The sequence below is a fragment of the Brevibacillus ruminantium genome (assembly GCF_023746555.1).
Classification (GTDB): Bacteria; Bacillota; Bacilli; order Brevibacillales; family Brevibacillaceae; genus Brevibacillus; species Brevibacillus ruminantium.
In genome coordinates this window covers 3,422,501-3,480,171 of sequence record NZ_CP098755.1, presented here as the reverse complement: position 1 = coordinate 3,480,171, position 57,671 = coordinate 3,422,501, and the positions used below count along the sequence as shown (strand labels likewise).

The window sequence follows — 57,671 nt, the reverse complement described above, 5'->3', positions numbered from 1 at the left end:
TCGACAGCTCCTCCCGCTGCTTCAGCAAAGGAAGCCGGCTCTCTCCCGTTTTGCGGCAAAAATTCGCGAGGCTTACAAAAACGACGAACTGCACAACACGCCGGACAACATTTTGGCCAGTGTGATCCATATGAACGTAAACCGCCTGTTTGGCACCGACCGGGAGAGTGAACGAAAAGTCATGGCCCTGGCCAGACACACCCTGTACGGACTCAGACATGCGCGCGCAAACCGGGTTTGAGCGCCATAAGAAAGGAGGTTCCCCCATGCAGGTGAAACAAACAAAGTCCCAATGGAAGCCGGTCTCGTCTCCGCAGATGCGGGAGATGATCGAAAAGCAAGTATTTGAGATAGCTGCTCGGCTGCAGGATGCTGCGTACACGGCCAAGATCGCCGAAAACGCAGAAAACCGGTTTGAAAGCATGGGTGCACAGCATGCCTTGTTTCATCCTGCGTCGCTGGCAAGCGGTTATACGGGGATCAGTCTGCTGTATGCCGAGTTGGACAAAAACGATCCGAACTACGGCTGGGATGTAAAAGGACACACACTGTTGACAGCAGTCCAACAGGAAGTGCAGCGTACAGGCATCCACGGACTTGGTCTGTGGACAGGTCTTTCAGGCATCTGCTTTGCTGTTCATCTGCTGTCGCGTCAAGGCACCCGTTACCAGGTTTTTCTGCAAAAATTGGAGGAGCAGCTGGGAAAACGACTCCCCGAGTACCTCGCAGGGGCGAAAGCGCGGCTCCAGGATCGTCCGGCGATGAGCGACTATGACGTGATCAACGGCGTAGCGGGGATTGGGCGTTACTTGCTGCTTCGGCAGGACCAGCCCGAGCTGGTGAAGCTCCTGTATGATGTGATCGCTTATCTGGTGGCTCTCGCTGGCGAAAGAAAAGTGGCAGGGAAGAGCGTTCCGGCATGGCACATCTCAAAAGAGAAGCAGGCGACGATCGCAGATGCGGAGAGATTCCCCCAAGGAAATTTCAACTGTGGTGTCTCCCACGGAATACCAGGGGTGCTCTCTTTGCTGTCACTCGCTTTGCAGCATGGTGTGGAGATAGAAGGTCAGCGGGAGGCGATACAGCGCATCGCAGAATGGCTGCTGGCATGGAAGCAGACGGATGCGTACGGGGATCTCTGGGCTCCACAGCTTAGCCTGGAGAATTGGGAAATGGGAAAAGTAGACCCCTTCGTGCATCGGGAGGCGTGGTGCTACGGAACGCCGGGAGTCGCCCGTGCGCTCTGGTTGGCGGGAGAATCGCTCGGGCAAGCAGACTGGAAGCAGGCAGCACTAAAGGCATACCGGGGAACGTTTCGGCGTCCGCAGGAATTGTGGAATCTTTACGCTCCGACGATCTGTCACGGGTATGCCGGTTTGCTGCTGATGACCCAGCGCATGTACGCCGAAAGCGGGGAGCTGAGAGCGGAACGGGACAGGCTCGCGGAACAGGTCATCACCATGTTTTCGTCAGAAGCGCCTTTCGGTTACTACGAGGTACAGCGGCTTGCATCCGGTGACAGACGGCTTCATTACCCTGGACTTCTCGATGGCGCGGCCGGTACCGCTCTTGTGCTTCTCAGCCTGTTGCGTGCTGAGCCGCCGGAATGGGAAGCGGCTCTTTTGCTTTCGTAAAAACCGGGAGTACACAGCACGTTGTCTGTGCTGGTCAACTCCAAGCACGATCAGACCGAAGAGACAGGGATAGAACCGATAAATTCTATGCAAAGTCGACTCAAAGGCTCTGCAGCGCGAGTCACGATCTGGTGCTTTACTCCAGGAACGGAAACCATTCGGGCTTGCGGTAAGTGTTTTCCCATAAGCTTGCCGTACGGATGCATGTGCGTGTCCTGCTGGCCATACAAGAGCAGCACGGGCTGCTTGATCTCATGCAAGCGCTCTGTGCAGCGGTAGCGATGGCCGATCGTATACAGGTGATGAAGGGTCTTGGCGTCCGTCCGGCTGCCATGCGTGATCCATCGTTCTTTGTCTGACTCTTTGTCCAGGTGTGAGGAGGCAGTCGAGCGGGCCAATACTCCCACACCACCCATCCTGGCAATTGCCTCGGCCAAATAAAAGCGCGAGTGCAGGTACCACTCATTCACCTCGGAAAAACCGCTGACCAGCACAAGACCCGCGATTGAATGCGGATGGCGCAGGCACCATTTCAGGGCGAGAGAAGCCCCTTGGGAATAGCCCATCACGACCACTCGCTCATGTCCGAGAGCGTGAATCGTTTCCTCCAACGTCTCGCTAAGATCGGCCATCGTAAAAGGGATGGGCAGCGGATCGCTCGCTCCGTGGCCGGGAAGATCAGGGAGGATAAGTTGAAAGTGCTCGGCTAATTCGTGTAAACGGGAGAAATTGATCATCCCGATGCCAGGCGCATGGATGCATACAAGCGGCTGGCCGTTGCCGTACAGCTGCACCGCTAGCTTGGAGCCTTTAGCAGATGAAACGATTGATGTTTCGCTCATTCGTGATTCACCTCTGTTTTATCCTGTCCGAAACTGCGCATAGTTTTTTCGTCCGTTCGCTTCTTTTTTTGGTGAGGAAATGGTATCCTCGCAGTATGATACCCAAAGAAAGGCGGTTGACCCCCTTTGTATCAAGAACGTATTCAGCGCATTCTTGCCTATATGCAAAAGGAAGGAATAGACGTTGCTTTGATTACATTGCCAAAGCACGTTTACTACCTGACAGGGTTTTTGACCGAGCCGCACGAGCGGTTCATGGGCCTGGTAATCCCAGCTGCCGGAGAACCTTCCCTGATCGTTCCGGCACTGGACCGGTCGGCTGCGGCCGAAGCGTCTGCCATGAAAAACATTCTGACCCATACTGATACAGACAACCCTTATGATGTCTTGAAGAACGCCTTGCCACCCGGACTAAAAACGCTGGGGCTGGAAAAAAGTCACATGACAGTTGACCGCTTTGAAGCGATGAGTGCGCAGATTGCTGCTGAAAGCTATGTCGATGTAGAGGAGCCGCTTCGTGAAATGCGTTTAATCAAATCAGCGGATGAAGTAGAGCGCATGAAGCACGCTGTCAAGCTGGTGGAAGCTGCTTTGGACGCGGTTGTGAAGTCACTGAAGCCTGGCGTCACCGAAGCGGAAGTGGTTGCTGACCTGGAATACCAGATGAAACGTTTGGGCGCGGAGGGACCATCGTTTAGCACGATGGTGCTGGCCGGCGAAAAGTCCGCCCTGCCTCATGGAAAACCAGGCAGCCGTGAGGTCCGAGAAGGTGAGCTGCTTTTGTTTGACCTCGGAGTCCTGGCAGACGGGTACGTGTCAGACATCACGCGCACCTTTGCCGTTGGTGAAATCAGCGAGCAGCTTCGGGATATCTATGAAACCGTGCTGGCCGCCAATGAAGCGGCGATTGCCGAGGTTCGCCCGGGTGTAACCCTGGCCCATTTGGACCAAACCGCACGCCGCGTGATTTCAGACAAGGGATACGGAGAGTACTTTATTCACCGACTGGGACACGGCCTGGGGATGGATGTGCACGAGTATCCTTCCGTCCATGGGCAAAACCAGGATACACTTCGTCCAGGAATGGTATTTACCATCGAGCCGGGTGTTTATGTGCCGGGTGTTGGCGGTGTGCGAATTGAGGACGACATTCTGGTTACAGCGGACGGATGCGAAGTGTTGACGCAATATCCGAAGCAACTGCAAGTGATTGGAAAATAGAATACGAGCTACTCGTTTCATGGTGTAATCCGGAGCGAACATCGTTCCGGTTACTTAATAGGGAAGATCGGTGAAAATCCGACGCGGTCCCGCCACTGTGAAGGGGAGCGTCCTTGCGTGAATCCACTGTTTTGCCAGAGCGCGAAATGGGAAGGAGCAAGGCGTGATGAACCCAAGCCAGGAGACCTGCCATGAAGCACGCACGATGAACCCACGCGGATGGGGAAAGTGTATCAGGAGCATCAGCGTAGACGCTATCCGGCTATCCTTTTGTTTCTATGCACATGCAAGCTATAAGAAGCATCTTCCGCAAACATCGGAAGGTGCTTTTTTTCTGGCATCCCTCCGCTCACACTGGTAAAACCACCGCGTTACAGACATCAAGAGACGAGAGGCGAACACGTGGTTTTTCATAAATGTGTAGTGATGAAAAGGGAGGAAGTAACATGATGAAAGCTAAGTACATAGGAATTCGGAACTGGATGCTAACAGGGATCGCGGCTGTCCTGTTCCTCACCGGCTGCGGCAGCGCCACTCCAGCAAACAACGCGTCTGCTCCCAATAATACTCCGTCGCAGGAAACGGCGAAAGCTGGTGACGGAAACAGCACGAATCCGGTTACTGTCCAAATAGATGGGAGAACAGTTACGTTCACCGAGGTGCCCAAAAGAGCAGTTTCCCTCAATCAACATGTGACTGAGGTGATGCTTGCCCTCGGTCTTGAAGACAAGATGGCCGGGACCGCGTATCTGGACGACAGCATTTTGCCGGAATACCAGGACGCCTACGCCAAGGTTCCCGTTCTTTCTGCGAAGTACCCATCCAAAGAAGTGCTGCTTGCAGCAGAGCCGGACTTTGTCTACGCTGGCTGGAAAAGTGCTTTTACAGAGAAAGCGGTCGGAACGATTGATGGATTGGAAAAATTAGGGATTAAGCCGTATCTCCACCAATCCTCCAACATGACAGGGCCAGAGCCCGAAGATGTTTTTGCTGACATCAGCAATATCGGCCGTATTTTCCGGGTGGAAGAGAAGGCAGACGAACTGATTGAGAAAATCAAAAAAGAGATGAAAGAAATTACTGACCGAATTGGGGAACAAAAAGAACCGCTGCGTGTTTTCGTCTACGACAATGGAGAAGACCAGCCTTTTACGGCGGCTAATAACTATATGACGACTTTGATTCGACTTGCAGGAGGCAAAAACGTATTTGATGATATCCCGAAAGGCTGGACAACCACTAGCTGGGAAGAAGTAGTCGCGCGCAAAGCGGACGTCATCGTCATCGTCGATTACGGAGATAAGACTGTGGAGCAGAAACGCAACTTCCTGCTGTCGAAAAAAGAACTGGCGGAGCTGCCTGCCATCCAGAACAAGCGACTGATTGTGCTGCCTTTGTCTGCAGCCGCAGAAGGGGTACGAGCGCCGCTTGCCTTGCAAACACTTGCCGAAGGGTTCTATCCGGAAGCATTTAAGCAATAATCCTGGTAACCCGCCGCCCTGGCCTGTTATTGCTGATCGCGTCGAAGGGAGGATAAGATGCCTAAAACAACGGTTGAGAAAATGGTCTCCACGAAGGGACCGGAAAGCAGCGAAATGCTCACAAAAGACATCAGAAGGTCGAAGGCATGGTTTTCATCGATTTTGCTGCTTCTGGGTATCGGCCTCGTTGCCAGTGTGACGTTGGCCGTTACGCTTGGGTCAGTTGCAATTCAACCGGAAACGGTATGGCGAATCGCCCTCTCCCATGTGCCAGTGATCGGGGGTTGGGCAGAGGCAGACTGGTCAAAATCGGAAGAAACCATCATATGGCAAATCCGTTTTCCACGCGTGCTCCTGGCCGTGATTGTGGGAGCGGGTCTGTCAGTGGTCGGCGTGACGATTCAGGCACTGGTGCGAAATTCGCTGGCAGATCCGTATCTGCTTGGCGTTTCCTCGGGCGCATCCGTTGGTGCCACGCTCGCCATTCTGCTTGGAGCATTCAGCATGTACGGGCAATATGCCGTTTCAATGGCAGCATTTACTGGCTCGCTCATTTCCACCATCTTGGTGTTTACGCTGTCCCGGATGGGAGGACAGAACTCGACAGTCCGATTGCTCATGTCCGGCATCGCCGTAGCGGCTGTGTTGTCAGCCATTACCAGCATGATCATCTTTACGGCACCAAACGAGCACGGCATTCAGACGGTCCTGTTCTGGATGCAGGGCAGCTTGGCCGGGGGGAAATGGACGTATCTCGGCATGCCTTCTTTTATTGTTCTGGTTGGGCTTTTCGCATTGATGCTACAGTACCGCTCCCTCAATGCCATCATGATGGGAGAGGAAACGGCCCGTACCTTGGGGGTCAATACGGAGCGATTCCGAAAAATACTGTTGGTGATTACTGCTTTGTTGACAGGTGTCATCGTCTCGATAACCGGAGCCATTGGCTTTGTCGGACTGATGATACCTCACATGGTACGCATTGCGGTGGGGTCCGACCATCGCAGAGTACTGCCGGTCAGTGCTTTGTTTGGCGCGATTTTTCTGATCTGGGCGGATGTTCTGGCGAGGCTGCTATTCGCCCCGCAGGAACTGCCGATCGGAATCATCACGTCACTTTGCGGCGGGCCGTTCTTTATCTGGCTCATGCTGCGCAACTCTTATTCGTTTGGAGGGGGGAACTCATGAATCTCCAAGCCAGGCAGGTTTCGGTAGCGCTGTCCGGGAAAAAGATCCTGGAGCACATCGATGTCCAGGTGAGTCAGGGAATGTTCGTCGGGTTGATTGGGCCGAACGGGAGCGGAAAATCGACATTGCTGAAAAGCATGTACCGGATCAAAAAACCGGATGATGGGATCGTCTCCTTGAATGGGGAAGACGTCTACCAACTCTCGGCGCGTCAAGCTGCGCAGCGCATGGCGGTTGTTCGCCAGGAATCTACGGTGGAGTTTGATTTTACAGTGCGGGAGATTGTTATGATGGGCCGCACCGCTCATAAAAGATTGTTTCAAACCGATACGGCCGAAGACACCCGTTTGGTTCATGAGGCCTTGGTCCGCACGGGTATGGAGGAATATGCGGAGAGAAGCTTTCAGTCCCTTTCTGGAGGCGAGAAGCAGCGCGTCATGATTGCCCGGGCACTGGTTCAGGAAGCCAAGCTGCTGATATTGGACGAGCCTACCAATCATCTGGATATACGTTACCAGCTGCAAATCATGGATCTGTTGAGAAATCTTCGGCTGACCGTCCTTGCAGCGCTGCATGATTTAAACATCGCAGCCATGTACTGTGACCATCTGTATGTGATCAACGAAGGGCGGATCGCAGCCAATGGCACCCCGGAAGAGGTGCTCACACCCAATTTGATTCATGAAGTGTTTGGGGTGGAAACAGAAATCTACGTGCATCCAAAAACACAAAAGAAGCATATCGTCTTTTTTTCCGGCATGCATACATCCCGTTGGGAAAAAGAGGAGGTATCGACAGCGCTATGAGTGTCTATCTGTGCACAGTATGCGGATTTCGCTACGATGAATGGCTGGGTGACAGTAAAAATGGCGTGCCGCCCGGCATTTCTTTTGAACGGCTGGCAGGCTCGGTCTGCTCCACCTGTGGACTTACAGGCGGAAGGCATGAGCGATTGCCGGGGGCCAGATACACGGGGCTTGAAGCCACCTATTATGATCAGTTCGCAGGAAAAACAGGTCTAGTCTTTTTTCGAGACTGGATTTTAAACGGGGAGCTGCCTGCTTCCGTGCTGGAGCTGGGCGTAGGAACGGGCCGAATAGCCATGGAGCTGGTCAAACACGGCATTACTGTCTGCGGTGTGGATAACAGTCCGGACATGCTGGAGCTGGCAGGAAAAAAGAGAAGTCGTCTGGGAAAAGGCAAAGAGCACTTGTGGGAGCTCGTTGAACAAGACGCCTTGCAGCTGAACCTGAATCGCAGCTTTACGCATGTCCTGCTAAACGAAGGCTTTCTGCAGCACTTTACAAGACGTTCGGAACAAAGACAAGTATTGCAGAGGATCTGGGAACACTTGAGCACGGGTGGATTTGCCGCAGTGGAGATTATTCTTCCCCCCGCCGGTCATGAGTGGAGAACCCAGCAGCGCAAATGGGTTTTTCCGGACAAGATGGTCTATCAGCATATAGCGGGAGAGACATCGCTTGCCCGGCAATTATTCCGCTACTCGCTTACGTATGAAACCTACTTGGAGCAGGTAGAACAGCCGCGTTACCGGGTCGAACGGGAAATGGCCTTGATTCTGCCAGGGGAACTGGAGCTGCTGCTCGAAGCTGAACAATGGCGGATAGTCGCCGTACATGAAGACGACACCTTTCCACGACCGACTGTCTCCGACGCTTCACAGGAAGAGAAGCCCTCTTTCTCATCAGAAAAACGCACGAAAGCAAACTATGATCCCGACCGCTGGAGGGAAGGCGGTTACCCGTTTGTCAGCGGCCCTGGAGAATGCAATACAGGTGCAGCGAGAATCATTGTGATCGCACAGAAAAAAACGTTGTAACAAATAACCGTCAGGTGCATCTAATCAAGGAAGAAGCAGGAAGGGAGGCGCGCCCGGTGGATAAGCTTCAGCAGACTACAGAAGCTTCTTTGGATCGCCTGATGAGGGAATACGGGACGCGTGTTCTCCGGCTGGTTACCTTGATGGTGAAGGACCGAGCCCTGGCGGAGGATATTACCCAGGATGTGTTTCTCAAAGTCTACCGCAACCTCGCAGCATTCCGCGGGGAAAGCAGCGTCCACACCTGGATTTATCGCATCGCAGTAAATGAGTGCAAGGGACATATGCGCTCTTGGGCATTTCGCAATTTGCTGCCGCACTCCTGGATACAAAAAGCGGGTGACGTATCGACGGAAGGGATCGTGGTGGAGCGGGCGGCTAAAGATGAGCTTGTTCGCCTTGTGTTAGCGTTGCCCCCACTCTATCGGCAGGCCGTCGCGCTTCATTACTATGCAGAGATGTCGATTGCCGAAGTGGCAGAAGTGCTGGGAGTCACCGAGGGGACGGTTCGGACGAGGCTTCATCGGGCCAGACAGAGGCTGAAAGAAGACATGAGGAACGGGGAGGGTTGGGAATGGACCGAGACCAATGGCTAAAGGAATTGAAAGAGCGAGCGGATCGGGCCGTACTTCATGATGTTGCCTTTTCCCCGTCGATGGAAGAGAAGGTCAGACGGGCAGCAGAACGGGAAAGGCAAGGGAAGAGAGCCTATTTTGTCCGCAGGGTGTGGGCCTTCCGGTCGGCAGCATCGGTGGCAGCTGTTGTATTCTTGTTGATTCTCCTCGGCTCTGCCGTGATACGCTTGCCGGAGAATCACCATGCGAGGGAGCCGCTGCAGGAGCGCCCCTGGCTGCCCGGAACAGTCGTCAATCCCCCTGATCTATGGAAGCCTTCCCCGCCCACCGTGGAACAAAAGGACGATGGGGTTTTCAGTTATCTCGGAGAAAAGCCGGTGCGCGTTATTACAGATGAGCACGGATATTATGAGGACCAGACACAGACCATGACCGTGCTGTTAAACGGCAGCTTTGCCAAAGAAGTGCAACTGGTGGCATACAGCACAAAAAGCAAAAAAGTCGAGCTGGGAACCTACCAAGTGATGGGGACGCTCTATGATGCAGATGGGCATTTTCGTGCGGGAGTTGCTTTGCCTGACCCAGGCGTATGGAAAATCCAGGTGCTCTCCGAAGGCAAGCACTTTGGACAGGTATTTATCGAAGTGAAAGAAGGAATCTCTCCTGTCAATCGAGATTTCCTTACACCGCTGGTAACCAGTTATTTGCAGTCTGCTCAAGGGGATTTGGCCGGGCTGGGCACAGATCGGGAGGTAAAGCTCGCTTTGGTCGGTGTTGAAGCGCCTAATCCCGAAAAAAGACGGGTTTACGCATGGGTTAGCATAATAGGCAAAGCAGGAGAAGCTTCTCCCGGTCTGAGCTGTCCGATTGTCCTGGATATTTTCTATACACAATCGCTGGGAAAAGGCGATTACCGGGTAGTCGGTCACCGCATTCCGGAAGATGGCTCGCTTTATCAGAGCAGTTTGAGAGAGATGTTTCCCGAGAAATATCTGAAGCGGCTCGATGAGATTAAAAGGCCGTGACAGACGGACAGGACACAACTGCGCCGGAAGAAATGTTAACGACTCTGCAGTGAGGAAATCATGGCGGCGATCTTTTCTCTCGTCTCCGCCAAACGCTCCTCAGCTCCATGGAGATGGATGGGCTCACTCCAGGCAAATCCATCCCCTTGAAATCGGGGAATAATATGAAGGTGAAAGTGATTGAGGTCACTGAAGCGGCCTCCGTTCTGACAGACAGTGATGCCGTCTGGCTGATAAAGTTCGTTCAGCGCAGCTGATACCTTTTGAATTGCCTCGATGACGGCAAGCGCCAGCGCGTCATCCATCTCGCTCCACTCTTTCACGTGCTCCTTTGGCAAGACGAGAGTATGGCCTTCTGCGAAAGGATCGATATCCAGAATGCAGCGAAGCCGATCATTTTCGTAAACGGTATGAACAGCTTCGAAGCCAAGAGCCAAGTGGCATCCGACACAATTTCCAACTGCTATGGATGTATGGGAGTATTCGATTTGTTGCATGGCAAATTTTCCTTTCCTGCATCATTTTCTCATCTGCATCATTTTTAACCAGCCGCTTTATATATTTCGCTGTTTGCCCCTTCCATACCTGTTGGTAAGGAAACGGCAACATCGTGACAAACGCTTTGTTGCTCGCAATACCGCGCTTTGATATAATAAACGTTAGTGTATTTTTTCGGAACGCGGTCTGAAGCAGGTATACAGGCGTCGTTCAGATGGCGTGGGAGGGAACTGACAACACATGGATCGCCGTGAAAGACAAAAACGCATTCGCAATTTTTCCATCATCGCGCATATTGACCACGGGAAGTCTACATTGGCTGACCGCATTTTGGAATCGACTGGTGCTTTGTCTGAGAGGGAAAAAGAAGCACAGTTTCTGGATTCGATGGATCTGGAAAAAGAGCGCGGGATTACAATCAAATTGAACGCAGTACAGTTAAAGTATAAAGCGGACGACGGGGAAGAGTACATTCTGCACTTGATCGATACACCTGGACACGTCGACTTCACCTATGAAGTCTCCCGCAGTCTGGCTGCTTGTGAAGGAGCCTTGCTGGTCGTGGACGCGGCTCAGGGCATCGAAGCACAGACGCTGGCCAACGTGTATCTGGCACTGGACAACGATCTGGAAATCATTCCGGTCATCAACAAGATCGACCTGCCAAGCGCGGAGCCAGAACGTGTCAAGCAAGAAGTAGAGGATGTCATCGGGCTGGACGCAAGCGATGCCTGTCTGACTTCCGCCAAAGCCGGAATCGGGATCAAGGACGTACTGGAAGCTGTCGTCAAAAAAGTGCCAGCGCCAGAGGGAGATCCCGATGCGCCGCTGCAAGCCTTGATCTTTGACTCGTACTTTGACCCATACCGGGGAGTTATCGCGTCTGTCCGAATCGTGAACGGAAGCCTCCGAAAAGGCATGAAGATCAAAATGATGGCGACAGGCAAAATCTTTGAAGTGACGGAAGTAGGCGCCTCTATGCCGCGCCAACGCCCCGTTGAAGAATTGACAGTGGGTGACGTAGGCTATGTGGCGGCCGCCATTAAAACAGTGGGAGACACACGGGTCGGGGATACGATTACCGATGCTACCCGTCCGGCAGCAGAGCCGCTCCCTGGATACCGGAAAATCAATCCGATGGTGTTCTGCGGTCTCTATCCGATCGACACCAGTGATTACAACGATTTGCGTGAAGCCCTGGAAAAACTTCAATTGAACGATGCTTCGCTCCAGTATGAGCCGGAGACATCCCAGGCCCTTGGCTTTGGCTTCCGCTGCGGATTCCTTGGACTTTTGCACATGGAGATCATCCAGGAGCGGATTGAGCGAGAGTTCAATATCGACCTGATCACCACGGCACCAAGCGTGATCTATCGGGTCACCATGACCAACGGGGATGTCATCGAGATCGACAACCCGTCGAAAATGCCGGAAGTGCAGAAGATCGAGATGATCGAGGAGCCGTATGTAACGGCTACTGTCATGGTTCCCAAAGATTACGTGGGCGACGTCATGCAGCTTTGCCAAGGTAAACGGGGAGAGTTTCTCGACATGCAGTACATGGGCGAGAATCGCGTACAGTTGAAATACGACATGCCTCTCTCCGAGATCGTCTACGATTTCTTTGATCTGTTGAAGTCGGGTACCAAAGGCTACGCGTCGTTTGACTACGAGTTGGCAGGTTACAAACCGTCCAAGCTGGTTAAGATGGATATCCTCCTGAACAGCGAAGTAGTGGATGCTCTGTCCTTCATCGTCCATAAAGACAGTGCCTACCCACGCGGCCGCACCATTTGTGAAAAGCTGAAGGAGCTGATCCCGCGCCAGCAGTTCGAGGTGCCGATTCAGGCTACAATCGGACATAAGGTTGTCGCGCGTGAAACCATCAGCGCGCTTCGCAAAAACGTATTGGCCAAGTGTTACGGCGGGGACATCAGCCGGAAACGGAAGCTCCTGGAGAAACAAAAAGAGGGGAAAAAGCGGATGAAATCCGTCGGCTCCGTCGAAGTGCCACAGGAAGCGTTTATGGCTGTCTTGCGCATGGATGAGAAGAAATAATAACGAAGCAACCGCAAGCATGTGATCAAACCTGCACGAAAAATGTGCAGGTTGCAGATTGACAGACCTGACCCATCACGTCAGGTCTTTTCACTTTCTTTTGTAAAGGAGGGAGCACAGCAATGGCCCCCCAATCGGTTTATATTCATATTCCTTTTTGTACCAATAAATGTTATTATTGTGACTTCAACTCGTTTGTCACCAATAACCCGCAGTTGATTTGGGATTACCTGGACGCACTGGAGAGCGAAATGGAGCTGACCTTTGCGAAATGGCCAGTCCAGCAGGTAAAAACTATTTTTGTCGGCGGTGGGACACCCACGTTTCTTGATCAGGCCCAGATGAAGCGATTTCTGGAGATGGTGCAGAAGCATCTTGGCGCTTTTGCTGCGCCTGATCTGGAATTTTCGATGGAAGCCAATCCGGGAACGACGGACAAGGATAAGCTGCGCTTGATGCGCGATATGGGAGTAAACAGACTCAGCTTTGGCGTGCAGTCATTCGACTCTGCTTTGCTGAAGCGTCTGGGGCGGATTCACGATGTGGAGCAGGTTTACCAAAGCATTGACAACGCTGTCTCTGTCGGGTTCGACAACTTGACGATTGACCTGATGTTCGGTCTGCCGGACCAGACCATGGACATTTTTCGGGATACCCTGCACAAAGCCTTTCAATTGCCCACCACCCATTTCTCTGCATACAGTTTAAAGGTAGAAGAAAATACGCTGTTTCACACCTTGTACCAAAAGGATCAGCTGCCGCTGCCGTCCGAAGAGACAGAGCTGGATATGTACCTGCTGCTGATCGAGGAGATGGAGCGCCACGGCTACCTGCAATACGAGATCAGCAACTTTGCAAAGCCCGGTTTTGAAAGCAGACATAATAAAACCTACTGGCTCAACGAAGAATATTATGGATTGGGTGCTGGCGCCCACGGCTATGTGAACCAGGAACGCCATGTAAATGCCGGACCGCTGGCCGTCTATCTGCAAAAATGCAAGGAGGGTCTGCCGCGGGTTGAGCAGTTCCGAGTGGAAGAGAAGGAAGCGATGGAAGACCACATGATCATGGGTCTGAGACTGCGTGAAGGGGTGGATGCGCAGCGGTTTGAGCGCAGGTTTGGCAAACCGTTACGGGAGCAATTCGGAGCCATTATCGAAGAAGAGGTAGCGAAAGGCATGCTGGAATGGAAAGATGGCGGGGTTCGGTTGACCCGACAGGCATTGCCGCTGGGAAACGAGGTTTTCGCCCGTTTCCTGGGAGAGTAATTGGAAAGAAGAAATACGAAGGGTTTTCGGGAAAACATTGACAAATTCCTCGCATATTGATACCTTAATAAATAGAATTAGCACTCGATCGTAATGAGTGCTAACAACAGGGAGGCGAAGGCATCATGTTATCGGACCGGCAAAGATTAATCCTCAATGCGATCGTCGATAATTACATTCATTCGGCCGAACCTGTAGGCTCCCGTACGATTTCCAAACGAGAGGGTATCGGCTTTAGCTCGGCAACCATTCGCAACGATATGGCCGACCTAGAGGAGCTGGGATACCTGGAGCAGCCTCACACCTCTGCAGGTCGAGTGCCGTCTACCAAAGGGTATCGCTTTTATGTTGACAACCTGATTCAGCCGCATTTGTTGAGCGATCTGGAGCTGGGTAAGCTGAAACATCTGTTTGCCGAACGCATTCATCACTTTGAGCAAGTGATTGAATACACCGCGCAAATCCTTTCCCATGTGACCAACTACACAGCCATTGTACTGGGGCCTGAGATTTTCGAGCATCGTTTGAAGCATATTCAGATTGTCCCGTTAAACGAAGAGCAGGCAGTGGCCATCATGGTGACAAATACCGGGCGAGTGGAGAACAAGCTGATCGATCTTCCCAAGGGAGTTCTCCCGCAAGAAATCGAAAAGCTGGTTAACATATTGAATGCCAAACTTTCTGAGGTTCCGTTGTGGCAGCTGCGACAGCGGCTTTATCAGGAGATCGCCAGTGAGATGAGGCGTCATGTGGAGCAATACGAAGAGATGCTGCACATACTGGAGGATTCCTTGAGTCAGGATGAATCCGAGCGCGTCTATCTGCGCGGCGCGACCAAAATTATGGATCAGCCGGAGTTCCGGGATGTGGATAAGGTAAAAGACATTCTGCAGCTTTTGGAACAAAACGATCAACTGATCCATCTGTTTGGAGCACCGGCAGCAGGTCTGACTGTGCGAATCGGGCAGGAAAATCAATTGGCCGCGGTCAAGCAGTGCAGTATCATTACCACTTCCTATTCCCTCGGCGGCAAGCCTGTAGGGATGGTTGGAATACTGGGGCCAACGCGTATGGAATACAGCAAGGTGATCACCGTGCTCAATTACCTCGCGGAAGGTCTTTCTCATATGCTGACCTCGGAATTTGAGAAATAGTATGATGGACGTCTCGGCAATCATGCCACGGCGGTCATGGGAGGTATTGTGAATCTTGAAGGATGAAAAATGGAACCAGGAACAGGATGTTTCACTTGAGCAAGAAGAGGAGAAAGCTGCTCCAGAAAGCGAGCAGTCTGATCTGAATCAGGGGGATGCGGCACAAGAAGATTGGCAACAGCAAGCCGAACGCTACAAAGCACAGGCAGAAGAGCTGAACAACCGACTTCTCCGAGCAATGGCCGACATGGAAAACATGAGACGCCGTCTGCGGAAAGAACAAGAGGATTTGGCCAAATACGCCTCGCAAAAAGTAGTGGAGGAATTGCTGCCAGTCCTGGACAACTTCGAGCGTGCCCTGTCAGCGGACAAAGAGACGATGACGGTCGACTCGCTCCTGACGGGTGTCGATATGGTGTACCGACAAATGGTGCAGGTCTTTGAAAAGGAAGGACTTGCCCCGATTCAGGCAACCGGACATCCTTTTGATCCGCATGTCCACCAGGCGGTTATGCAAGTGAGTGAACCTGACCAGGAGTCGGGCGTGGTCGTGGAAGAGTTCCAAAAGGGGTATCTCTTCAAAGATCGTGTGATTCGTCCGGCGATGGTAAAAGTAAACGCCTAACCGCAATTTCCCTGAAACATACACATAACCCGAAAATCAGTTCGTGAAGCGTGAGGAGGATTTTACAGTATGAGTCGTGTAATCGGTATTGACCTCGGAACTACAAACTCTTGTGTGGCCGTAATGGAAGGCGGAGAGCCAGTCGTTATCCCCAATCCCGAAGGCAACCGCACTACTCCATCCGTGGTAGCTTTTAAAAACGGCGAGCGCATCGTTGGGGAAGCCGCGAAGCGCCAAGCGATTACCAATCCTGACAACACCGTGATGTCCGTCAAGCGTTACATGGGGACCAACCACAAGGAAACGCTGGAAGGAAAAGAATACACGCCGCAGGAAGTTTCTGCGATGATTTTGCAAAAGCTGAAATCCGATGCGGAAGCATATTTGGGCCAGACCGTTACCCAAGCCGTCATCACCGTTCCTGCTTATTTTAACGACAGTCAGCGTCAAGCGACCAAAGACGCAGGAAAAATCGCAGGACTGGAAGTTTTGCGTATCGTAAACGAGCCAACAGCAGCAGCTTTGGCTTACGGTATGGAAAAGAGCGAAGATCAAACCGTACTGGTTTACGACCTCGGCGGCGGTACCTTTGACGTATCGATTCTGGAGCTCTCCGAAGGGTTCTTTGAAGTAAAAGCCACTTCCGGCGACAACAAGCTCGGAGGTGACGATTTTGACCAGGTCGTCATCGATTATCTCGTTAGCGAGTTTAAAAAAGAGCATGGCATTGATTTGTCCAAAGACCGTATGGCGCAGCAACGTTTGAAGGACGCTGCCGAGAAGGCGAAAAAGGATCTCTCCGGCGTTTTGACCACGACGATTTCTCTGCCGTTCATCACAGCAGATGCGTCTGGACCGAAGCACCTGGAGCTGAATCTCTCCCGTGCCAAATTTGAAGAGCTGTCTGCTCATCTCGTAGAACGCACCATGGGTCCTACCCGTCAAGCGCTGCAGGATGCAGGTCTCTCTCCAAATGAAATCGATCGCGTGATCCTCGTGGGTGGTTCTACGCGGATTCCGGCTGTACAGGAAGCGATCAAGAAATTTACTGGCAAAGAGCCGCACAAAGGCGTAAACCCGGATGAAGTAGTCGCATTGGGTGCCGCGGTTCAGGCAGGCGTACTCACAGGCGATGTGAAAGACGTGGTTCTGCTGGACGTAACCCCGCTGTCGCTTGGTATCGAAACATTGGGTGGCGTATTCACCAGGCTGATCGACCGCAATACGACGATTCCGACCAGCAAATCGCAGGTATTCTCTACGGCCGCTGATAACCAGACATCCGTAGAAATCCACGTGCTGCAAGGGGAACGTCAAATGGCGGCAGATAATAAAACGCTGGGCCGCTTTACTCTCTCGGATATTCCACCGGCACCGCGCGGCATTCCGCAAATCGAAGTATCCTTCGATATCGACGCCAACGGAATCGTGAACGTCCGGGCGAAAGACCTGGGCACGGGTAAAGAACAACGCATCACGATCACTTCCAACTCCGGCTTGTCGGATGACGAGATCGACCGTATGGTGAAAGAGGCCGAACTGAATGCGGAAGCCGACAAGCAGCGCAAGGAAGCTGTCGAACTGCGCAACGAAGCGGATCAGCTCGTATTCACTACCGAGAAAACCCTGAAAGAAGTAGAGGGCAAGGTAGATCAGGCTGAGATTGACAAAGCCAACGAAGCCAAAGAAAAAGTGAAGAAAGCGCTAGAAGCTGGCAACCCGGATGAGATCAAAGCAACCAAAGAAGAGCTGTCTGCGATCATTCAGCAAATCTCCGTAAAGCTGTATGAGCAAGCTGCACAAACTGCTCAGGGAGCACAGGGTGCGGACGCCGCAGGTGCTTCCGGCGAAGCGAAAAAAGAGAACGTCGTAGATGCTGACTACGAGGTTGTTGACGACAAGAAGTAAGATGAGAGCAAGAAAAAAAGTCAAAGTCACGGAACACTGACTTTGACTTTTTTTCAAGTCTGCCACATGCTATGATAACAGTTGACTGTCATGGGAGTGATTCAGGAGATGAAACGGGATTATTATGAGGTACTGGGTGTCTCCAAGGATGCGGATGCCGAGGAAATCAAAAAGGCGTACCGGAAATTGGCCCGTCAGTACCACCCCGATGTAAATAAAGAGGCAGATGCCGAAGAGAAGTTCAAAGAGGTGAAGGAAGCCTACGACACTCTCTCGGATCAGCAAAAACGCGCGCAGTATGACCAGTTTGGCCATCAGGACCCGAATCAGGGCTTTGGCGGCTTTAGCGGTTTCGATTCTTCCAATATGGGCGGCTTTGGGGACATTTTTGATATGTTCTTCGGCGGCGGCAGACGTGCCAATCCCAATGCGCCGCGCAAAGGCGCAGACCTGCAATTCGGCTTGTCGATTGATTTTACGGAGGCTGTTTTTGGCAAAGAAACAGACGTGGAAATTCCCAAAGAAGCAGAATGCGACACCTGCCACGGCTCCGGTGCCAAGCCAGGTTCCCCCGTGGACACCTGCCAGACCTGCAAAGGTACGGGTCAGCAGGAGGTTGTGGCCAACACGCCGTTTGGCCGTATTGTCAATAAGCGCGTTTGCCCGACATGCGAGGGCAAAGGAAAAGTGGTCAGAGAAAAATGTACGTCATGCCGCGGAGCAGGCCGCGTAAAAATCCGCCGCAAAATCCATCTCAACATACCGGCCGGCGTGGATGACGGTGCGCAGCTTCGCGTATCGGGCGAGGGAGAACCCGGTTTCAACGGAGGCCCTCCAGGCGATTTGTACGTCGTCTTGCGCGTGAAAGCGCATGAGTTTTTTGAAAGGGAAGGGAACGATATTTACTGTGAGGTGCCGATTACCTTTGCCCAGGCAGCGCTGGGTGACGAGATTGAGGTGCCGACGGTAGATGGTCGTGTCAAACTAAAAATTCCCGCCGGTACACAAACGGAGACCTTTTTCCGTCTGCGTGGAAAAGGCGTTCCGTTCTTGCGCGGAAATGGGCGCGGCGACCAGCATGTAAAGGCGCGTGTCGTTACGCCGAAAAAATTGAACGACAGACAAAAAGAACTGTTGCGTGAGTTTGCAGAGTTATCGGGAGAAGCGCCGGGTCATCATGCCACTGAGGACAACGAGAGCTTTTTTGAACGAATGAAACGGGCTTTTCGAGGAGAATAACCTCGCCTGAGGAAATGAGCAGATTGGGGAGTTGGTATTTCATGAAATGGTCGGAAATTAGTATCCATACAACAGCAGAGGCAGTAGACGCAGTGTCCAATCTATTTTACGAGATCGGAGCCAACGGGGTAGTGATCGAAGACCCGGAGGTACTGCATCGCGACTGGGATACACCGTTTGGTGAAATCTACCAGCTATCCCCGGATGACTTTCCGGCCGAGGGCGTATTCGTCAAAGCGTATCTCGCAGCAGAGAGCAGTGCGCTGAATGAGCTGCTGGAAGAACTGAAGCAGCAGCTCGACCAGTTGACAGGCTATGGCTTGGACATTGGGAAAGGCACCATCGCCGTCAATGATGTTCATGAAGACGAATGGGCCCACGCCTGGAAAAAGTACTATAAGCCCGTGCACGTATCCGAGCGGATGACGATTAAGCCCGTGTGGGAGGAGTATCAGCCGAAGGGTGCAGACGAAGTAATTATCGAAATGGACCCGGGCATGGCATTTGGCACAGGGACTCATCCGACGACTATCCTTTGTCTGCGTGCCTTGGAGAAGTACCTGCAACCGGGAGATCGCGTCTATGATGTCGGTACGGGAACGGCCATCCTCAGTATTGCCGCTGTGAAGCTGGGAGCAGAGCACGTTTTGGCGATGGACCTGGATGAAGTGGCTGTCCGATCCGCTCAGTCCAATACCGAATTAAACGGTGTCGATCAGAAAATTACGGTGAGACAAAACAACCTGCTGGAAGGTGTCGAGGACCCGGTAGAGGTTGTCGTCGCCAATATTCTGGCCGAGATTATTGTCCGCTTTACCGATGACGTCTATCGCGTGCTGAAACCAGGCGGTACCTTTATCGCTTCCGGCATTATCGAAATCAAGGCGGATGATGTAAAGGCGGCCATGACTGCTTCCGGTCTCGACATCGTGGAAACCATTTTCATTGACGATTGGGTAGCCATTACTGCAAAAAAACGTTAAAATAATGGGGTTGGCGAGATGCAAAGATATTTTGTCGAGCCACACCTCTTTTCTGAACAAGAGGTTCGGATAACAGGCGACGACGTTCATCATATTGTAAATGTCATGCGGGCAAAGAGCGGCGAGGAAATCATCGTCAGCGATGGTGCTGGCCGATCTGCTCGCGCCCGATTGGAATCCTTGTCAGCAAAAGAAGTGGTGGCTGCTGTCACGGAGTTTCTGGAAGAGAAGCGAGAACTGCCGATTCACATTACCATTGGACAGGGATTACCAAAAGGTGAAAAGATGGAGTGGATCCTGCAAAAGGGAACGGAAATGGGCGCGTTCGCTTTTTTTCCTTTTTCCTCAGAACGCACGATTGTCAAGCTGGATGCAAAGAAAGAAGCCAAGAAGCTGGAGCGTTGGCGCAAAATCGTGAAGGAAGCGGCTGAACAGTCTCATCGCAGCGTGCTGCCGGAGCTGCTCGCACCTGTTTCCTTTCGTCAGATTTTGGAAGCCTCCACTCGTTACACCCGAGCGGTCATTGCTTATGAAAAGGAAGGCACCCAAACACTGCACCAGGTCTTTCCTGCCCTTTCACCAGGTGATTCCCTGCTGGTTTTGATTGGACCAGAAGGTGGATTTACTCCGGAGGAAGTGTCAGCAGCAGAGGCAGCCGGCATTGCGTCTGTCGCTCTTGGCCCTCGTATCCTGCGGACGGAAACCGCTTGCCAATACGTATTGGCGGCGGCATCTTTTCAGTTTGAGTAGTATTTGCCGGTTCTGCATGCAGATCGGATAATGAATCATACAGTTTGAAAGGAGGAAGCGCAATGTCAACGGTTGCTTTCCATACATTGGGATGTAAAGTAAACAGCTACGAGACGGAAGCGATTTGGCAGTTATTTAAAAACAACGGCTACGAGCGAGTCGACTTTGAACAGGATGAAGCTGACGTTTACGTCATTAATACATGCACAGTAACCAACACAGGCGACAAGAAAAGCCGTCAGGTCATTCGTCGGGCGATCCGCCGCAATCCAGACGCGATTGTTGCCGTGACCGGTTGCTATGCGCAAACCTCTCCAGGTGAGATTGCCCAGATTCCCGGAGTGGATATTATCGTTGGGACACAGGGACGCGAGAATTTGATCGAGTATGTGGACCAGATTCGCAGAGAACGCACCCCGATCAATGCTGTCGGGAATATTATGAAGGCGCGAGAATTTGAAGAGTTGGATGTACCCAACTTTACAGACCGCACACGTGCTTCCTTGAAAATCCAGGAGGGCTGCAACAACTTTTGCACCTTCTGCATTATTCCGTGGGCGCGCGGACTGATGCGCTCCCGCAAACCGGAGAGCGTGCTGGAGCAAGCAAGACAACTGGTCGCAGCCGGTTATTTGGAAATCGTCCTGACCGGTATTCACACAGGCGGCTATGGCGAAGACCTGGAGGATTACAACCTGGCCAAGCTGCTGGTTGATTTGCACCAGGTGGAAGGGCTTAAACGTATCCGCATCAGCTCCATTGAAGCCAGCCAGATTACCGACGAAGTGATCGATGTGATCAATCATTCGGATCTCGTCGTCCGCCATCTGCACGTACCGCTTCAGGCTGGAGACGATGAAGTCTTGAAGCGGATGCGCCGGAAATACACGACGGCTGAATTCTACGAAAAAATGGTCAAGGTACGGGAAGCCTTGCCTGGCGTCGCGTTGACTACAGATGTGATCGTCGGCTTTCCGGGAGAAACGGACGAGCAGTTCCGGAATGGTTACGAGTTTATTCAAAAAATCGGTTTTGCGGAGCTTCATGTCTTCCCGTATTCCATGCGGACGGGTACACCGGCTGCCCGCATGACGGATCAGATTCCAGAAGAGATCAAGCATGAGCGGGTCACCCAACTGCTTGAGCTGAACCAACAGCTGACACTCCAATACGCGAAAAAATTCGTGGGAGACGTCCTCGAGGTGATTCCCGAAAGACCTTATAAAGAAGCACCAGAAAGCGGCCTCTTGATGGGGTATTCTGACAATTACCTCAATCTTGTTTTCCCAGGCGATGAATCGATGATTGGTAAAATCTGTAAGGTTCGTCTCGATGAAGCCGGCTCCGAATATTGCAAGGGCACCTTTGTCCGCGTGCTGGACTATCCTGTGCCAGCAGCGTTGAAGGAAAAGGTCGTATGAAAGAGATCTCGGCAGGCGGCGTCGTCTATCAGGCCACGGACAACGGTCTTTTGATCATGTTGATTGAAGATCGCTATGGGAAAGTGACCCTTGCCAAAGGCAAGCAGGAACTGGGGGAAACGATTGAAGAAACTGCGCTCCGAGAGGTTTTGGAGGAGACAGGTGTTGGCGGGCGTCTGATGGATAAGCTGGACACCATCTACTACAACTATCACCATCCGGTAACAGGGGAGCTTGTGAATAAAGAGGTGCACTACTATCTGGTGGAGGCCTACTCTACGGAGATTGTTGTGCAGGAAGAAGAGATCAACGCCGTTCACTGGCATTCGCCGGAAGAGGCGTGGTCCCTGCAGCTTAGCCGTGGGTATCGAAATAATGATAATGTGCTGCGATTGGCTTTGCACCATTTCGGGATTGAGGTGTAGGAAATGAATTTGAACAAGTATATCGACCATACGCTGTTAAAGCCGGAAACTACAGTGGCGATGATTGAAAAGCTGTGCGCAGAGGCTAAAGAACATGATTTTGCTTCGGTCTGCGTCAATCCCTACTGGGTAAAGCGCTCTGCTGAGCTGCTGGCAGGTACGGATGTAAAAGTATGTACCGTGATCGGTTTTCCTTTGGGCGCCAATACCACCGCAGTAAAGGTGGCAGAAACCCGTGACGCCATTTTAAACGGTGCGACCGAAATCGACATGGTTCTGAATGTAGGTGCATTGAAATCAGGGGATCTGGAAACTGTGAAGCAGGATGTGGCGGCTGTGAAGGAAGCTGCAGGAGAAATTCTGCTGAAAGTGATCCTGGAGACGGGGCTTCTGACCGACGAGGAAAAAGAAGCAGCCTGCAAGCTTTGTGTAGAAGCGGGTGCCGACTACGTGAAGACTTCCACCGGTTTTGGTCCTGGTGGGGCAACCGTCGAAGATATTGCCCTGATGCGAAAAGCAGTAGGTGCCGACATCGGCGTCAAAGCTTCCGGCGGGGTGCGTGATCGCGCTGCAGCCCTGGCCATGATCGAGGCAGGAGCTACGCGTATCGGAGCAAGCTCCGGCATCGCCATTGTAAGCGGTGGGGAAGCATCGGGGAGCGGTTATTAATAGGAACAAAGCCTGACCTATGTTGTGGTCGGGCTTTTTTACAAGTCCGCAGGATTTTTTGGGATTCTTGGATGATTCTGTACGTTTGTATTTTCGAATGGTAGAGAGAATTGCCCTGCTAAAGAAATAAGAGAAAGTAGCTTATAGAATAATAGAAAGAGATTGGATGAGGAGAGAGGAGAGCGAGTCGTCGTGGAAACCATCAAGGGCATTATTTTGCTGCTTGCCTTTTATGGGATTGGTATCGCAGCAGGAAAGTGGCTACACATCCCGTTGCCCGGCAATATCATCGGGATGCTGCTGCTAACTCTGGCTCTTGTAACCGGGGTCGTCAAAATGAATTGGGTGGACAAAGCAAGTCAGTTATTAATCCGTCATATGATGCTATTTTTTGTCCCTATTATGATTGGTGTATCGTCTTACCTGAAAATACTGGGAGAACATCCCGTGGCGCTGATTTTGGCGATGGTTCTCGGTCCTGCCTTTGTCATGGTTGTGACGGGCCGTCTGATTCAGTGGTATTTGGATCGGCGCAGAAAAGAAGCAAGCACTTCCTCAATCGAGCTGGAGAGGAGGACTATGGATGCTTGATGTTTTGCTCGCGATTCTTGCCATTCTCGTGACATTGGCCGGTTACAAGCTGGCGATGGTTGTAGTGAATCGCTACTCCTGGATCCAACCGATTATTGTATCCACGGTCAGCACATGGTTTGTCTGGTGGCTGATCAACGGGGACTGGGAGTCCTATCAGCTCGGGGGTGAATGGATTTCATTCTGGGTCGGCCCGGCAACGGTAGCGCTCGCTGTTCCCTTGGCTAAACAAATGCGGGTGTTTTCTGATATCTGGAAAGGTGTTCTACTGGGTGTACTGGCAGGATGCGCGGTTGCCATACTTACCGTGCTGGCATTTGGCTGGATTTTCCACACAGATGATTTACTGGTCAAAAGCATGCTGACTAAATCCGTGTCGACGCCGATTGCGGTGGAACTGACGAAAAATATCGGAGGAGCCCCCGCGCTTGCTGCCTTCTTTGTAGCCTTGACGGGAATAGCCGGTGTGGCATTTGGGCGACCGCTCCTTGCACTGTGCGGAGTGAAGGATGACTGGGCGATCGGGATTGCCATCGGGACCAGTGCGCACGCCATGGGAACCGCCAGCCTGCATCGAATCTCACAGGTTCAAACGGCTGCTTCCAGTGTGGCCATGATCTTGGCTGGAGTGGTGACCGCGATCTATTTGATCCCTTTTACATTATGAATGACGATATCCATTTTTTTACAATGCCAGGCAGTGATCAGCGCTTTCTTTTCCCCGGAAACATCCACTGGATAAACGCGGCGATCTGCTTGGTATAAGGCAGGGCGACGAGGGAACAAACCACATTGAATATCGTTTGTGAGTGGGCGATCTGCATAGAAGGGCTGGCTGTCAGAAATGCACTGATCGCGCCCAGTTGGGGCAAAAACGGCAAAAACAACAGGGCTCCGACGATGTTGAAAAGGGTATGGCACCAGGCCACTTGCTTGGATGCGGTATTGGTGCCGATACTGGCGATCAGGGCCGTAAAGCAGGTGCCGATATTGGCGCCAAGCACAATGGCTAAAGCAGTTTCGATACCGAGAACCTGATGGGACATCAGCCCCATGGTGATCGCTGTCGTTGCAGAGCTGCTGTGGATCAGGCCGGTAAAAACGGTGCCGGTCAAAAGGCCGAGCCAGACGGAGTGAGTGCTTTCCAGAAAGAGCGCACGAAAAGTCTCCGATTGCTGCAGCGGCTTTGCCATTACCTGCATCGTATCGATCCCCAGAAAAATCAGGCCAAAGCCGGCGATGACCAGTCCGATGCAGCGCGTCAGTCGCCGCGGCATGAGCCACAGAGCGATGCCCACGAGCAGCATCGGAACCGCAAAGGTCTCCAGGCGTAGAGCGATCAGTTCGGTCGTGACGGTTGTGCCCACGTTGGTTCCCAGAATAATGCCGACGGTTTGCGCAAAGCCGATCATCCCCGCATGGGTCAAACCGATGGTCAGTACCGTGACCGCACTGGAGCTTTGCAAGACAAATGTGGACAGCAAGCCCACCCAAAAGCTGAGCAGGGGTGTGCGGGTAAAGCGTGACAGCCAGTCTGCCATTTGTTTGCCGGCAAGGTTCTGGAAGCCCGTTCGCATGGCGTACATTCCCAACAGAAAGAAACTCAGGCCAAAGGTAAACGGAGCGAGGACAGCACCAATCAAAAAGTGATCCTCCTTACGTGTCAGGGTATACCAATACGTATGCCTGTACCGAGACGAGCATGACAGGCAGGCTGCAAAAACCTGTCGAAACCTGCGCAAATCGGCCGAAGTACGTATGCATATAGAATAGTGAAAAGCGATATGTTGCGATGATGCGACATGTCGCTTTTTTGTTTAGGCTCCGTGTTGCAGGCGGGCGACGTTTTGCTACGGCCGCAGTCAATCACGACGCTTGTATGAGTTGGCATGATAGTTGCTGTAAAAATAAGGCAATGGCAACCATTATTTGAGGATAAGTGGGTGATAGGATGAAAAGGATGAAAACATGGGGAAAAGCGTTGGTAGCTTTGAGCCTGACCATTCCCTTTTGGGTGAGCGGACAATCCTCCCAGGCTGCTACTTCGCCGGTCATCCCTGGTGCACACAGCGTCATGGTCAATCACTTCGATGGGAAAGGGGAAAATTGGCTCACGACAAAAAATCCGGTTCAGCTGGCCGCTGCCCTGCAGTTTGGAAACGGTGGCCTGGCGCCGATGACGTGGGGAGGATGGAGCAAGATGTATCAACCCGCCGAGGTAACAGGTGTCCAGATCAACGGGATGTTTGACGACGCCAAGTTTGTCATCCGGGTGCCCGACAAGTGGAACGGCAGATTGGTGGTGGCCGGTATCCCTGCTACGCGAAATGAAACCGCTACCGATTTGCTGTTCAGTGACTACGTGCTGGGCAAAGGATTCGCTTTTGCTGCCATCGACAAAGGAACACAAGGAGAAATTGACCCATCCGATCCCTTTGCCAAAGCCAAAAATGCACTTGCTGCCGAAGAGGATTCTGTAGCCGAATGGCATCAGCGGTTTCGCCAAGTGACAAAAGCTGCTCAGAAATACCTGACCACCTTTCATGCAGACCACCTGCTGGACTCGTCTGACCTTGGCCCGAGATCGAGCAAGCTGATCACCAAGCAGCACCCGATCCCTACTTATGCAATCGGGATTTCCAACGGGGGCTATGTGGTCCGGTATGCCTTGGAAAATGACGACCCGGCCATTACCAAAGAGCCAAGACTGTTTGACGGCGGCATAGACTGGGAAGGAGTCTTGTGGCGTTCGGATCGCCCTAATCTCATCTCCACCCTGACAGAGGTAGTGAATCATGCCGAGGATGCCCTGTACGGGACAGGGGAAAAGCAGGAGAAAGCACGGGAAGCGCTGTACCGGGCTCACGTTCCGCGAGGCTCCGAACATCTCTGGGCTTACCACGACCAGGTCTATTGGTTTATCAGCCTAAACATCTATCGGGACGAGTTTGATCCCCGGGCCCCGAAAAGATTGCAATGGCCCGATTATCTGCGAATGAACGAAAACGGGATTCGTGACCGCACCCATGATGATATCTTTCGAAACTATGATTTTGCCAAACGGCCGAAGCATGTAAAAGATGCTGTAGACCAGATTGCCAATACAGGCAAAATCAATGTTCCACTCCTGTCCATTGCAGGTACCTGGGATACCCTGATTTTTCCCGACGTGCATGCCACTCCTTACCAGGAGTTGATCAAAGAAGCAGGACGGGAGCATCTGCACCGATTGTATTTGGTGGAAAAGGGGAATCATGTCGACGGTCTGGTATGGAGCAATTCCGATCCAGACAAAGAAATACAGCCGCTGCTCCCCTATGTTCATCAAAGCTTTGATGCATTGGTTCGGTGGGTAGAGGAAGCAAGCACCCCGCCCGAGAATCAGACCATCCCCGTCCCTGATTCTTCTGTCAACGTGATCGATATCGTAACCGGCGAAGAAATCGAGCCTTACTAATCCCGAAGAGAGCGGACAGTTGCGCCGCTCTTTTTTCGTGCTTCGGCTTCGCTCCGAAACGAACGTCCCTTGAATTTGAAAAGGGGATTGTGTATGCTGAATGATGAATTGGCCCAGAGAGTAGAAGAGAACAGGGCTTACGCATACGATAGGGAGAGACTGTAGACACGGGTAGGATCGCTCGCTGCCCGCGCAGAGGCGAAAGGAGCAAAAGGTTCATGGGGAACAAAATACGGCTGGGAATTATTTACGGAGGAAAGTCCTCGGAACATGAAGTTTCGCTGCGCACCGCTTACTCCATCATTAAAGCGGTAGATGCTGACAAATATGAAATTCTGCCCGTCTATGTGCAGTTGGACGGCTCTTGGATAAAAGGGGAAAAATTATCAGGGGGGGTACTCGAAGGAGTTCAGCCCCTTCGTTTGACGGATGGAAACGAGCGTCCTGATGAAGAAAGGGCGGGGGGCGAGATCATCCCTGCCGCAAAGCCGGCATCTGTATTTGCCATCGGTCAGGAAATAGACGTGATCTTCCCGGTCGTTCACGGCCCCAATGGTGAGGATGGAACCATCCAGGGATTGCTCGAGCTGGCCAATCTGCCCTATGTGGGCGCAGGAGTGATGGCTTCTGCGGTCGGCATGGATAAATGGATGATGAAAAATGTATTTGCGCAAGCGGGTTTGCCGCAAGTCAAATTTATAGGCGTGCTCCGCTCTGAGTGGGAGAAGAAGCAGGAGGAGACGATTGGACGGATTGAACAGCAACTGGGGTACCCTTGCTTTGTAAAACCGGCCAATATGGGTTCCAGTGTAGGGGTAAGCAAAGCAAAGGATCGCGACCAACTGATCGAAGCCATGTCCTTGGCAGCCAAGTTTGACCGCCGCTTGATCATCGAGGAGTTCGTCCAGGCGCGTGAACTGGAAATCGGGGTGTTGGGCAACGAGGAACTGATCACCTCTGTCGTTGGCGAAGTGATTGCAGCCAAAGAATTTTACGACTATGAGGCCAAATATAAGGGGGCAGGGACGGAACTGCAAATCCCGGCCGAGGTTCCCGCACATGTAGCGGTGCAGATGGAAGAAATGGCCAAAACAGCATTTCGGGAATTGGACGGCTCCGGTTTGTCCAGGGTAGATTTTTTCTGGGATGAAGCCAATGACAAGCTCTATATCAATGAAGTCAATACCATGCCTGGATTTACCCCGTACAGCATGTATCCGATGCTCTTTCAAGCTTCGGGAATTGGGTATAGCGATCTGATCGACCGTTTGGTGAAGCTGGGATTGGAGCGGCATGCTGACAAACAGCGAAATATTGTCGATGCAGAAGAATTGGAATAGCGCCGCAAATAAAATCAAAACGGAATAAAGAACAGGCTGTCGGAGTCCTGATATGTGGAGAGCATATCATTCATCCGGCAGCCTGTCTTTTTGCTTTTCCTATCTATGACCTGCTCGCTTCTCGATATCATCGATCAGCGTCCACAGCTCCATGCCCCGAGAAGCCTTGAAAAGAAAGGCGCGGTCTGGGGTACAAAGCGCGGCAAGCGTATCCACTGCTTCTTCTTTGGTGGAGAAGAAGTATTTTTCACCCTCATATGCGTCATACAGCGCACGGGCATGATCTCCAATCGCAATCAGCTGCTGGAAGTGATCACGCAGCTTGCTGGCAAATCGCCCCACCTGTGCGTGCATCTCCAGGCTGTCCGGTCCAAGCTCAAACATGTCTGCCAATACCAGCACCTTGGAGCGTTCCGGAAGAACATCCGCAAAAGTGGAGATCGCTGCTTCCATCGAAGTTGGACTTGCATTGTAAGCATCGTTGATATAGACAGCTCCTGTGCTGGAATCACGGCGTTCAAATCGCATAGCTGACAGCTGTACGGTAGCCAGCGCATGCGTGATTTCGCTTGCGGACAAGCCAAAGTGCCGGGCGATGACCACAGCAGGAAGGGCATTTAATACGTTGTGATTGCCGAACAGAGGGAGGAAAGCAGAGAATCGGTCACCATTGCGGAAACAGATGTCAAATCTCGTCCCGTTTTCCTCAGCCGTTATTTTTTCTGCCCAGATATCAGCAGGCTCACGCACGGAATAGGTGAGGACCTGTCCGGGATAAAGGTGAGTGATCTTTTTCAGGTATTCGTTGTCCCCGTTGAGCAGGACGAAGCCCTCAGGGTCGGTATGCGGCAAAAGCTCCGCTTTGGCCAGAGCAATTTTTTCGCGCGAACCAAAATGCTCGAGATGAGATTCTCCGATGTAGGTGATCACACTAATCTGCGGTTTTACCAGCGACGCCAAAAGATCGATCTCGCCGGCATGATTCATGCCCAGCTCCAAGACTGCGGCCTGATGACGGTCTTCCAGTTGCAACAGCGAGTACGGGACGCCAAGATGGTTGTTTAAGTTCTTGTAAGTTTTGTAGATCGGAAGCTTGCATGCCAAGACATGGGAGACGATATCTTTGGTCGTTGTTTTTCCGATGCTTCCGGTGATGGCGATCATCGGAATGGCGAAGGACTTTCTGTAATACCCGGCTAGTTTCTGATAAGCACGCAATGTATCGTTAACCAGAATTAGCCCAAATCCAGTGGGAAGCACGTCAGGAATTTTCTCCTGATTGGAAACAATCGCTGCGCAAGCTCCATTTTCTACAGCCTGCTGGAGAAAATCATGTCCGTCACGGACGCCCTGAACGGCGACAAAGAGTGCACCCTTCTCCAACTGTCTGGTGTCAAAATGGACACTGGTCAGCGCAAGCTCCGGATCACCTGCCAGGAGCAGGCCCTCAGCCATGACGGCGAGCTGTTCCAGTTTGATGGGATTCATGTGCACAATCTCCTTTATCATGGATTTCCTTTATGTAAGACGGCGCTTCGAGAACTTCCTGCTAAAAGCCTTGTAAAACTACGAAGCCATGCTATCACTCCTGTTGTGACACCGCAAGTTTTTTTTGTACGGCTGCCGTATCATCAGAAAATATATACAAACTCTGAAAGGACATTATGACCAGGAGTGAGAGAGGAACGCGTCTGCTTTGTCTACAGGTAAATTTTATTATTTTCCGTTGTGCGGGGAAAGAAAGGTTGACCTGCCTTGGTTTTCTGTCCTATAATGAAGTGTGACAGTCTGTAGGTAACAGGTGTCCCACGGTTTTTAGCGGAGGGAGGGAAGACAGATGGCAGAAATTCGAGTCAAGAAAAACGAGTCTTTGGATAGCGCACTTCGCCGCTTTAAGCGTGAAAGCGCCAAGTCCGGTGTGATGGCGGAACTGCGTAAACGTCGTCACTTTGAAAAGCCGAGCATCAAGCGTAAGAAAAAATCCGAAGCAGCTCGTAAGCGCAAGTATTAATTAACGGAGGGCCCATCATGAGTGTAATGGAGCGACTCGATCAAGATATAAAGCAAGCGATGAAGGACAAAGCTGCGCTAAAACTCTCTGTTATTCGCATGGTGAAAGCCGCTATCAAGAATGAAGAGATTAACAAAGGTGGACGTTTGTCTGAAGACGAAGAGCTGACCATCTTGACCCGTGAGTTAAAACAGCGCCGTGAATCCCTCCACGAGTTTGAAAAGGCCGGTCGGGATGACCTGGCTGAAAAAACGCGCGAAGAAATTGAAGTACTTACAGCCTATCTGCCCGAACAACTGAGTGAAGACGAAGTTCGTGATATCGTCCGCGAAGCCATCGCTGCCACCGGTGCCTCTTCCAAAAAGGAAATGGGCAAGGTCATGGGCGTTATCATGCCAAAAGTAAAGGGGAAAGCTGACGGTACGATCGTGCAAAAGATTGTATCTGAGGAACTACCAACATAAAAAGGAACAACCTCATATAGATACGACAGAAAAACTCAGTCCTGAATTGGCTGAGTTTTTCTTTTGCCTGTAACCGGGAAGCCTTTCCAAGCGCATCATGAAATGCCGATGGCAGACTTGTAAAAACTGCATATAGCCCGGAATTGAACCTTTGGGATTCATTTAATAAAATGAATGTAAGAAACAGTCTGTTGTCCCTAATGCGTAAAATGTCGATCTTTGTTAAATCCACAGAAAAAATGAAACGATTGCAGAGGTTTTCCGTATACCTTAGTAGCTGACATCAGAGCTGTTAGAAAGGAGGTATACAAAATGCGTCCAAGAAAGCAGGCACTAAGCCACGTGCGCCTGTGGCTCTCCGTGATCTGTCTGGCCATCGCTTTTCTCGGTCTGTCGATGGGGAGCTTCGCGAATGCGAAAGGCTACCAAAAAGTGGTCTGGGTTCCGGTTGATCAGCAGATCGAGCAAGGGCTGGGAAGCTTTCTCAAACGGGCATTTACCCAGGCTGAAAGCGAAGGGGCAGACCTGATTATTCTTCACATTAACACGCCAGGCGGCGAAGTAGGCGCTGCAGATGCGATCGGGCAATTGATCAGGCAATCACCGATCCATGTTGTGGCTTATATTGACAACCAGGCATTTTCAGCGGGCACGTATATTGCGCTAAATGCCAATGAGATCGTCATGACGCCCGGAAGCAGCATCGGAGCAGCGACGCCAATTGATATGGCGGGAAATGCGGCAGATGTAAAAATCATTTCAGGATGGTCTACGAAAATGGCGGAAGCGGCCAGCCTGAACAATCGCGATGAAATGGTTGCCCGGGCGATGGTCGAAATTGATACCGAGTATCCGGGATTGAAGGAAAAAGGATCTGTTCTTTCCCTGGGAGCCGATCGGGCCAAAGAGCTCGGGTATGCTGATCAGGTGGTTGCGAACAAAACTGAATTGTTTACCTACCTGGGTGTGCAGCCCGACAGCATGCAGACGATTGAACCCACTATCGGGGAACGCGTTGCTCGCGTTGTCACCAGTCCGGTAGTGATGAGTCTTCTCTTGATTATCGGTCTTTTGGGAATTGTAATTGAATTGTTTGCTCCCGGTTTTGGTGTAGCGGGGACGATTTCCCTGTGTGCGTTTGGACTGTACTTTTTTGGGCATTATGTGGCTGGTTTTGCCAACTGGCTTCACATCGGTCTGTTTGTTCTCGGCATCCTTTTAATGATTCTGGAAATCTTCTTGCCCGGTGGCATCGTGGGTGCAATCGGTTTTATCGGAATTGTGACCGGATTGATCATGGCTGCCTACGATACGAAGCAAGGGCTTGCATCCTTGGGAATCGCTGTGCTGGTCACCGCTATTGTCACCTTCCTTCTCATCAAGAAATACGGGTTCAAGACCTTGTTTAACAAGTTTATCCTGGGCGAGGTCCAACGCAACGAAGCTGGTTATGTGGCACCGAAGGACCAGCGCGATTTGCTGGGCCAAGTAGGAATTGCGTTGACTCCGCTGCGTCCGGCTGGTGTCGTCAGGATTGACGGAAGTCGAATTGATGCAGTAAGCGTCGGCGGTTTTATCACCGCGGGGACATCAGTTATGGTCGTTCAGGTAGAAGGAACAAGAGTAGTCGTACAGGAAAACGAGGCAAAGGAGTAGATTGTATATGCTAGAAAGCGGATTGATTCCTGTTATTTTTATGGTGGCAGTAGCCATCGTCGTACTGTCCATCTTTTTCTCTTTTGTACCAGTAATGCTCTGGGTTTCGGCATTAGCATCCGGTGTGCGGATCGGCATCATTACACTGGTGGCCATGCGCTTGCGTCGTGTCGTGCCTTCCCGAATCGTCAACCCGTTGATCAAGGCGCGGAAAGCCGGACTTGAGCTGGATACCAACCAGTTGGAAAGCCATTATCTCGCCGGTGGTAACGTAGACCGTGTCGTGGATGCGCTGGTAGCAGCGCAGCGGGCGGATATTCCGCTCGGGTTTGAGCGTGCCGCAGCGATTGACCTGGCCGGTCGTGACGTATTGGAAGCTGTTCAGATGAGTGTCAACCCGAAAGTGATCGAAACACCGACCGTAGCAGCCATGGCGAAAAACGGGATTGAAGTGAAAGCAAAAGCAAAAGTAACGGTTCGCGCCAATATTGACCGACTGGTCGGGGGTGCCGGTGAAGAGACGATCATCGCCCGTGTAGGAGAAGGGATTGTCACCACGATCGGTTCTTCCGAAGCGCATAAAGACGTGCTGGAAAATCCGGATCGCATCTCTCAAACCGTTTTGAACAAAGGTCTTGACGCTGGAACGGCTTTTGAAATCTTGTCCATTGACATCGCGGATGTTGATATCGGGAAAAACATCGGGGCACAGCTTCAAACAGACCAGGCAGAAGCGGACAAACGGATTGCGCAGGCCAAGGCAGAAGAACGCCGCGCAATGGCGGTTGCAACCGAACAGGAAATGAAAGCCCGTGTCGAAGAAATGAAAGCAAAAGTAGTAGAAGCGGAGGCGCAAGTTCCACTGGCGCTGTCCGAGGCTTTAAAAAGCGGCAAGTTAGGCGTTATGGATTACTACAACCTGCAGAATATCACAGCAGATACGCAAATGCGCCAAGCGTTTGGTCATACCGAAGACAAACACAAGCCTCACACAGATGACAAGAAGTAGGGGCTGGGATCATGGATGATCTGTTGGATCTGCTATTTGATCTGCTGGGTTGGGCTTTGCCGCTAATCGGTAAGTTCTGGTTTTTGATTTTAGGGTATTTGGGCTATATACTTTTCGGCAAACAAACCAAAAAACCGCAGCGCGGAAGACCTGCTCGACGCCCAGTGCTCACCCCGGTGGAGTCCGGCGGCTGGCCTTGGGAGCAAGAGCAGGAAGAGCGGCGCACGGTAACTCCGCTGGAAAATCGGAAGGTCATGTCTCCGGAAAAAGATATCTACGCGGAGGATTGGCAAGAGGTAGCTGCCGACGCGCAGCCGTTGCCAACCTATGAGGAAGAGCCGTCTGTCGAGGTAGAAAAGCCGTCTGTGGCTGCAGCAGCTACAAAAACTCCCAATGCGGAAAAACAGCACCAAAACCATCTCGATGCAAGGGAAGGCATGAAGTGGGCGATCATCTACGGAGCGCCCCGAGCACGAACGTCACCCCTGCCATCTCGTCGAGGATTCTAATACACAGGAGCAGCCGTCTGCCAAGGATGATTCCATTCAGGACAGGCGGCTCTTTTTTGTACTTTCGGAAAGATAAGCCAAGTTTTTCTAATATTCTGACATCAAACTTCTTTTCGGTCCCGATGTCGAAAGAAAACGAATAGATCCACTTGTGTCGAAAGCGGCCATCTCCTATTCTTATAGAAAGGAAAAGAATGACAATTATTAGGTAAGGGGTAGGATGAAATGAACCCACAGACTTTAGAAAAAATGGGCCGCTTTCGTCAAAAAGTCATCCGGCTAGTCATCTTTGAAAAAAAATCAATCTATGAAACGGCCATCGCCTGCGGTTGCTCCGTGGAAAAGGTAAGGCGGGTACTAAAAAAGTGGAAGCATACCTCCCGTTCCTTGAATAAAGCTGAGCATTTTCACTAAACAAAAATAGACAAGCCTGTTGTTCCGACAAGGGAACGACGGGCTTTTTTGTTGTGAGAGAGCGGGCCAGGAGGGGGAGAAGTTTTCTGCATGTTCTCCTACCCATCGCGCATACCGTTATAAGAGAAGATTTCCGGGCATTACGCTTTCGGGTTCAATTTGCAATTCCATTGATGCGCCAGGAGAGAGGGGGGCTTACTCATGAGGCGTTGGAGCCGCCGTTTGCGAAATCTGGCAGTAGGCGTGCTGGATTTACCGCAGGATGTGGTTCTCGAAGTCCCGCGCATCACGATGATTGGTCACCTGCAGATGTATATTGAAAACCATCGCGGAGTTCTCCATTTTACTGAGAAAGAGCTCCGTTTGTTGTTAACCAACGGTCAGTTGATTGTGACGGGAGAACAACTCGTGATCCGGGCCATTCTTCCCGAAGAAGTTTTGCTGGAAGGCCGGATAGGCGGCGTCAAGTTTCTAGAAAAGTCGTAAGGGAGAGCAGGGTGGGGGCCACTTGATGGTGGTCTGCCAACTCCTGCGCAGGGAGAATACGTCTGGAAAGTGGTGACGAAACATGCGCAATGGACTGCGGGAATGGTTGAGTGGACATATCACGATCACGGTCCGTGGCAAACGCTTTGAGAGATTTCTCAATCTGGCCATTCGCCAGGGAATACGAATTTGGAACATACGCAAGGTAGGAAGCGAGATGAGCAGCTGTGAAATCCTCGTTCATGACTTTTTTCATCTTCGTCCGCTTTTAAAAGAGACGGGCTGTCGTGCTCATATCCAGAAGCGGGAAGGCTTTCCCTTTCTGCTAGTTTCGATGCGAAAGAGGGCGGGTTTCTTCACGGGAGTTGCTTTGTTTTGCTTCGGATTGTACATGCTCTCTTCGTTTGTTTGGGAAGTGGAGGTGCAGGGGACAAAGCGGCTGCATCCGCGAGCGGTGATTCATGCAGCAGAACAAGTGGGGATTAAAGAAGGGGTATGGAAGGTCAAACTAAGAGAACCGCAAGAGCTCCAGAGAGAAATCCTGAAGCTCGTTCCGCAAGCATCCTGGATCAGTGTAAAGATCCAGGGAACAAAGGCGGTCATCCAGGTGGTGGAAAAAGAAGAGCCGGAGAAGCCAGTCCCGCTCAGTCCACGTCATCTGGTGGCAAAAAAGCGGGCGGTTGTTTCTACCATTCTGCCCGAGGTTGGCAAAAAGATGGTTTCCGTCAATCAGGTCGTCAATAAAGGGCAACTGTTAATCTCCGGTGTGATCGGAAATGATGAACGGCAAAAGGTAGTATCCGCGCAAGGAACCGTTAAAGGGGAAGTTTGGTATGTCAGCGATGTGACGGTTCCGCTGCAACGTACCCAGCACCAGTTAACGGGTGAAAAACAAACGCAGCAGTACCTTTTGATCGGTCCGTATGCGCTGCAGGTCTGGCCCTGGAGGCTGGAGCCTTTTGCGAGCGCAGAGTCTACAGAAGACAGGTTCTCTCCGTCGATTGCCGGTTACTCCATACCTGTCGGTTGGAAGAGCATCACACATGCTCAAGTGGAGTTGATCACCCGCCAACTGAATGAAGAAGAAGCGGTCGCTTTGGCAAAACAGGCAGCACGTGAGGACATTTTGCGAAAAGCGGGTCCTGACACTGTCATTCGTGATGAAAAAGTTTTGCACCGCAAGACAGAGAATGGTAAAGTTTACTTGAGCATTCATTTTTCTGTCATCGAAGACATTACAGAGGAACAGCCGATTGTGGCCTTGCCGCAGCCGCCTGCTCCAGCTCCCTAACATAATGCTGATTACCGCTGCAAGGAGATGGAAGCCTGTTGCACGTAAAAGAAGAGGTAAAAATCCCGTTTACAGATGCGTCTGAAGCACTTTTGTTGTTTGGGCCACATGATGCCTACTTGAAGATTATCGAGGAAAAAACCAATGCAAAAGTCATTTCACGCAGCGGTGAGGTTCTCATCGCCGGCGATAAGCCTGAGGTGGATAAGCTGTCTCGCTTGTTTGCCGTATTGCTTCAATTGATTCGCAGAGGCATTCCCCTCTCCGAGCGAGATGTCTCCTATGCGCTTCAATTTTTGGAGCAGGGTGAAGTGGAACAGTTGCTTCATGTATACGAGGAGGAAGTGGCACGTACGCAGAAAGGAAAGCTGATCCGGGCGAAAACACTGGGACAGCGTCACTATCTGGCTGAGATCAAACGGCATGATATCGTTTTTGGGATTGGTCCGGCAGGGACAGGGAAAACCTATCTGGCTGTCGTCATGGCAGTCACGGCTCTGAAAAATGGACGAGTCAAAAAAATCGTCCTGACCCGACCAGCTGTAGAAGCCGGAGAGAGTCTCGGTTTTCTGCCAGGTGATTTGCAGGAGAAGGTAGATCCTTACTTGCGGCCACTGTATGATGCCTTATACGATATGCTTGGCGTTGAACAAGTGGCCAAAATGATGGAGCGGGGACTGATCGAAGTAGCTCCGTTGGCATATATGCGGGGGAGGACCCTGGAGGACAGCTTTGTCATTCTTGACGAGGCGCAGAACACTACGCCTGAGCAAATGAAAATGTTTCTAACGAGGCTGGGCTTCGGTTCCAAAATGGTGATCACCGGGGACGTGACGCAGATTGACCTGCCGAAGGGGAAAAAGTCAGGTTTGCGCGAAGCTGAGCGCATTCTGGGGCCGATTCCGGAGGTGGCGTTCATCCGTTTTCAGGATGCCGATGTTGTGCGTCACAGCCTGGTACAGAAAATTATTGAAGCCTATGCCAAGAATGAAGAGGATCCAAGCATCCGATAAAGGAGAATAGCATTCGTGTTATCCATCGAAGTACTGCATGAAGAGATCGAACCGATCAGCGAACATCTGGAGGACTTGATCAAGCGCTGTCTGCAGGCCTCAGCCGAGCGTGAAGAAGTAAGCGGCGAGGTTGTCGTGACGCTGGTAACCAACGAGCGCATTCACGAGCTGAATCGCGATTACAGAGGTGTCGACCGCCCCACTGATGTGCTCTCATTTGCCATGAACGAGGCGGGCGAAGAAGAAATGGAGATTTTCATAGACGAGGATGAGATTGACCAGTTTCCCAATATGCTGGGGGATATCATCATTTCTCTGCCCAAAGCAAAGGAACAGGCAGATGATTACGGACATTCCCTGGAGCGTGAGCTGGGATTCCTCGCCGTACATGGCTTTCTTCATCTGCTCGGATACGACCATCAGACAGAGCAGGAAGAAAAAGAGATGTTTTCCCGTCAGGAAGAGGTTTTGCAGCAAATTGGCTTGACGAGGTAGGCTGATAACCCTTGAAAGAATGGCGCCGCTTTGCCCGCAGTTTTTCGTTTGCTGTAGCAGGAATTGCCCATACCGTAAAGACTGAGCGAAACATGCGGATTCATCTCGTCGCAGCCGTACTGGCCCTTTTGGCAGCCTGGTGGCTGGAGATTTCCCGCGAAGATGTTTTGCTGGTCTTTTTTTCTATCGCATTTGTCTTCTCTCTGGAACTGGTCAACACGGCGATTGAGGAAGCGGTGGATTTGGCCTCGCCAGAGAAGCATGCGAAGGCCAAGGCGGCCAAGGATGCGGCTGCAGGAGCTGTCCTGGTCGCAGCGGTCTTGTCCGTGATTGTCGGAGTCGTGGTATTTGGCCCCCCTCTTATGCAGAAATTATCCCTATAGCTGCCAGTGTGAAAGGAGTATGACATCTGTGTGGCAACGAGTATTCGCAGGGTTCATGGTATTGCTTCCGTTGTTCGTCACTGTCTACTTGTTGCAATTCATCTTTTTCATGGTAGATCGAGCTGTTGGAGGATGGCTGACAGAACTGATGCTGACAACCGGACTGGCCTTTCGGCAAGGAGAGCTCGTCTGGTTTCTTGGCGTCCCATTTCATGACCATATCCCGGTTATCGGCGTGATCTTGCTGCTGTTGATACTGCTGTTGATCGGCGGGATCGCCCGGACCCCTGCTGGAAGATTTCTCTTTGCCAAGATCGAGCGTTTTTTTGGATTTATTCCGGTGGCCCGCGGCGTCTACTCGACCGTCCAGCAAGTATCGCAAGCCCTCGTCCATGAGCGTTCCAGTTTTAAACAAGTCGTGCTCGTCGAGTATCCGCGTCCAGGAGTCTACACAGTTGGCTTCCTCACAGGCGAATCACAGGGCGGTGTCCTGCAATTTACAGGAGAGGAATACGTCAACGTCTTTTTACCCAAGTCTCCCAATCCGACCAACGGCTGGCTTGCCCTGGTGCCTCGCAAAGAGGTGACCTTTCTGGACATGTCTATCGAGGACGGGTTAAAGTTTGTCATTTCCGGTGGGGTTGTTCCCCCTAAAGCACGACTGACGGATCAAACAATTTTCACAGAACAGTGAGTGATGAATATGGATAAACAAGCGCTAATCGCAAAGGCAAAAGAGGCGCGAGAGCTCGCCTATGTGCCTTATTCCAAATTTCCCGTAGGGGCGGCACTGCTTGCCGAGAGCGGCGTCGTCTACCTTGGCTGCAACATCGAAAATGCCTCTTTCCCCTTGTGCAATTGTGCGGAGAGAACAGCGTTGTTCAAAGCGTTTTCCGAAGGAGACAAACAGTACCGGGCGATCGCGGTGGTTGCCGACACTCCGGATGCTGTCTCGCCTTGCGGAGCTTGCCGCCAAGTGATGGCTGAGTTATGTCCGCCAGACATGCCTGTGTTTTTGGCTAACCTGCGCGGCGATATTTGGGAAACAACCGTATCTGCCCTGTTGCCCGGGGCTTTCACCAAGGAGGATTTACGTGGATAATCGCAAGGCCCAAAAATCATTCAAATCGGGGTTCGTCTCAATCGTAGGCAGACCCAACGTCGGAAAATCAACGCTGCTGAACCATCTGGTTGGCCAAAAAGTAGCGATTATGTCAAATAAGCCTCAGACGACCCGGAATAAAATCACGGCTGTCCTGAACACGGAGGAAGGCCAGGTCATTTTCCTGGATACACCGGGAATTCACAAGCCCAAGTCCAAGCTGGGTGATTACATGGTCTCCGTCGCAGAAAACACCCTGAACGAAGTGGATCTGGTGCTTTTTGTGATTGATGCCACGGAAAAACGGGGAGCAGGTGACGAGTACATTATCGAACGCCTGGGACAGGTGAAAACACCGGTCTTTTTGGTCATCAACAAAATTGACAAGGTTCATCCAGAAGCGCTATTGCCGATTATCGACGAGTACCGGCAGTTGTATCCGTTCAAGCAAATTATCCCGATTTCGGCGATGGAGGGGAATAACACAGGCTCCCTCGTTCAGGCGATATTCGAAGAAATGGAAGAAGGGCCGATGTTTTATCCGGCCGACCAGATCACCGATCACCCTGAGCGTTTTGTCATGGCAGAACTGATCCGGGAGAAGGTTCTCCATCTGACAAGAGAAGAGGTGCCCCATTCGATTGCGGTGACCATCGAGGAAGTGAAGCGGGGCGAGAACGGAAAGACCTTGTATATCTACGCGGCGATTTATGTGGAACGCGACTCGCAAAAAGGGATTCTGATCGGCGAAAAAGGACAGATGCTCAAAGAAATCGGAAAGCGGGCGCGCACCGATATTGAGCGCCTGATGGGAGAAAAGGTTTTTCTCGAATTGTGGATCAAAGTGAAAAAGGATTGGCGCAATCAGGAGAGAATGCTGCGCAACTTCGGTTTTTACAACGAAGAGTAGTGACAGAGCAAGCGCAGGGGTAACGGGGAGTTGTTTGTGGCAAGGGAAATTTTCCAAGGCATAGAATAACGGGCGCAGGTGAATCTAAGAAGGAAGTGGATTTAGCCGATACCAGAAAGGATGATGCTCCTTGATCAAAGATTTTTCATGGAGTTATTTCGCTTCAACCGGTGATATCCATGCTTACCTCCTCTACAAAGAGCACCATCAAACGTCAGGAGCCGGTGAGGAGGCCCCGTTTGAGTTCGCCCAGGAGGAATTGGGTGAAACACACGCATGCTTGTAAAGTGGGAAGGAATAGTCATCAGGAGCGTGGACTACGGAGAGTCCAGCAAAGTGGTGACTCTGTTTACCCGGGAGCGCGGCAAGGTTGCGATAATGGCTCGTGGTGCCAAGCGGGCCAAGAGTCGATTGAGCGCCGTCTCCCAACTTTTTACACATGGCTATTACTTGTGTAAAACAGGACCCGGAAGCGGGATGTCCGATCTCTCGCAGGGAGAGATTGTTGACTCCTTTCGGGAACTGCGGCAGGACCTGATGGCGACGGCCTACGCCGCGTACATAGCTGAGCTGTTGGACCGCTTGACAGAGCAGGAGGAAGCCAATCCCTATCTGTTCCAGTTATTGTATCAGCTCTTTCATCATTTGGACGAAGGCCGCGATGCAGAGATACTGTGCCGGATATTCGAGACGAAAATGCTGCAGGTTGCAGGGATCTCCCCGAAGTTGACGGCTTGTGCGAACTGCGGTATGCAGCGCGAACCATTTGTCTTCAGCATCTCACAAGGCGGCTTGCTGTGTCCGGCATGCCTCGAGACAGATCCCTATGCCTTTGCAATCACCTCTACGGTCTGGAAGCTGCTCAGGCTGTTTCAGGTATTTGATCTGGAACGTCTGGGAGAAATTGAAGTCAAGGCGACGACAAGAAGCCAATTGAAACACGTCCTGCGAAGCTACATGGACGAACATCTCGACCTGCGGCTGAAGAGTCGATCCTTTCTGGATCAGATGGAGCGGATTTCGCCCGGCGGGAGTGATTGACATTGGCAGCACTTTTCGTTATGATAAATAGCAACTTTAATACGTTGTGGAGAAGGAAAGGAGTAGTCGGCCGCTGGTTTTTCGGGCATTCGTGCTGAGACATTCAGTGCAGGCCTGCTAGCGAATCGGGGAGAGTGGAAGCCCGGTAACCATGCTGATGAAGGGCATTCTGGAGCAACGCTTTGAATCGGAAAGAGGACGATGCGTTCGGCGTGTCGTCAAGTAGGGTGGAACCGCGGGAAATCCTCTCGTCCCTACACTGTTGGGTAACAGTGTAGGCGGCGAGAGGTTTTTTATTTTCCCCCACACGGTTGCCCCGAATTAAACAGGAGGTGGAAAGACCATGAGCATGTCTTTTCAAGACATCATTTTGACTCTGCAAAATTATTGGGCAAAACAAAACTGCCTCATCGTTCAACCCTATGACGTAGAAAAAGGGGCCGGTACGCTGAACCCGATGACATTTCTGCGTTCGATCGGGCCGGAGCCCTGGAATGTGGCCTATGTGGAGCCTTCCCGTCGCCCGGCAGACGGCCGTTACGGTGAAAACCCAAATCGTTTGTATCAGCATCATCAATTTCAGGTGATCATGAAGCCATCTCCGGACAACATCCAGGAGCTGTATCTGGAAAGTCTGCGTCTTTTGGGGATTGAACCCCTGGAGCATGATATTCGCTTCGTGGAGGATAACTGGGAGCATCCTGGACTCGGAGCGTGGGGACTTGGCTGGGAAGTATGGCTGGACGGAATGGAAATCACCCAGTTTACCTACTTCCAACAGGTCGGCGGTCTGGAGTGCAAGCCTGTGGCGGTTGAGCTGACCTACGGCCTGGAGCGGCTTGCCTCTTATATTCAGGAAAAAGAAAATGTGTTTGAACTGGAGTACGTTGACGGCGTCACGTACGGGGATGTCTTCCTTCAGCCGGAATACGAACACTCCAAATACACGTTTGAGCTGTCTGACGTGGACATGCTCTTCAACCTTTACAACACGTATGAAGCAGAAGCCAAGCGGTTGATGAAGGAGCATCTCGTGTTCCCGGCTTACGATTATGTATTGAAGTGCTCCCATACCTTCAACCTGCTGGATGCGCGGGGCGCAATCAGTGTCACGGAGCGGACCGGGTATATCGCACGGGTGCGCAATCTGTCGCGGGAAGTCGCCCAAACCTATCTGGCTGAGCGTGAGCGACTGGGCTTCCCTCTGTTGAAACAGGCAAGCAGTCAGGAAGGAGAGAGCGCAGATGAGTAAACGAGATTTTTTGCTGGAGATTGGTACAGAAGAGATGCCTGCCCGGTTTATTACGGGGGCGGCGGCACAATTGCGGGAAAAAGTAGAGAAGTGGCTGGAGGCAGAGCGAATCCCTTATGATCGGATCGATTCCTTTGAAACGCCGCGCCGCCTTGCCCTGCTGATTCACGGTCTGGCCGAGAAGCAGCCGGATAAAAATGAAGAAGCCAAGGGGCCAGCGAAAAAGATCGCAATCGATGAAGCAGGCAACTGGTCCAAAGCGGCACAAGGCTTTGCACGCAGTAACGGGATTGCTCCGGAGCAGTTGTATTTCAAGGAACTGAACGGTGTAGAGTACGTCTATGCCCGTAAATCGGAAGCCGGGAAAGAAACAAAAGCCCTGCTGCCTGCACTGGCGGACGTGATCACCTCGATGCATTTTCCAAAGAACATGCGTTGGGGTGCCAATGATCTTCGCTATGTGCGGCCGATCCGTTGGCTGGTTGCCCTGTTTGGTGACGAACTGGTCGACATGGAAATTGCCGGTGTGAAAACCGGTGCGGTGACCAGAGGCCATCGTTTCCTCGGAGGTCAGCACATCGAATTGCAAGACCCGGCACAATACGCGTCCAGACTAGGCGATGAGCACGTCATCGTCAGCGCGGAGGAACGCCGCAAGCTGATCGTCGAGCAAATCCGCCGCCTGGAGGCGGAAAATGGCTGGCGCATTCCGATGGATGAGGGATTGCTGGACGAGATCGTACATCTGGTGGAGTATCCTACGGCTTTGTTCGGCACATTTGAGCCTGAATTCCTGTCGATTCCGCGCGAGGTGCTGGTCACTTCCATGCGTGAGCATCAGCGCTATTTCCCGGTTGAGGATGCAAACGGCCAGCTGCTGAACCATTTTGTGACCGTTCGCAATGGGGACAGCCGCGCTTTGGAAAATGTCGCAAAAGGAAATGAAAAGGTCCTGCGTGCCCGTCTCTCCGATGCCCGCTTCTTTTACGAGGAAGACCAAAAGCTGTCAATTGACAGCTGCCTGAAGCGTTTAGAAACGATCGTTTTCCACGAGGAGCTGGGAACGATTGGTGACAAAGTGCGCCGTGTCCGCAAAACCGCTGCCTGGATCGCAGAGAAGCTGGGTGTATCTGCAGAAGAAGCGAAATACGCAGATCGGATTGCCGAAATTGCCAAGTTTGACCTCGTTACTAATATGGTGGGCGAATTCCCCGAGCTGCAAGGGGTCATGGGAGAAGATTACGCCCGCAAGGCAGGAGAGAGCGAAGCAGTAGCCCGCGGTGTCTTTGAGCATTATCTGCCGCGTCATGCAGGTGACCAGCTCCCGCAGTCGCCAACTGGCGCGATCGTCAGTTTGGCTGACAAGCTGGACACGATTGCCGGATGCTTCGCGATTGGCATCGTGCCTACAGGATCACAGGACCCGTATGGACTGCGCCGGATGGCAGCAGGAGTGGTGGCCATTCTGCTTGATAAAGGCTGGACACTTTCGCTGGAGCAACTGTGGGAGGCTGCTCTGGCTCCGCTCACAGCGCAGGGTGTCAGCAAACGCCCGAGCGAAGAAGTCATGAAAGACCTCCGCGATTTCTTTGCGCTCCGCCTGAAAAATGTGCTGCAGGAGGCAGCGGTCCGTTACGATGTCATCGATGCGGTTCTGTCGGCTGATTGGAATGTCCTGCCCGACCTTTTGAACAAGGCAAAAGCCCTGATGGACGAGGTACAGACGGATGCGTTCAAATTTACTGTCGAACAGTTTAACCGTGTAAACAACCTGGCACAAAAGGCAGAGTCCGATGCTATTGAGGAAGCGCTTTTTGCAGAAGAAGTGGAGCGAGCTCTTTACCAAGCCTACCTTTCCGTGCAGCAAGAGGTTAGCGGTTTGAACAATCAACAGCAAATCTTGGCCACTCTGGGCACTTTGCGCGAGCCGATTCAGGCGTTTTTTGACAAAGTGATGGTCATGGCTGAAGACCAGGCTGTCCGTCACAATCGTCTTGCCCTTCTGTCTGGCTTGTCCCGACTGATTTTCGGCTACGCTGATTTTTCAAAATTGGTGTTTGCTTGATCACGATCTCAAGCCGTCTCTTACACAAAAAAATCGCCTCCGCTGCATCATGCGGGGGCGACCTTTTTTTCGTTCATCAAGATTTTGAATGGGGAAAAACTGATGCCAAATCAAGTTTTCTAAAGCGGAAAGAAGGAAAATCCCGTCGAATAGAGTAATACTAGGGGTAGTAACCAGACAGAACCGGGGTGATTGGTCATCGAGCTGACGAAACGACAAGAGCATATTATCCAGATCGTAAAGGATGAAGGGCCGATTACAGGTGAACAGATTGCTGAAAAGCTGAATCTGACACGCGCCACTCTCCGCCCTGACTTATCGATCCTGACTATGTCAGGTTATTTAGAAGCCAGACCTCGAGTCGGTTATTTTTATGCGGGCCGACCTGCGGGCTCGGTCATTAGTGAACGGCTTCATAAGCTTCTCGTAAAAGACTACAAGGCGATGCCTATCGTCGTATCCGAATCAGCATCAGCTTACGATGCGATCGTCACTCTCTTTTTGGAGGATGTGGGAACACTGTTTGTGGTCAATCAAAAAGGCTTTTTGGCCGGTGTTCTTTCGCGCAAAGATTTGCTCCGAGCTTCGCTGGGCAACAAAACTCTGGAGGACGTCCCCGTCGGGATTATCATGACCCGGATGCCCAACATTGTGACCTGTACACCGGAGGAGACGCTTTATTCTGCAGCGAAAAAACTGATCGACTTTCAAATTGACTCCTTGCCCGTCGTCCGTCCGGGAGAAGAGGACAGCAAACAGTTTGAGCTGATGGGAAGAGTAACGAAAACGACAATTGCCAAAGCGTTTGTCGAATTGGGCAGCGAACCGAAGGTGTAGGAGGAGAAGCGATACTATGAATCAACAAAGACAGCTTATCTACGTGGTTTCAGACTCGATCGGCGAAACAGCGGAGTTGGTCGTGCGCGCCGTAGCCAGCCAGTTCGACCGCTTTTCTATCGATGTTCACAAATATCCGTACATAGAAGACAAAGATTCGATTGATGAAATCATTGCGTCTGCCAGGGAAATGAATGCAATGGTTGTATTTACGCTGGTTGTACCCGAGTTGAAAGAGTATATTTTACAGCAGGCAACAAGGCATGGCATTCGCACGATCGATGTCATGGGACCACTGCTTACCACGTTGGAAGAAATGCTTCACGAACCGCCAACCGGAAAGCCGGGACTGGTACGCCGGCTGGACGAAGAGTATTTCCGCAAAGTGGACGCGATCGAATTCGCAGTGAAATACGATGATGGCCGGGACCCGCGTGGGCTTTTGCGCGCTGATGTTGTACTGATTGGCGTGTCCCGCACGTCGAAGACACCGCTCTCCATGTACCTGGCGAACAAGCGTTTGAAGGTTGCCAACGTCCCGATCGTCCCTGAAGTCGAACCGCCGGAGGAGCTGTTTTTGCTCCCACCCGAGCGCTGTATCGGGCTGACGATCAATCCGGAGCAGCTCAACGGCATTCGCACGGAAAGATTGAAAGCACTTGGTCTTACCGCCCAGGCAAATTATGCGAATCTCGACAGAATCAACGAAGAGCTGGCATATTCCGAAAAAATCATGGAGCGGGTGGGTTGTCCCGTCATCGATGTCTCCAACAAAGCCGTAGAAGAGACGGCCAATATTATCCTGGAAATGATTCGCAAAAACAAGCTTCGCAAAGAAAATAAATAGGTCTTAGGGAGGGTTTTGGCTCTTTTTGTAGAATAAACTGTATTCGTCCCCTAAAACAGCGGGGGTTTGAAGCGTTTATCGTGAATGAAATTGTGGAAAAGTAGAAAAGAAGAACATTTCCAAGAAGGAAAATGACGAATTTTGACGAACTAAATAACCTCATTGCGTAATTTTATCCGTAGCCATGCCTTTTCTGATGTACTTATACAGGAGGCGTGGATGCAAAGGTAAAAAGGTGGAAAGACATGGCTGGTGGAAATTCAGCTGATTTTGTGAACCAAGTCCGGTCCGCTACTGACATCGTAGATGTGGTAGGAGAATACCTGCAGCTGCGGAAAAGCGGCCGTGCGTTTCTAGGCTTGTGTCCCTTCCACTCGGAAAAGACACCCTCCTTTAATGTCAATGCGGAGCGACAATTTTTTCATTGCTTTGGTTGTGGGGCAGGTGGAGATGTCTTTTCCTTTTTAATGAAGATGGAGCAGTTGACGTTCCCCGAAGCCCTAAGCAAGCTGGCGGAACGAGCGGGGATTGCGCTGCCCCAGACACATGTGGAGGAAGAAGAGGCTCCGGAAAAAAAGGCCAAGCAGCTTATGCTGGACGCCCACCAATTGGTTAGCAAGCTTTATCATTACGTCTTGATGGAAACACCTTACGGGCAAGAGGCGATGAGGTATCTGCAGAAGCGGGGAATTACTCAGCAGACGATCGAAGATTTTCAGATCGGTTTTGCCCCAGACTCCTGGAACTTCGTCACTTCGTTTTTACAAAATCGTACTTTTCCTCCTGACTTGATGGTTGAAGCTGGCCTGTTGGCCAAAAGCGAGGCGGGCAAGATATTTGATCGCTTTCGAGGCAGGATTATGTTTCCGATTCACAATTCACAGGGAAATGTGATCGGCTTCGGCGGCAGGGCCATGGACAGCGCGGCTCCTGCCAAATATCTGAACAGCCCGGAAAGCCCTCTTTTCAACAAGAGTACAACACTGTTCAATCTTCATCGTGCCCGTCCCGTGATTCGAAAACGAAAACAGGCTTTTCTATTCGAGGGTTACGTGGATGTCATTTCTGCATGGCAAGCAGGCTTTCACCAGGGAATCGCAACTCTGGGAACAGCTTTGACCGAGCAGCAGGCGAGAATGATCAGGCGCAATGCAGAGTCTGTTGTGCTCCTTTTCGACGGAGACGCAGCCGGCCAGGAAGCGACGTCCAAAGCGATCCATATACTACAGCAAGCGGGTGTTGTGGTTCGCGTAGCGCCATTGCCTCAGGGAACGGATCCTGACGATTACATTCGGCAGCACGGCGCAGAGGCTTTCTCACAGCAGGTTCTGCTGCAAGCGATGCCTGTCACGGCATTTCGACTGAAACATTTGAGGGCCAAGCACGTAATACAGGATGAGACCGACCAGAAACAGTTCATCGAAAAAGCGATTGAAATCGTCAATGAGCTGGACAGCCCGGTCGAACGGGACTTGTATTTACGCCAATTGGCGGAAGAACACTCCTTAACGCTAGATGCAGTGAAGTGGGAGTCGCGAAGGCTTTACAAACAGCAAAAAAGTGAGCGACAAAGGGATAAAGTAACGCCAGCATGGAATAATAGTATAAATAATGGCAAAGTTACGCTCGCTAAAACACTTCCGCCGGCTTATTATACTGCCGAGCGCATGCTTCTTGGCTACATGATGCGCCATCGGCATATTGCGGATCGGGTTCAGGCGGAATGTACAGGTTCGTTTCAAGTGGATGAACACGATGCATTAGCAGCCTACTTATATGCATACTTTGCAGAAGGATTTCCGGAAGACCCTGGACAGTTTATACATTACCTGCAAGACGAACAGTTAAAGCAACTAGCCTCGGGATTGGCCATGATGGAGTGCAGAGACGACGTATCTGATCAAGAGATCGGGGACTACATCAAGCAAGTGAATCACTACCCGCAGCGCACGGAGCTGGAGCAGCTGCGTGAAGAACAGCGAACTCTTCACATGCAAGCAGCTGCAGCCGACAGCCCGGAAGCGCGTAGAGAACTGGAAATTCAAGCTGCCGTCGTAGGGATGAAGATTCTTGAATTGGAAAATGCTTTAAAAGAAGGGTAGCATCAGATCATTCCCGGGGAAGGAGGGATAGTAGATGAACAAACAAAACATCACTTCAGACATGGAAGCGACGTCCATTGAGCAAGTGAAAGAACAACTGGTCGAATTAGGAAAGAAGCGCGGCGCGTTGTCGTATAAGGAGATTGTGGACCGGATCTCTGGCTTTGAGCAGGATTCTGACCAAATGGATGAGTTTTTTGAATATCTGGGTGATCAGGGAATCGAGGTCAACAACGACAGCGATGACGACGATGAAGTGGACAATATGATCATGAAGGATGAGGAAAACGATAACGAGGAGTTCGACTTTGACGATCTCTCCGTACCGCCCGGAATCAAGATCAACGACCCTGTACGCATGTATTTGAAAGAAATCGGCCGTGTTCCTCTGCTCTCCGCTGAAGAGGAGATTAAACTGGCAAATCGGATTGAACAAGGTGACGAGGAAGCCAAGCGCCGTCTGGCGGAAGCAAACCTGCGTCTCGTTGTCTCTATTGCCAAACGCTACGTAGGCCGGGGAATGCTATTCCTCGATTTGATCCAGGAAGGTAATATGGGCTTGATCAAAGCCGTTGAGAAATTTGACTATCGCAAGGGGTTCAAGTTTAGTACCTATGCGACCTGGTGGATTCGCCAGGCGATTACGCGGGCCATCGCTGACCAAGCGAGAACGATTCGGATTCCTGTGCATATGGTCGAGACCATCAATAAATTAATCCGCGTATCCCGCCAATTGCTGCAGGAGCTGGGGCGTGAACCGCTGCCTGAAGAAATTGCGGAAAAAATGGATTTGACCCCTGAAAAAGTTCGAGAAATCATGAAGATCGCACAAGAGCCTGTTTCTCTGGAAACGCCGATCGGTGAAGAAGATGATTCTCATCTGGGTGATTTCATTGAAGATCAGGATGCGCTTGAGCCTTCTGATGCGGCAGCTTACGAGTTGTTGAAAGAACAATTGGAAGACGTGCTGGATACATTGACGGATCGGGAAGAAAACGTACTTCGTCTGCGTTTTGGACTGGACGACGGACGCACCCGGACTCTGGAAGAAGTGGGGAAGGTGTTCGGCGTTACGCGTGAACGGATCAGACAGATTGAAGCAAAGGCGCTGCGTAAACTTCGACATCCAAGCCGAAGCAAACGCTTAAAAGATTTCCTGGAATAACCGATAATGGAAGTATGGCCTACGTTAGCCGGCGTAGGTCTTTCTTTTGCCCAGTCGGCGAATCCATCCGTCAAGCTAAAGGAGGGGCCGCGTTGGACGACCAGCGCAAGCGTATCATCATTTCCGAAATTGAAAATTGGCGTCGCAATCATCTGCTGCCTGAACATTACTGCATCTTCCTATTAAATCTGTATACGGAAGGTGATCGGCCCCAAACATCCGCTCCGGGAAAAAAAGGAAGCGGAGGAGCGGCAAGTCATGCACAAGTCGCTGCGGCAGGAGGATCAGGAACGGCGGGAGGATCAGGCACAACAGGAGGTATCAGGGCAACGGCTCCGTACGTGTCGGGAAATTCTGCGGCCATATCTGGAAAAATGGTCCTGTCCTGGCTGCTGGGTGCTTGTTTGATTGCCGGTTTGATCTTGCTTGCTTTTCATTTTAACCGTTTTACTTTGCCAATGCAAATTGCCATTTTTGGTTTTTTATCGGTGGTTTGCTATTTTTTGGGGTATCTTTTCCGGAAATCCGCACCGATGATCACCCATCTGCTTCTTGGCATTTCCTTTTTAGTTCTGCTATTGGGTGGTTTTTACATCCTGATACAGATGAGCGCACCGCTAACGTTCATGCTTCTTTACTTGACAATTATTTCCTTGGTTTTGTGTGGAAGTGCGTTTTTATTTGGCTTTTCCTATCTCCTGTATTGCGGATTGCTTTCCCTGGCACTGGTTTACGGTATGGCAACGGTAGAGCGGGTGGGGGACGATTATTCTTGGTGGAAAGCTGAGCTGTATTGGGTGCCCATTGCTTGCTTGATGACTGGTCTGGGATTTTTGGTTCACCAGAATAACCCCAAATGGGCCGGTGTATTCGCCATTTGCGGAATGATCGCATTTTTCGGCGCGGAGATTCAGTCGCTGTACATACCGTCTTCCCGACAGGAGCTCATCCAGCTTTTGCTCTTCATCAAGGTTTTTATGAGCTCGCTTTTCTTCTTTTTCACACGGGGGTACTGGTATCAGTGGCTTCGTTTGTGACAGAATCATGGCTCTTGTGGACAAAGCTTTTTCCTGTCCCTCATTCTTGTTACAATAATAGCGGGAGCATAACAAATGGGGGGAGCAAATTTTGAGCAGTAAAATGTGGGTGCTGACCGGAATCGTTCTGGCGGCCGCCTTCTTTGGATTTGAAGGATTTGCTATGGTGATGAATATCCAAACACATGGGATTGGCTATATTGGCGGAATTGTTTCATTTTTGGGAGCTGTTCTGGTGGGAGCACGCAGGTCATAAGCGTACTCCCTTTTTTGTTAGATATACTTTCGTCATTTCATGCGTTAGCAAAGTCGAATTTTCAGAAAGTACAAAAAAGACTTACACAAGCACAGGAGTGTTGGTGTATAATATTGTTACTAATCTGAACAAACGCTCAGTCAGAATAGTGAGGTTATTGCAGGTCATGTGAAAAAGCGCTTACAAAGGGGCTGGACAAACGATGAATTATGATCTGAATACGGAACAGCTAATGCTCAAAAACATGGTGCGTTCCTTTGCGGATGAAGTAGTAGCACCGGGGGCGGACGAACGGGATCGGACGAAAGCCTTTCCCACGGAAATTTTTCGACAAATGGCCGATCTGAATATGATGGGGCTACCGTTTCCGGAGGAATACGGGGGAGCGGGTGCAGACACCATCAGCTTTGCGATTGTCGTTGAAGAGCTGAGCAGGGTCTGTGCGTCGACGGGGATTACCTACTCGGCTCATATTTCTCTTGGGGGAGCGCCTATCGCCATGTTTGGCACAGAGGAGCAAAAGCAGACCTATTTGAGCAAAATTTGCAGCGGGGAAAGTCTGGGGGCATTTGGCTTGACCGAGCCCAATGCTGGTTCTGATGCAGGCGGGACAAAAACATCTGCTGTGCGCGATGGGGAAGAGTGGGTGATCAATGGCGCCAAATGCTTTATCACAAATGCTACGTACGCAAAATTTCTGGCATTGACTGCCGTTACTGACAAAACACAAGGGACGCGCGGTATTACCGCATTTATCGTGCCTACTGACACCCCGGGTTTTACCGTGCTCGATAACTATGAAAAGTTGGGGCTCCACAGCTCCAATACAACAGAGCTGGTGCTGGAAAACGTTCGGGTCCCCGGCGATTACATTCTGGGAAAAGAAGGAGAGGGCTTCAAGCAATTTTTGATTACCCTGGATGGCGGGCGCATCGGTATTGGCGCCATGGCAGTCGGGATTGCCCAAGCGGCTTACGATAAAGCGCTTCAATACGCGAACCAGCGGACCGCATTCGGGCAGTCCATCTCCCGGTTTCAGGCGATTCAGCACAAACTGGCCGACATGGCCATGCAGATCGAACTGGCGCGCAACATGGTATACAAGGCTGCATGGCTGAAGGACAACAAGCGGAAATTTACCAAGGAAGCAGCTATGGCTAAACTCTATGCTTCTGAGGTAGCCATGTCCGCCACGCATCAGGCCATCCAAATCCATGGCGGCTATGGGTACATGAAAGAATATCAGGTGGAACGCTTTTTCCGTGATGCCCGCCTGCTGGAGATTGGCGAAGGAACCTCGGAAATCTTGCGCAATGTCATCGCCCGTGAGATCGGCTGTTAATTTGTGGATAAAGGCCTCGTCTTGACGAAAGACGAGGCTTTTTCGCGTTTTTTTGCAATGGGAAAATACGGACAAATAGGGTAGAATAGAGGCATTGGAAGGTGAAAGAGAGTATGACATCGTGGATGATATCTCGGCGATTGCAAACAATTGCCAGTTTTTGCCCAGAGGGAGCCCGCGTTGCCGACATCGGTTCGGATCACGCGTTATTGGCTTCTTATTTGATTGAAAACAAAATGGCTTCCCATGTCGTAGCGGGGGAGTTGAACGAAGGGCCTTTCCAGGCTGCGAAGAAACAAATCCAATCGATTGGTGCCGAAGACCGTGTCAGTGTTCGGAAAGGTGACGGCCTGGCGGTACTTGCGCCTGGTGAAGTCGATGTGATCTGCATTGCAGGCATGGGCGGACAGTTGATTGTATCGATTTTGGCGGATGGCGCCGAAAAGTTGGAGGGCGTCAACCGATTGATTTTGCAGCCCAATGTGGGCGAAGAGCTGGTGCGGCGCTGGATGCAGGAAAACGGCTGGCAGTTGACGCACGAGACAATCCTGGAGGAAGACGGGATCATCTATGAGATTCTCGTGGCTGACCGTGGTGTGCCCGATACTCCGTATCTGGGTAAAGAGCGCACTGAAGAGGAATTGCTGCGTCTAGGACCATTTCTTTGGGAGGAAAAATCGCCTGTACTGACCAGCAAATGGATGCGGGAGAGGGACAAGTGGCGAAAGGTTCTGGAACAGTTGAGCCGTTCGGAAAAGGAGGAGGCACAGGAGCGTGCCCGCCAGGTAGAAAAGGAACTCGAATGGATGGATGAGGTGATCGCATGTTTGCGCACGGACAAACCGTGATTCAATATGTGGAAAAGCTGGCGCCCAAAGTGATGGCACTTGAGGGTGACAAGATCGGTCTGCATGTGGGTACCTTGCAGAAGCCGGTGAAAAAAGTAATGGTCGCGCTGGATGTACTGGAGAGCGTAGTGGATGAAGCGATCGCAGGCGGTGTGGATTTGATCGTTGCGCACCACGCTGTCATTTACCGCCCCCTGAAGCATTTGCGAACGGATCTGCCTGCAGGCAAAGTCTTTGAAAAACTGCTCAAGCACGACATCGCGGTCTATACGGCACATACCAATCTGGACGTAGCGGCTGGCGGCATGAACGACTGGCTGGCAGAGGCGATCGGGCTGGAAAACGTGGAAGTGCTGGATGTGAGTTACCGAGAGACGCAGAAAAAGCTGGTGGTGTATGTACCTCATTCCCACCGCGATCAGGTTTTCCGGGCGATCAGTGAGGCAGGAGCCGGCTTTGTCGGCAACTACAGCCACTGCACGTTCCAGACAGATGGGACGGGCACGTTTCTTCCCCGGGAGGGAACGAATCCGCATATCGGGGAGACCGGAAAGCTGGAGAAGGTGGAAGAGGTTCGCATCGAGACGGTGATTACATCTGCACGTCAGAACGCCGTGGTCAAAGCCATGCTCGCTGCCCATCCGTACGAAGAGGTTGCCTTTGATCTGATCCCTCTGGAAAACGCCGGAGCTTCTCTGGGCATTGGCCGGATCGGAAAACTTCCGGCAGAACTGACTCTTCGCGAGCTTGCTCTGCAGATCAAGGAGCATTTTTCACTCCAAGGTCTGCGAGTGGTGGGCGATCTGGACGCCCCGGTTCGCAAGGTAGCTGTTGTGGGTGGAGACGGCAGCTCGTACGTCTCCAAGGCAGTGTTTCGCGGGGCTGACGTACTGGTAACGGGGGACATCGGCTACCATACCGCTCATGATGCTCAGGCTGATGGTCTGTTTATCATCGATGCGGGCCACAACATTGAGAAGATCATGAAAGAGAAGCTGGCAGCCTATCTGCGCGCGTCTCTGCACGATGCAGGGTACGCATCTGAAGTGGTCGCTTCCAACGTACATACGGATCCTTATCAATTCTTGTAAAAGAATAACGGGGTCACATAGGAAACGGTTCTGGAAAAGCGGGTTTTATTCCGCCGACCAGGCGGCGCTCTCGTTGCCCGTGTCAGCCTATGTAAACCAATTTGGTGTAGGGGGATTTACGTGCAAAAAAAGATACAAGCTTTTACCTGCGCGCTTCTTGTCTGTAGCTTGCTTACTCCTTCCTTTGCAAAAGCAGAGAGCTATTACCTCCCGTATGATGATATCAGCAAGCACTGGGCAAGAAATTCGATTTTGAACGGGGCCTATTACGGCCTCTTTGCCACCGGCCAGTCCGTGCCCCATTTTTATCCGAATCGGGAGATGACCCGTGCTGAATTTATGGCCTTGATGGATCGCGTATTTGAGCTGGGACAAATTCATTTGTACCCGCTCACTTTTCTCTCCGAGCGCGAGGCGTATGGAAGGGGAGAAGGCTTCGACGAACCATATCTTCCTTATAAAGACGTAGATCGGCTTACCTGGATGTACGGATCGACCCTGCGTATGTCGGTCCTGCTGCAGCGTCTGTACGGTCCCGGCGCGATCCAAAAAATCTTTCCCGGAGAGGAATTCCAGCCGAACAAGCCCATCACCCGCGAAGAGGCAGCCAAATTGCTGGCGATCTACACGATGGGTGCGGATGAGTCAAAAGCGTGGGAAATGGTCTCGGGATGGGGATGGCTGGATGGTCGGCCAAATAACAAGCTGAAGCGCGGAGAGGCTGCGGTTGCCTTCGACCGGTTGATTGATTTCATGCAAAGCGATACCATTTTGCCGCTGCTTGATTACGACGGTCAAAAGTTTCCGATGGTTCCGGAGATTGAGGACATGTTTCCACTGTTCAGTCCCTATTTAGAGCAATCTCAAGGGGATGACAAGTTGTACGTGGATGCGGTCGAAGCCATCCGGTACCATGAAGACAGCGATGAGACCTTCCGTACTTTGCACAAGTTGGCAGAGGGAGGCTTTGACAATACGGTGGGTGTCCATTATTACCTGAGCTGGAACCCTTCTGCTTCGTTGGAAGAAAATCTGTCGGAGGCTTTTCTTGCGATGGATGCTTATTTTGCGGATAGAATCGTTATACCGGAAACGCAGCAGCTTCTGACCGCCAATGTATACGATATTGCCTTGCAGATAGGGATGGAAACGCCAGCGATTTTCGAGCAGGTGCTGACAAAGCTGAAAGCATACGAAGAAAAAGTAAGGCCCGGAACGAAAGAGTGGGAAGCCCTCGTTGTTTACCAGGCAGCTTTGGAAGTCAAGTTGGGTAATGTGGAAGGTGCGCTTGAACATTATCGGGCGATCGCAGCGCATGTACCGGCCGCTTTGACAAACCTCGTCTACTACCTCGTCCAAACCAATCGGGTAGAAGAAGCGAAGTCATTCCTCGCCTCTCTCCAGCCCAAGCGGACAGAGACCGAAATCATTAAGCTCTCCCGTCTGTTGGAGCAAGATTTGGCCCGTTTTGACAATCAGGAATCCATCGTTCATAGTCTGCAATTTGCGATGGGCCGTATGGAGAACCTGAAGGACTATCGCGTGGAGGGAGAAGCTGTTCTCAGCGGATTCCTCATGAAGTACACACAAGACATCGACCGTATCGGCCAGTGGTCGCATACGACGGGGATTTATCAATCTCCGCAAAAGCTGGTGCTAGACAAGTGGGAAAACTATACCGATTTGAAAAATATGGTTCAATACGAGCGGAATTTTGACGAAGAGAAATGGGAGCCGTCAAAAATCGGTGAGCTCGAATTCATGCATGAATACGTACAAAACATGAGCATCAAGGACCGGGCGAGTATCCTCGGAGCCCGATACTATAAGCAATCATTCGGAGAATACAACATCATCACCGAATGGATTCCGGGTGAAAACATTCTTGAGGAAAGCAAAAAGGTGACCCTGCGTCACGGGAAAGTAAAGCGCGTTCCCATCTATATGAATAAATATATCGTCGACAAGGATTCCGATCTGGTTGTGCAGAGCATGTGGCGTTATGAGGAAGTCTACGATACGCAGGAATACGTAGCCTATGCAGGTACAGAGAGTTATCTAACAAACAAGGATTTTCGCGTGTATGTTCCACGGGAAGCGCTGAAGGAGGCGGCAAGATGAAACGAATCTTATCATGGCTACTGGCTGCCGGTATCGCGTTGGGCGGAATCCCCGTTCATGCGGCTGCCGACCCGTTTGTGGAAACCGTAGAAGTATACCATCAGGTGCTGGACAATCATCTCAGTAGACCAAACGAAAAGCAACTCGTCCAAGGCGCGCTTGAGCATGTGCAAAAGCTGGCCAAGGAAGCCAAGAACGTCTCCTTGTCCCTGTCACAGGATGATGACACACTCTCGGAGCTGATCCAACGTCTGACAGAGTGGAAAGAAAAGAGCAAGCTTGACGAAGCGACGATAAACCGAGGGGCCATCGAGGGTATGCTGGCCACGCTGGACGATCCGCATACCATGTTCTTTACGAAAAAAGAACTGAATTCCTTTCAGGCTGGTGTAGAGAATCAATTAGTCGGCTTTGGCTTTCGTTTGCGATTTCAAAACGGCTTGATGCTGGTACGGGAGATTATCCCCCAGACACCAGCGGCTGCTTCGGGGTTGAAAAAAGGAGACCAGCTAATCGGGGTTGATGGCACTTCGCTCAAAGAAAAGACCGCTGAAGATGCATTCAATTTCCTCAGAGGGGAAGAGGGGACAGAAGCGGTTTTAACCGTGTATCGCCCATCTGAAAAGCGGGAGCTGCAAATCAAGCTGAAAAGGGCGGCGATTACTGTTCCGGAGGTCGAAGGAAACCTCTTTCAAGACGACAAGATCGGGTACATCAGCTTGGAGACGTTTGGATCGGAGGCGGCCTATCAATTTCGGGACAAATTGGATCAGCTCACCAGAGAATCGCCTTCTCTGAAGGGATTGATCGTCGACCTGCGCGATAACAGCGGTGGTTATCTCACCTCAGCGAGGGATGTTGCCAGTTTGTTCTTTCAAGATGGTCTGCTGATGTACACCACCAACCGAAACGGAGTGGAAGTGCAAACCTGGGTACGAAATGGCCGAAATATCCATTACCCAGTCCGTATCCTGGTCAATGAAGGGACGGCATCTGCTTCGGAATTGTTGGCCGGGGCTTTGCGCGATCACGGGATTGCCAAACTGGTCGGCACCAAGACCTATGGAAAAGGGAGCGCTCAACAAATCATTCCCCTTTCTGATGGAGATGCCTTGAAAATCACGTTGAACGAATATTTTACGCCCAATCATACCAAGGTCAATCACATTGGGCTGGAACCTGATGTGGTGGAACAAGACTACGCTGCACAGGTGATTCGTGCGCTTCATTCCCTGGGCGTCACGTCCTTTCAATTAGAAGCAGAGGATGGAGATACTGTGATCAACGGGATTGCCTTCGCTGCCGTCGATCCGATTTTCAAAAAAGATGAAAAGGGGAATTGGCTGATCCGTGGGCAGGTCCTGTCCAGTCTGCTCGGCAAGGAGAAGCAAGGTGAGGCGGACTATGTGGAGATCGATACGTACCTGAAGACGCATCCCACCTTGCAAATGAAGCTGGAGTACGGAGCTCCGGTCATTACCTATCACGTCACTACTACTACAACCCAATAAATGAGGAAGTCTCCCAGCTACGGGAGGCTTTTTTCTTTTGACGCATAGGGGAATGGGATCGGCAAAACAATAACAAGTATGATTACAATTTCTCTGGAAAAAGGAAGGCAGACGGATGAAAAAAGTACTTCTCTTTTTAATCGACTCCATGATGCCTGATGTCTTGGAACAATGCATTGCTGCTGGGAAAGCTCCGGGACTTCAATTTTTCATGGAGCGCG

At 51.5% G+C, this 57,671-nt stretch carries 57 protein-coding genes and 1 riboswitch (2 of these 58 running past the window's edge); of the genes, 53 read left to right on the top strand and 4 right to left on the bottom strand.

The genetic code is table 11. From position 1 onward, the window contains the following. Nucleotides 1-241, top strand: partial view of a lantibiotic dehydratase gene (locus NDK47_RS17225; protein ID WP_251870974.1) — the 3' end only. 2,990 nt of this gene lie to the left of the window's left edge; the window shows 241 of its 3,231 coding nt (coding positions 2,991-3,231); the start codon falls outside the window, past its left edge; the stop codon is at nucleotides 239-241. Nucleotides 242-266: 25 nt separating this feature from the next. Beyond that, entirely contained in the window at nucleotides 267-1,634 is a 1,368-nt protein-coding gene (locus NDK47_RS17220) for a lanthionine synthetase C family protein (RefSeq protein WP_251870973.1), read from the top strand. Nucleotides 1,635-1,684: 50 nt separating this feature from the next. On the opposite strand, the gene NDK47_RS17215 is transcribed toward NDK47_RS17220, so the two are convergent. Continuing rightward, complete coding sequence (locus NDK47_RS17215) at nucleotides 1,685-2,476, bottom strand: alpha/beta fold hydrolase (protein ID WP_251870972.1); 792 nt, start codon at nucleotides 2,474-2,476, stop codon at nucleotides 1,685-1,687. A 126-nt stretch (nucleotides 2,477-2,602) separates the two neighbouring features. On the opposite strand from NDK47_RS17215, the gene NDK47_RS17210 reads away from it, so the two are divergent. The 7 genes from NDK47_RS17210 (at nucleotide 2,603) to NDK47_RS17180 (ending at nucleotide 9,806) form a co-directional block, all read left to right on the top strand. After that, the gene (locus tag NDK47_RS17210; protein ID WP_251870971.1) at nucleotides 2,603-3,697 is read left to right on the top strand and encodes a M24 family metallopeptidase; all 1,095 of its coding nucleotides are present in this window, start codon (nucleotides 2,603-2,605) and stop codon (nucleotides 3,695-3,697) included. Between the two features lie 3 nt (nucleotides 3,698-3,700). Further along, nucleotides 3,701-3,905, top strand: a riboswitch (cobalamin riboswitch). 241 nt (nucleotides 3,906-4,146) lie between these two features. Further along, nucleotides 4,147-5,178, top strand: coding sequence for an ABC transporter substrate-binding protein (locus NDK47_RS17205; protein WP_407653450.1), 1,032 nt, complete (start codon nucleotides 4,147-4,149; stop codon nucleotides 5,176-5,178). Nucleotides 5,179-5,292: 114 nt separating this feature from the next. Continuing rightward, nucleotides 5,293-6,366, top strand: a complete 1,074-nt coding sequence (locus NDK47_RS17200; RefSeq protein ID WP_251876221.1) for a FecCD family ABC transporter permease — start codon at nucleotides 5,293-5,295, stop codon at nucleotides 6,364-6,366. Further along, nucleotides 6,363-7,172, top strand: a complete 810-nt coding sequence (locus tag NDK47_RS17195) for a heme ABC transporter ATP-binding protein (protein ID WP_251870969.1) — start codon at nucleotides 6,363-6,365, stop codon at nucleotides 7,170-7,172. Before NDK47_RS17200 ends, NDK47_RS17195 begins: the two co-directional genes overlap by 4 nt. Beyond that, nucleotides 7,169-8,206, top strand: coding sequence for a methyltransferase domain-containing protein (locus NDK47_RS17190; protein ID WP_251870968.1), 1,038 nt, complete (start codon nucleotides 7,169-7,171; stop codon nucleotides 8,204-8,206). The genes NDK47_RS17195 and NDK47_RS17190 overlap by 4 nt, the downstream gene beginning before the upstream one ends. A gap of 56 nt (nucleotides 8,207-8,262) precedes the next feature. Then, nucleotides 8,263-8,802 carry a sigma-70 family RNA polymerase sigma factor gene (locus tag NDK47_RS17185; RefSeq protein WP_251870966.1) on the top strand — a complete coding sequence of 180 codons (540 nt, stop codon included), beginning with the start codon at nucleotides 8,263-8,265 and terminating at the stop codon, nucleotides 8,800-8,802. Further along, nucleotides 8,781-9,806, top strand: coding sequence for a hypothetical protein (locus NDK47_RS17180; RefSeq protein WP_251870965.1), 1,026 nt, complete (start codon nucleotides 8,781-8,783; stop codon nucleotides 9,804-9,806). Before NDK47_RS17185 ends, NDK47_RS17180 begins: the two co-directional genes overlap by 22 nt. A 35-nt stretch (nucleotides 9,807-9,841) precedes the next feature. Here NDK47_RS17180 and NDK47_RS17175 read toward each other — a convergent pair whose 3' ends face one another. Next, nucleotides 9,842-10,303, bottom strand: coding sequence for an HIT family protein (locus tag NDK47_RS17175; RefSeq protein ID WP_251870964.1), 462 nt, complete (start codon nucleotides 10,301-10,303; stop codon nucleotides 9,842-9,844). Between the two features lie 241 nt (nucleotides 10,304-10,544). Here NDK47_RS17175 and lepA point away from each other — a divergent pair, with 241 nt between their 5' ends. The 13 genes from lepA (at nucleotide 10,545) to NDK47_RS17110 (ending at nucleotide 24,062) form a co-directional block, all read left to right on the top strand. Further along, nucleotides 10,545-12,362: a translation elongation factor 4 gene (lepA, locus tag NDK47_RS17170; protein ID WP_251870963.1), complete on the top strand. Its 1,818-nt coding sequence runs from the start codon at nucleotides 10,545-10,547 to the stop codon at nucleotides 12,360-12,362. 122 nt (nucleotides 12,363-12,484) lie between these two features. Further along, complete coding sequence (gene hemW / locus NDK47_RS17165; RefSeq protein ID WP_251870962.1) at nucleotides 12,485-13,630, top strand: radical SAM family heme chaperone HemW; 1,146 nt, start codon at nucleotides 12,485-12,487, stop codon at nucleotides 13,628-13,630. A 125-nt stretch (nucleotides 13,631-13,755) separates the two neighbouring features. Then, nucleotides 13,756-14,784, top strand: a complete 1,029-nt coding sequence (hrcA, locus tag NDK47_RS17160; protein WP_251870961.1) for a heat-inducible transcriptional repressor HrcA — start codon at nucleotides 13,756-13,758, stop codon at nucleotides 14,782-14,784. Between the two features lie 55 nt (nucleotides 14,785-14,839). Then, nucleotides 14,840-15,409 carry a nucleotide exchange factor GrpE gene (grpE, locus tag NDK47_RS17155; protein ID WP_251870960.1) on the top strand — a complete coding sequence of 190 codons (570 nt, stop codon included), beginning with the start codon at nucleotides 14,840-14,842 and terminating at the stop codon, nucleotides 15,407-15,409. Between the two features lie 69 nt (nucleotides 15,410-15,478). Then, nucleotides 15,479-17,317, top strand: coding sequence for a molecular chaperone DnaK (gene dnaK, locus NDK47_RS17150; RefSeq protein ID WP_251870959.1), 1,839 nt, complete (start codon nucleotides 15,479-15,481; stop codon nucleotides 17,315-17,317). Nucleotides 17,318-17,425: 108 nt separating this feature from the next. Beyond that, complete coding sequence (dnaJ, locus tag NDK47_RS17145; protein WP_251870958.1) at nucleotides 17,426-18,556, top strand: molecular chaperone DnaJ; 1,131 nt, start codon at nucleotides 17,426-17,428, stop codon at nucleotides 18,554-18,556. Nucleotides 18,557-18,597: 41 nt separating this feature from the next. Next, nucleotides 18,598-19,539, top strand: a complete 942-nt coding sequence (gene prmA / locus NDK47_RS17140) for a 50S ribosomal protein L11 methyltransferase (protein WP_251870957.1) — start codon at nucleotides 18,598-18,600, stop codon at nucleotides 19,537-19,539. A gap of 18 nt (nucleotides 19,540-19,557) precedes the next feature. After that, the gene (locus NDK47_RS17135) at nucleotides 19,558-20,289 is read left to right on the top strand and encodes a 16S rRNA (uracil(1498)-N(3))-methyltransferase (protein ID WP_251870956.1); all 732 of its coding nucleotides are present in this window, start codon (nucleotides 19,558-19,560) and stop codon (nucleotides 20,287-20,289) included. Nucleotides 20,290-20,351: 62 nt separating this feature from the next. After that, nucleotides 20,352-21,710 (top strand): tRNA (N(6)-L-threonylcarbamoyladenosine(37)-C(2))-methylthiotransferase MtaB, encoded by a 1,359-nt coding sequence (gene mtaB, locus NDK47_RS17130; RefSeq protein WP_251870955.1) that lies wholly within the window; start codon nucleotides 20,352-20,354, stop codon nucleotides 21,708-21,710. After that, a complete protein-coding gene (locus tag NDK47_RS17125) occupies nucleotides 21,707-22,135 on the top strand; it encodes an NUDIX hydrolase (RefSeq protein ID WP_251870954.1) in 429 nt (142 codons plus the stop codon). Before mtaB ends, NDK47_RS17125 begins: the two co-directional genes overlap by 4 nt. Nucleotides 22,136-22,138: 3 nt before the next feature. Further along, a complete protein-coding gene (gene deoC, locus NDK47_RS17120) occupies nucleotides 22,139-22,804 on the top strand; it encodes a deoxyribose-phosphate aldolase (protein WP_251870953.1) in 666 nt (221 codons plus the stop codon). Between the two features lie 192 nt (nucleotides 22,805-22,996). Continuing rightward, on the top strand, nucleotides 22,997-23,395 hold the full coding sequence (locus NDK47_RS17115; protein WP_251870951.1) for a CidA/LrgA family protein: 399 nt from the start codon (nucleotides 22,997-22,999) through the stop codon (nucleotides 23,393-23,395). After that, on the top strand, nucleotides 23,388-24,062 hold the full coding sequence (locus NDK47_RS17110) for an LrgB family protein (RefSeq protein WP_251870950.1): 675 nt from the start codon (nucleotides 23,388-23,390) through the stop codon (nucleotides 24,060-24,062). The genes NDK47_RS17115 and NDK47_RS17110 overlap by 8 nt, the downstream gene beginning before the upstream one ends. Nucleotides 24,063-24,099: 37 nt before the next feature. Here the strand turns inward: NDK47_RS17110 and NDK47_RS17105 are convergent, their stop codons facing one another. Further along, nucleotides 24,100-25,038, bottom strand: coding sequence for a Na/Pi cotransporter family protein (locus tag NDK47_RS17105; protein ID WP_251870949.1), 939 nt, complete (start codon nucleotides 25,036-25,038; stop codon nucleotides 24,100-24,102). A gap of 317 nt (nucleotides 25,039-25,355) precedes the next feature. Between NDK47_RS17105 and NDK47_RS17100 the strand changes: the two genes are divergently transcribed. Continuing rightward, a complete protein-coding gene (locus tag NDK47_RS17100; protein WP_251870948.1) occupies nucleotides 25,356-26,852 on the top strand; it encodes an alpha/beta hydrolase in 1,497 nt (498 codons plus the stop codon). A gap of 218 nt (nucleotides 26,853-27,070) precedes the next feature. Continuing rightward, entirely contained in the window at nucleotides 27,071-28,192 is a 1,122-nt protein-coding gene (locus NDK47_RS17095) for a D-alanine--D-alanine ligase (RefSeq protein ID WP_251870947.1), read from the top strand. Between the two features lie 99 nt (nucleotides 28,193-28,291). On the opposite strand, the gene NDK47_RS17090 is transcribed toward NDK47_RS17095, so the two are convergent. Next, on the bottom strand, nucleotides 28,292-29,680 hold the full coding sequence (locus NDK47_RS17090; protein ID WP_251870946.1) for a UDP-N-acetylmuramoyl-tripeptide--D-alanyl-D-alanine ligase: 1,389 nt from the start codon (nucleotides 29,678-29,680) through the stop codon (nucleotides 28,292-28,294). Nucleotides 29,681-30,029: 349 nt separating this feature from the next. On the opposite strand from NDK47_RS17090, the gene rpsU reads away from it, so the two are divergent. The 29 genes from rpsU to NDK47_RS16945 form a co-directional block, all read left to right on the top strand. Continuing rightward, nucleotides 30,030-30,203 carry a 30S ribosomal protein S21 gene (gene rpsU, locus NDK47_RS17085; RefSeq protein WP_003390641.1) on the top strand — a complete coding sequence of 58 codons (174 nt, stop codon included), beginning with the start codon at nucleotides 30,030-30,032 and terminating at the stop codon, nucleotides 30,201-30,203. 17 nt (nucleotides 30,204-30,220) lie between these two features. Next, nucleotides 30,221-30,667, top strand: a complete 447-nt coding sequence (locus NDK47_RS17080; RefSeq protein ID WP_251870945.1) for a GatB/YqeY domain-containing protein — start codon at nucleotides 30,221-30,223, stop codon at nucleotides 30,665-30,667. Between the two features lie 312 nt (nucleotides 30,668-30,979). Further along, a complete protein-coding gene (locus tag NDK47_RS17075) occupies nucleotides 30,980-32,323 on the top strand; it encodes an NfeD family protein (protein ID WP_251870944.1) in 1,344 nt (447 codons plus the stop codon). Nucleotides 32,324-32,330: 7 nt separating this feature from the next. After that, nucleotides 32,331-33,332, top strand: coding sequence for a flotillin-like protein FloA (floA, locus tag NDK47_RS17070; protein ID WP_251870943.1), 1,002 nt, complete (start codon nucleotides 32,331-32,333; stop codon nucleotides 33,330-33,332). A gap of 11 nt (nucleotides 33,333-33,343) precedes the next feature. Further along, nucleotides 33,344-33,841 (top strand): hypothetical protein, encoded by a 498-nt coding sequence (locus tag NDK47_RS17065; RefSeq protein ID WP_251870942.1) that lies wholly within the window; start codon nucleotides 33,344-33,346, stop codon nucleotides 33,839-33,841. A gap of 615 nt (nucleotides 33,842-34,456) precedes the next feature. Then, nucleotides 34,457-34,741: a sporulation protein YqfC gene (gene yqfC / locus NDK47_RS17060; protein ID WP_251870941.1), complete on the top strand. Its 285-nt coding sequence runs from the start codon at nucleotides 34,457-34,459 to the stop codon at nucleotides 34,739-34,741. Between the two features lie 82 nt (nucleotides 34,742-34,823). Further along, on the top strand, nucleotides 34,824-36,032 hold the full coding sequence (yqfD, locus tag NDK47_RS17055) for a sporulation protein YqfD (protein ID WP_251870940.1): 1,209 nt from the start codon (nucleotides 34,824-34,826) through the stop codon (nucleotides 36,030-36,032). Nucleotides 36,033-36,070: 38 nt separating this feature from the next. After that, on the top strand, nucleotides 36,071-37,045 hold the full coding sequence (locus tag NDK47_RS17050; protein WP_251870939.1) for a PhoH family protein: 975 nt from the start codon (nucleotides 36,071-36,073) through the stop codon (nucleotides 37,043-37,045). 15 nt (nucleotides 37,046-37,060) lie between these two features. Further along, nucleotides 37,061-37,540 (top strand): rRNA maturation RNase YbeY, encoded by a 480-nt coding sequence (gene ybeY / locus NDK47_RS17045; RefSeq protein WP_251870938.1) that lies wholly within the window; start codon nucleotides 37,061-37,063, stop codon nucleotides 37,538-37,540. A gap of 11 nt (nucleotides 37,541-37,551) precedes the next feature. Continuing rightward, the gene (locus NDK47_RS17040; RefSeq protein WP_251870937.1) at nucleotides 37,552-37,923 is read left to right on the top strand and encodes a diacylglycerol kinase; all 372 of its coding nucleotides are present in this window, start codon (nucleotides 37,552-37,554) and stop codon (nucleotides 37,921-37,923) included. Between the two features lie 28 nt (nucleotides 37,924-37,951). Then, complete coding sequence (locus tag NDK47_RS17035; RefSeq protein ID WP_251870936.1) at nucleotides 37,952-38,617, top strand: DUF502 domain-containing protein; 666 nt, start codon at nucleotides 37,952-37,954, stop codon at nucleotides 38,615-38,617. 9 nt (nucleotides 38,618-38,626) lie between these two features. Continuing rightward, nucleotides 38,627-39,025, top strand: coding sequence for a cytidine deaminase (locus tag NDK47_RS17030; RefSeq protein WP_251870935.1), 399 nt, complete (start codon nucleotides 38,627-38,629; stop codon nucleotides 39,023-39,025). Further along, the gene (gene era / locus NDK47_RS17025) at nucleotides 39,018-39,935 is read left to right on the top strand and encodes a GTPase Era (protein ID WP_251870934.1); all 918 of its coding nucleotides are present in this window, start codon (nucleotides 39,018-39,020) and stop codon (nucleotides 39,933-39,935) included. The genes NDK47_RS17030 and era overlap by 8 nt, the downstream gene beginning before the upstream one ends. A 130-nt stretch (nucleotides 39,936-40,065) precedes the next feature. Beyond that, nucleotides 40,066-40,221 (top strand): YqzL family protein, encoded by a 156-nt coding sequence (locus NDK47_RS17020; RefSeq protein WP_251870933.1) that lies wholly within the window; start codon nucleotides 40,066-40,068, stop codon nucleotides 40,219-40,221. Further along, complete coding sequence (gene recO / locus NDK47_RS17015; protein WP_251870932.1) at nucleotides 40,212-40,976, top strand: DNA repair protein RecO; 765 nt, start codon at nucleotides 40,212-40,214, stop codon at nucleotides 40,974-40,976. Before NDK47_RS17020 ends, recO begins: the two co-directional genes overlap by 10 nt. 343 nt (nucleotides 40,977-41,319) lie before the next feature. Next, the gene (gene glyQ, locus NDK47_RS17010) at nucleotides 41,320-42,228 is read left to right on the top strand and encodes a glycine--tRNA ligase subunit alpha (RefSeq protein WP_251870931.1); all 909 of its coding nucleotides are present in this window, start codon (nucleotides 41,320-41,322) and stop codon (nucleotides 42,226-42,228) included. Next, nucleotides 42,221-44,293, top strand: coding sequence for a glycine--tRNA ligase subunit beta (gene glyS / locus NDK47_RS17005; RefSeq protein WP_251870930.1), 2,073 nt, complete (start codon nucleotides 42,221-42,223; stop codon nucleotides 44,291-44,293). Before glyQ ends, glyS begins: the two co-directional genes overlap by 8 nt. A gap of 192 nt (nucleotides 44,294-44,485) precedes the next feature. Continuing rightward, nucleotides 44,486-45,130, top strand: coding sequence for a transcriptional regulator CcpN (locus tag NDK47_RS17000; protein WP_251870929.1), 645 nt, complete (start codon nucleotides 44,486-44,488; stop codon nucleotides 45,128-45,130). A gap of 16 nt (nucleotides 45,131-45,146) precedes the next feature. Next, nucleotides 45,147-45,977, top strand: a complete 831-nt coding sequence (locus NDK47_RS16995; protein WP_251870928.1) for a pyruvate, water dikinase regulatory protein — start codon at nucleotides 45,147-45,149, stop codon at nucleotides 45,975-45,977. Nucleotides 45,978-46,222: 245 nt separating this feature from the next. Then, entirely contained in the window at nucleotides 46,223-48,079 is a 1,857-nt protein-coding gene (gene dnaG, locus NDK47_RS16990; protein ID WP_251870927.1) for a DNA primase, read from the top strand. Nucleotides 48,080-48,113: 34 nt separating this feature from the next. Next, nucleotides 48,114-49,244 (top strand): RNA polymerase sigma factor RpoD, encoded by a 1,131-nt coding sequence (gene rpoD, locus NDK47_RS16985; protein ID WP_251870926.1) that lies wholly within the window; start codon nucleotides 48,114-48,116, stop codon nucleotides 49,242-49,244. Between the two features lie 92 nt (nucleotides 49,245-49,336). Beyond that, entirely contained in the window at nucleotides 49,337-50,281 is a 945-nt protein-coding gene (locus tag NDK47_RS16980) for a hypothetical protein (protein ID WP_251870925.1), read from the top strand. 91 nt (nucleotides 50,282-50,372) lie between these two features. Continuing rightward, nucleotides 50,373-50,537 (top strand): hypothetical protein, encoded by a 165-nt coding sequence (locus NDK47_RS16975; RefSeq protein ID WP_251870924.1) that lies wholly within the window; start codon nucleotides 50,373-50,375, stop codon nucleotides 50,535-50,537. Between the two features lie 202 nt (nucleotides 50,538-50,739). Further along, nucleotides 50,740-51,879, top strand: coding sequence for an acyl-CoA dehydrogenase (locus NDK47_RS16970; protein ID WP_251870923.1), 1,140 nt, complete (start codon nucleotides 50,740-50,742; stop codon nucleotides 51,877-51,879). A gap of 113 nt (nucleotides 51,880-51,992) precedes the next feature. Beyond that, nucleotides 51,993-52,727, top strand: a complete 735-nt coding sequence (locus NDK47_RS16965; RefSeq protein ID WP_251870922.1) for a tRNA (adenine(22)-N(1))-methyltransferase — start codon at nucleotides 51,993-51,995, stop codon at nucleotides 52,725-52,727. Then, on the top strand, nucleotides 52,703-53,818 hold the full coding sequence (locus NDK47_RS16960; RefSeq protein WP_251870921.1) for a Nif3-like dinuclear metal center hexameric protein: 1,116 nt from the start codon (nucleotides 52,703-52,705) through the stop codon (nucleotides 53,816-53,818). Before NDK47_RS16965 ends, NDK47_RS16960 begins: the two co-directional genes overlap by 25 nt. A gap of 120 nt (nucleotides 53,819-53,938) precedes the next feature. Next, a complete protein-coding gene (locus tag NDK47_RS16955; RefSeq protein WP_251870920.1) occupies nucleotides 53,939-55,939 on the top strand; it encodes an S-layer homology domain-containing protein in 2,001 nt (666 codons plus the stop codon). Then, nucleotides 55,936-57,450, top strand: a complete 1,515-nt coding sequence (locus NDK47_RS16950) for a S41 family peptidase (protein WP_251870919.1) — start codon at nucleotides 55,936-55,938, stop codon at nucleotides 57,448-57,450. The genes NDK47_RS16955 and NDK47_RS16950 overlap by 4 nt, the downstream gene beginning before the upstream one ends. A gap of 115 nt (nucleotides 57,451-57,565) precedes the next feature. Further along, nucleotides 57,566-57,671: the 5' end (the start) of an alkaline phosphatase family protein gene (locus NDK47_RS16945; protein WP_251870918.1), read on the top strand. 1,373 nt of this gene lie beyond the right edge of the window; 106 of the gene's 1,479 nt are visible here — the first part of the coding sequence; it begins with the start codon at nucleotides 57,566-57,568; its stop codon lies beyond the right edge, outside the window.

Bases quoted from the DNA above. Each gene is read 5' to 3' on its own strand.
- hrcA (WP_251870961.1), top strand. From the start codon at position 13,756: ATGTTATCGGACCGGCAAAGATTAATCCTCAATGCGATCGTCGATAAT.
- dnaK (WP_251870959.1), top strand. From the start codon at position 15,479: ATGAGTCGTGTAATCGGTATTGACCTCGGAACTACAAACTCTTGTGTG.
- NDK47_RS17080 (WP_251870945.1), top strand. From the start codon at position 30,221: ATGAGTGTAATGGAGCGACTCGATCAAGATATAAAGCAAGCGATGAAG.
- NDK47_RS17095 (WP_251870947.1), top strand. From the start codon at position 27,071: ATGGGGAACAAAATACGGCTGGGAATTATTTACGGAGGAAAGTCCTCG.
- NDK47_RS16965 (WP_251870922.1), top strand. From the start codon at position 51,993: ATGACATCGTGGATGATATCTCGGCGATTGCAAACAATTGCCAGTTTT.
- lepA (WP_251870963.1), top strand. From the start codon at position 10,545: ATGGATCGCCGTGAAAGACAAAAACGCATTCGCAATTTTTCCATCATC.
- rpsU (WP_003390641.1), top strand. From the start codon at position 30,030: ATGGCAGAAATTCGAGTCAAGAAAAACGAGTCTTTGGATAGCGCACTT.
- glyQ (WP_251870931.1), top strand. From the start codon at position 41,320: ATGAGCATGTCTTTTCAAGACATCATTTTGACTCTGCAAAATTATTGG.
- NDK47_RS16960 (WP_251870921.1), top strand. From the start codon at position 52,703: ATGTTTGCGCACGGACAAACCGTGATTCAATATGTGGAAAAGCTGGCG.
- rpoD (WP_251870926.1), top strand. From the start codon at position 48,114: ATGAACAAACAAAACATCACTTCAGACATGGAAGCGACGTCCATTGAG.
- NDK47_RS17090 (WP_251870946.1), bottom strand. From the start codon at position 29,680: ATGAATCCCATCAAACTGGAACAGCTCGCCGTCATGGCTGAGGGCCTG.
- NDK47_RS17065 (WP_251870942.1), top strand. From the start codon at position 33,344: ATGGATGATCTGTTGGATCTGCTATTTGATCTGCTGGGTTGGGCTTTG.
- NDK47_RS17220 (WP_251870973.1), top strand. From the start codon at position 267: ATGCAGGTGAAACAAACAAAGTCCCAATGGAAGCCGGTCTCGTCTCCG.
- NDK47_RS17200 (WP_251876221.1), top strand. From the start codon at position 5,293: ATGCTCACAAAAGACATCAGAAGGTCGAAGGCATGGTTTTCATCGATT.
- dnaJ (WP_251870958.1), top strand. From the start codon at position 17,426: ATGAAACGGGATTATTATGAGGTACTGGGTGTCTCCAAGGATGCGGAT.
- NDK47_RS17030 (WP_251870935.1), top strand. From the start codon at position 38,627: ATGGATAAACAAGCGCTAATCGCAAAGGCAAAAGAGGCGCGAGAGCTC.
- prmA (WP_251870957.1), top strand. From the start codon at position 18,598: ATGAAATGGTCGGAAATTAGTATCCATACAACAGCAGAGGCAGTAGAC.
- NDK47_RS16950 (WP_251870919.1), top strand. From the start codon at position 55,936: ATGAAACGAATCTTATCATGGCTACTGGCTGCCGGTATCGCGTTGGGC.
- floA (WP_251870943.1), top strand. From the start codon at position 32,331: ATGCTAGAAAGCGGATTGATTCCTGTTATTTTTATGGTGGCAGTAGCC.
- yqfD (WP_251870940.1), top strand. From the start codon at position 34,824: ATGCGCAATGGACTGCGGGAATGGTTGAGTGGACATATCACGATCACG.
- recO (WP_251870932.1), top strand. From the start codon at position 40,212: ATGCTTGTAAAGTGGGAAGGAATAGTCATCAGGAGCGTGGACTACGGA.
- NDK47_RS17195 (WP_251870969.1), top strand. From the start codon at position 6,363: ATGAATCTCCAAGCCAGGCAGGTTTCGGTAGCGCTGTCCGGGAAAAAG.
- NDK47_RS17175 (WP_251870964.1), bottom strand. From the start codon at position 10,303: ATGCAACAAATCGAATACTCCCATACATCCATAGCAGTTGGAAATTGT.
- NDK47_RS17110 (WP_251870950.1), top strand. From the start codon at position 23,388: ATGCTTGATGTTTTGCTCGCGATTCTTGCCATTCTCGTGACATTGGCC.
- hemW (WP_251870962.1), top strand. From the start codon at position 12,485: ATGGCCCCCCAATCGGTTTATATTCATATTCCTTTTTGTACCAATAAA.
- yqfC (WP_251870941.1), top strand. From the start codon at position 34,457: ATGAGGCGTTGGAGCCGCCGTTTGCGAAATCTGGCAGTAGGCGTGCTG.
- NDK47_RS17180 (WP_251870965.1), top strand. From the start codon at position 8,781: ATGGACCGAGACCAATGGCTAAAGGAATTGAAAGAGCGAGCGGATCGG.
- NDK47_RS17135 (WP_251870956.1), top strand. From the start codon at position 19,558: ATGCAAAGATATTTTGTCGAGCCACACCTCTTTTCTGAACAAGAGGTT.
- NDK47_RS17075 (WP_251870944.1), top strand. From the start codon at position 30,980: ATGCGTCCAAGAAAGCAGGCACTAAGCCACGTGCGCCTGTGGCTCTCC.
- NDK47_RS17190 (WP_251870968.1), top strand. From the start codon at position 7,169: ATGAGTGTCTATCTGTGCACAGTATGCGGATTTCGCTACGATGAATGG.
- NDK47_RS16970 (WP_251870923.1), top strand. From the start codon at position 50,740: ATGAATTATGATCTGAATACGGAACAGCTAATGCTCAAAAACATGGTG.
- glyS (WP_251870930.1), top strand. From the start codon at position 42,221: ATGAGTAAACGAGATTTTTTGCTGGAGATTGGTACAGAAGAGATGCCT.
- NDK47_RS17215 (WP_251870972.1), bottom strand. From the start codon at position 2,476: ATGAGCGAAACATCAATCGTTTCATCTGCTAAAGGCTCCAAGCTAGCG.
- dnaG (WP_251870927.1), top strand. From the start codon at position 46,223: ATGGCTGGTGGAAATTCAGCTGATTTTGTGAACCAAGTCCGGTCCGCT.
- NDK47_RS17205 (WP_407653450.1), top strand. From the start codon at position 4,147: ATGAAAGCTAAGTACATAGGAATTCGGAACTGGATGCTAACAGGGATC.
- NDK47_RS16995 (WP_251870928.1), top strand. From the start codon at position 45,147: ATGAATCAACAAAGACAGCTTATCTACGTGGTTTCAGACTCGATCGGC.
- NDK47_RS17100 (WP_251870948.1), top strand. From the start codon at position 25,356: ATGAAAACATGGGGAAAAGCGTTGGTAGCTTTGAGCCTGACCATTCCC.
- mtaB (WP_251870955.1), top strand. From the start codon at position 20,352: ATGTCAACGGTTGCTTTCCATACATTGGGATGTAAAGTAAACAGCTAC.
- NDK47_RS17125 (WP_251870954.1), top strand. From the start codon at position 21,707: ATGAAAGAGATCTCGGCAGGCGGCGTCGTCTATCAGGCCACGGACAAC.
- deoC (WP_251870953.1), top strand. From the start codon at position 22,139: ATGAATTTGAACAAGTATATCGACCATACGCTGTTAAAGCCGGAAACT.